This is a genomic window from Sphingopyxis sp. H115 (genome assembly GCF_001468465.1).
Taxonomy (GTDB): Bacteria; Pseudomonadota; Alphaproteobacteria; order Sphingomonadales; family Sphingomonadaceae; genus Sphingopyxis.
Map to the genome: position 1 here is coordinate 114,366 of NZ_LNSA01000007.1, position 46,009 is coordinate 160,374.

44 protein-coding genes and 2 pseudogenes (1 of these 46 running past the window's edge) are annotated in these 46,009 nt (G+C 63.7%); 21 read left to right on the plus strand and 25 right to left on the minus strand.

Annotated features, from left to right (window positions below; all coding sequences use genetic code 11):
* From ATE71_RS07350 to ATE71_RS07375, 6 genes are all read right to left on the minus strand, one after another.
* A protein-coding gene (locus tag ATE71_RS07350; RefSeq protein ID WP_058802789.1) for a CaiB/BaiF CoA transferase family protein crosses the window boundary here: on the minus strand, nt 1-301 show its 5' end (the start). Its footprint begins 830 nt before the window's first position; only the first 301 of its 1,131 coding nucleotides appear in the window; it begins with the start codon at nt 299-301; its stop codon lies off the left edge, out of view.
* A 16-nt stretch (nt 302-317) separates the two neighbouring features.
* Nucleotides 318-1,568, minus strand: coding sequence for an acetyl-CoA C-acetyltransferase (locus tag ATE71_RS07355; protein WP_058802790.1), 1,251 nt, complete (start codon nt 1,566-1,568; stop codon nt 318-320).
* A gap of 66 nt (nt 1,569-1,634) precedes the next feature.
* Entirely contained in the window at nt 1,635-2,417 is a 783-nt protein-coding gene (locus tag ATE71_RS07360; protein WP_058802791.1) for an SDR family NAD(P)-dependent oxidoreductase, read from the minus strand.
* 11 nt (nt 2,418-2,428) lie between these two features.
* Entirely contained in the window at nt 2,429-3,634 is a 1,206-nt protein-coding gene (locus ATE71_RS07365) for an acyl-CoA dehydrogenase family protein (protein ID WP_058802792.1), read from the minus strand.
* Complete coding sequence (locus ATE71_RS07370; protein WP_058802793.1) at nt 3,631-4,725, minus strand: acyl-CoA dehydrogenase family protein; 1,095 nt, start codon at nt 4,723-4,725, stop codon at nt 3,631-3,633. The genes ATE71_RS07365 and ATE71_RS07370 overlap by 4 nt, the downstream gene beginning before the upstream one ends.
* Before the next feature lie 107 nt (nt 4,726-4,832).
* On the minus strand, nt 4,833-6,014 hold the full coding sequence (locus tag ATE71_RS07375; protein ID WP_058802794.1) for an acyl-CoA dehydrogenase family protein: 1,182 nt from the start codon (nt 6,012-6,014) through the stop codon (nt 4,833-4,835).
* A 121-nt stretch (nt 6,015-6,135) separates the two neighbouring features.
* On the opposite strand from ATE71_RS07375, the gene ATE71_RS07380 reads away from it, so the two are divergent.
* The 6 genes and pseudogenes from ATE71_RS07380 (at nt 6,136) to ATE71_RS07405 (ending at nt 11,806) form a co-directional block, all read left to right on the plus strand.
* Complete coding sequence (locus ATE71_RS07380) at nt 6,136-7,116, plus strand: NAD(P)H-dependent flavin oxidoreductase (protein WP_058802795.1); 981 nt, start codon at nt 6,136-6,138, stop codon at nt 7,114-7,116.
* A 112-nt stretch (nt 7,117-7,228) separates the two neighbouring features.
* Entirely contained in the window at nt 7,229-8,311 is a 1,083-nt protein-coding gene (locus ATE71_RS07385; protein WP_058802796.1) for a flavin reductase, read from the plus strand.
* Nucleotides 8,312-8,730: 419 nt separating this feature from the next.
* A pseudogene (locus tag ATE71_RS21640) lies at nt 8,731-9,087 on the plus strand (DUF3363 domain-containing protein); the annotation flags it as partial.
* 151 nt (nt 9,088-9,238) lie between these two features.
* Nucleotides 9,239-9,511, plus strand: coding sequence for a DUF6961 family protein (locus ATE71_RS23155; RefSeq protein WP_414892623.1), 273 nt, complete (start codon nt 9,239-9,241; stop codon nt 9,509-9,511).
* Between the two features lie 52 nt (nt 9,512-9,563).
* Nucleotides 9,564-10,967, plus strand: coding sequence for a CHASE2 domain-containing protein (locus ATE71_RS07400; RefSeq protein ID WP_152998672.1), 1,404 nt, complete (start codon nt 9,564-9,566; stop codon nt 10,965-10,967).
* The gene (locus ATE71_RS07405) at nt 10,916-11,806 is read left to right on the plus strand and encodes a hypothetical protein (protein ID WP_058802799.1); all 891 of its coding nucleotides are present in this window, start codon (nt 10,916-10,918) and stop codon (nt 11,804-11,806) included. The genes ATE71_RS07400 and ATE71_RS07405 overlap by 52 nt, the downstream gene beginning before the upstream one ends.
* 16 nt (nt 11,807-11,822) lie before the next feature.
* Here the strand turns inward: ATE71_RS07405 and ATE71_RS07410 are convergent, their stop codons facing one another.
* From ATE71_RS07410 to ATE71_RS07445, 8 genes are all read right to left on the minus strand, one after another.
* Complete coding sequence (locus ATE71_RS07410) at nt 11,823-14,549, minus strand: CHAT domain-containing protein (RefSeq protein WP_152998673.1); 2,727 nt, start codon at nt 14,547-14,549, stop codon at nt 11,823-11,825.
* 565 nt (nt 14,550-15,114) lie between these two features.
* Nucleotides 15,115-15,333 (minus strand): hypothetical protein, encoded by a 219-nt coding sequence (locus tag ATE71_RS07415; protein WP_058802801.1) that lies wholly within the window; start codon nt 15,331-15,333, stop codon nt 15,115-15,117.
* Between the two features lie 171 nt (nt 15,334-15,504).
* The gene (locus ATE71_RS07420; protein WP_058802802.1) at nt 15,505-16,890 is read right to left on the minus strand and encodes a tetratricopeptide repeat protein; all 1,386 of its coding nucleotides are present in this window, start codon (nt 16,888-16,890) and stop codon (nt 15,505-15,507) included.
* A complete protein-coding gene (locus ATE71_RS07425) occupies nt 16,887-17,822 on the minus strand; it encodes a tetratricopeptide repeat protein (protein ID WP_235587945.1) in 936 nt (311 codons plus the stop codon). Before ATE71_RS07425 ends, ATE71_RS07420 begins: the two co-directional genes overlap by 4 nt.
* The gene (locus ATE71_RS07430) at nt 17,819-19,024 is read right to left on the minus strand and encodes a hypothetical protein (protein WP_058802804.1); all 1,206 of its coding nucleotides are present in this window, start codon (nt 19,022-19,024) and stop codon (nt 17,819-17,821) included. Before ATE71_RS07430 ends, ATE71_RS07425 begins: the two co-directional genes overlap by 4 nt.
* Nucleotides 19,025-19,044: 20 nt before the next feature.
* A complete protein-coding gene (locus ATE71_RS07435; RefSeq protein WP_058802805.1) occupies nt 19,045-20,172 on the minus strand; it encodes a tetratricopeptide repeat protein in 1,128 nt (375 codons plus the stop codon).
* 286 nt (nt 20,173-20,458) lie between these two features.
* Nucleotides 20,459-21,541, minus strand: a complete 1,083-nt coding sequence (locus ATE71_RS07440) for a helix-turn-helix transcriptional regulator (RefSeq protein WP_152998675.1) — start codon at nt 21,539-21,541, stop codon at nt 20,459-20,461.
* Nucleotides 21,542-21,892: 351 nt separating this feature from the next.
* Nucleotides 21,893-22,543, minus strand: coding sequence for a tetratricopeptide repeat protein (locus ATE71_RS07445; RefSeq protein WP_160328022.1), 651 nt, complete (start codon nt 22,541-22,543; stop codon nt 21,893-21,895).
* A gap of 73 nt (nt 22,544-22,616) precedes the next feature.
* Here ATE71_RS07445 and ATE71_RS07450 point away from each other — a divergent pair, with 73 nt between their 5' ends.
* The 3 genes from ATE71_RS07450 (at nt 22,617) to ATE71_RS07460 (ending at nt 24,763) form a co-directional block, all read left to right on the plus strand.
* Entirely contained in the window at nt 22,617-22,940 is a 324-nt protein-coding gene (locus ATE71_RS07450; RefSeq protein WP_058802808.1) for a DUF736 domain-containing protein, read from the plus strand.
* Nucleotides 22,941-23,018: 78 nt separating this feature from the next.
* A complete protein-coding gene (locus ATE71_RS07455; protein ID WP_058802810.1) occupies nt 23,019-23,948 on the plus strand; it encodes a nucleotidyltransferase and HEPN domain-containing protein in 930 nt (309 codons plus the stop codon).
* Nucleotides 23,945-24,763: an NYN domain-containing protein gene (locus ATE71_RS07460; protein WP_063132293.1), complete on the plus strand. Its 819-nt coding sequence runs from the start codon at nt 23,945-23,947 to the stop codon at nt 24,761-24,763. Before ATE71_RS07455 ends, ATE71_RS07460 begins: the two co-directional genes overlap by 4 nt.
* A 24-nt stretch (nt 24,764-24,787) precedes the next feature.
* On the opposite strand, the gene ATE71_RS07465 is transcribed toward ATE71_RS07460, so the two are convergent.
* On the minus strand, nt 24,788-26,521 hold the full coding sequence (locus tag ATE71_RS07465; protein ID WP_152998677.1) for a nuclease-related domain-containing protein: 1,734 nt from the start codon (nt 26,519-26,521) through the stop codon (nt 24,788-24,790).
* A 159-nt stretch (nt 26,522-26,680) separates the two neighbouring features.
* On the opposite strand from ATE71_RS07465, the gene ATE71_RS22835 reads away from it, so the two are divergent.
* Together ATE71_RS22835 and ATE71_RS22060 are read left to right on the plus strand one after the other, a co-directional pair.
* On the plus strand, nt 26,681-26,806 hold the full coding sequence (locus ATE71_RS22835) for a cytochrome c oxidase subunit 7 (protein WP_235587946.1): 126 nt from the start codon (nt 26,681-26,683) through the stop codon (nt 26,804-26,806).
* A 121-nt stretch (nt 26,807-26,927) separates the two neighbouring features.
* Nucleotides 26,928-27,128 (plus strand): hypothetical protein, encoded by a 201-nt coding sequence (locus ATE71_RS22060; protein WP_152998678.1) that lies wholly within the window; start codon nt 26,928-26,930, stop codon nt 27,126-27,128.
* Here the strand turns inward: ATE71_RS22060 and ATE71_RS07470 are convergent.
* Nucleotides 27,125-27,718, minus strand: coding sequence for a winged helix DNA-binding protein (locus tag ATE71_RS07470; protein WP_152998679.1), 594 nt, complete (start codon nt 27,716-27,718; stop codon nt 27,125-27,127). The two genes, ATE71_RS22060 and ATE71_RS07470, sit on opposite strands and share 4 nt — an antisense overlap.
* 289 nt (nt 27,719-28,007) lie before the next feature.
* Here ATE71_RS07470 and ATE71_RS07475 point away from each other — a divergent pair, with 289 nt between their 5' ends.
* The 7 genes from ATE71_RS07475 to ATE71_RS07505 all read left to right on the plus strand — a co-directional run bounded on the left by ATE71_RS07475 (nt 28,008) and on the right by ATE71_RS07505 (nt 34,292).
* Nucleotides 28,008-28,535, plus strand: coding sequence for a helix-turn-helix domain-containing protein (locus ATE71_RS07475; RefSeq protein ID WP_058802815.1), 528 nt, complete (start codon nt 28,008-28,010; stop codon nt 28,533-28,535).
* A gap of 65 nt (nt 28,536-28,600) precedes the next feature.
* The gene (locus ATE71_RS07480; protein ID WP_058802817.1) at nt 28,601-28,921 is read left to right on the plus strand and encodes a hypothetical protein; all 321 of its coding nucleotides are present in this window, start codon (nt 28,601-28,603) and stop codon (nt 28,919-28,921) included.
* A gap of 38 nt (nt 28,922-28,959) precedes the next feature.
* On the plus strand, nt 28,960-29,436 hold the full coding sequence (locus ATE71_RS22065; protein ID WP_058802820.1) for a hypothetical protein: 477 nt from the start codon (nt 28,960-28,962) through the stop codon (nt 29,434-29,436).
* Between the two features lie 134 nt (nt 29,437-29,570).
* A complete protein-coding gene (locus ATE71_RS22070; protein WP_235587947.1) occupies nt 29,571-30,377 on the plus strand; it encodes a JAB domain-containing protein in 807 nt (268 codons plus the stop codon).
* Between the two features lie 85 nt (nt 30,378-30,462).
* Nucleotides 30,463-31,485: a hypothetical protein gene (locus tag ATE71_RS22465; RefSeq protein ID WP_058802821.1), complete on the plus strand. Its 1,023-nt coding sequence runs from the start codon at nt 30,463-30,465 to the stop codon at nt 31,483-31,485.
* A 27-nt stretch (nt 31,486-31,512) separates the two neighbouring features.
* The gene (locus ATE71_RS07500; RefSeq protein WP_058802822.1) at nt 31,513-33,384 is read left to right on the plus strand and encodes a caspase family protein; all 1,872 of its coding nucleotides are present in this window, start codon (nt 31,513-31,515) and stop codon (nt 33,382-33,384) included.
* An 11-nt stretch (nt 33,385-33,395) separates the two neighbouring features.
* On the plus strand, nt 33,396-34,292 hold the full coding sequence (locus ATE71_RS07505; RefSeq protein ID WP_058802824.1) for a hypothetical protein: 897 nt from the start codon (nt 33,396-33,398) through the stop codon (nt 34,290-34,292).
* Between the two features lie 248 nt (nt 34,293-34,540).
* Here ATE71_RS07505 and ATE71_RS07510 read toward each other — a convergent pair whose 3' ends face one another.
* The 5 genes from ATE71_RS07510 to ATE71_RS23025 form a co-directional block, all read right to left on the minus strand.
* Nucleotides 34,541-35,023: a DUF1810 domain-containing protein gene (locus tag ATE71_RS07510; protein ID WP_058802825.1), complete on the minus strand. Its 483-nt coding sequence runs from the start codon at nt 35,021-35,023 to the stop codon at nt 34,541-34,543.
* On the minus strand, nt 35,020-35,199 hold the full coding sequence (locus tag ATE71_RS07515; RefSeq protein WP_058802827.1) for a DUF6961 family protein: 180 nt from the start codon (nt 35,197-35,199) through the stop codon (nt 35,020-35,022). Before ATE71_RS07515 ends, ATE71_RS07510 begins: the two co-directional genes overlap by 4 nt.
* Nucleotides 35,199-35,870: an SOS response-associated peptidase gene (locus tag ATE71_RS07520; RefSeq protein WP_058802828.1), complete on the minus strand. Its 672-nt coding sequence runs from the start codon at nt 35,868-35,870 to the stop codon at nt 35,199-35,201. Before ATE71_RS07520 ends, ATE71_RS07515 begins: the two co-directional genes overlap by 1 nt.
* Nucleotides 35,871-35,921: 51 nt before the next feature.
* Complete coding sequence (locus ATE71_RS07525) at nt 35,922-36,581, minus strand: SOS response-associated peptidase family protein (RefSeq protein WP_058802830.1); 660 nt, start codon at nt 36,579-36,581, stop codon at nt 35,922-35,924.
* A 704-nt stretch (nt 36,582-37,285) separates the two neighbouring features.
* The gene (locus ATE71_RS23025; RefSeq protein ID WP_268801414.1) at nt 37,286-37,420 is read right to left on the minus strand and encodes a hypothetical protein; all 135 of its coding nucleotides are present in this window, start codon (nt 37,418-37,420) and stop codon (nt 37,286-37,288) included.
* Between the two features lie 123 nt (nt 37,421-37,543).
* On the opposite strand from ATE71_RS23025, the gene ATE71_RS07535 reads away from it, so the two are divergent.
* Genes ATE71_RS07535 through ATE71_RS07545 form a run of 3 tightly spaced genes read left to right on the plus strand, consistent with a single transcriptional unit; the run spans nt 37,544 to nt 42,648 of the window.
* Nucleotides 37,544-39,256, plus strand: a complete 1,713-nt coding sequence (locus tag ATE71_RS07535; protein ID WP_160328023.1) for a prolyl oligopeptidase family serine peptidase — start codon at nt 37,544-37,546, stop codon at nt 39,254-39,256.
* Nucleotides 39,253-40,518 carry an HlyD family secretion protein gene (locus ATE71_RS07540; RefSeq protein ID WP_235587948.1) on the plus strand — a complete coding sequence of 422 codons (1,266 nt, stop codon included), beginning with the start codon at nt 39,253-39,255 and terminating at the stop codon, nt 40,516-40,518. Before ATE71_RS07535 ends, ATE71_RS07540 begins: the two co-directional genes overlap by 4 nt.
* A gap of 9 nt (nt 40,519-40,527) precedes the next feature.
* A complete protein-coding gene (locus ATE71_RS07545; protein ID WP_058802836.1) occupies nt 40,528-42,648 on the plus strand; it encodes a peptidase domain-containing ABC transporter in 2,121 nt (706 codons plus the stop codon).
* A 179-nt stretch (nt 42,649-42,827) separates the two neighbouring features.
* Here ATE71_RS07545 and ATE71_RS07550 read toward each other — a convergent pair whose 3' ends face one another.
* The 4 genes and pseudogenes from ATE71_RS07550 to ATE71_RS07565 all read right to left on the minus strand — a co-directional run.
* On the minus strand, nt 42,828-43,850 hold the full coding sequence (locus ATE71_RS07550; protein WP_152998681.1) for an alpha/beta fold hydrolase: 1,023 nt from the start codon (nt 43,848-43,850) through the stop codon (nt 42,828-42,830).
* 16 nt (nt 43,851-43,866) lie between these two features.
* Complete coding sequence (locus tag ATE71_RS07555; protein WP_058802838.1) at nt 43,867-44,829, minus strand: quinone oxidoreductase family protein; 963 nt, start codon at nt 44,827-44,829, stop codon at nt 43,867-43,869.
* A 49-nt stretch (nt 44,830-44,878) separates the two neighbouring features.
* The gene (locus ATE71_RS07560; RefSeq protein WP_058802840.1) at nt 44,879-45,445 is read right to left on the minus strand and encodes a TetR/AcrR family transcriptional regulator; all 567 of its coding nucleotides are present in this window, start codon (nt 45,443-45,445) and stop codon (nt 44,879-44,881) included.
* Between the two features lie 71 nt (nt 45,446-45,516).
* A pseudogene (locus tag ATE71_RS07565) lies at nt 45,517-46,009 on the minus strand (hypothetical protein); the annotation flags it as partial.

The following is a 46,009-nucleotide window of genomic DNA, read 5'->3' on the forward strand; positions in this document are numbered from 1 at the left end:
CGGCGAGCAGCACGTCGGGGCCGAGCCCCAGCCGCTCCATCACCCCGGGGCGATAGCCTTCGATAATCCCGTCGGCGCTCTTGCACAGTTCGCGGGCGATACGGACCGCGTCGGGATTCTTCATATCGAGAGCGATCGAGGTGCGGCTGCGGCTCAGCGGATCGCGCGGATCCATGACGCCGCCGGGGCGATCGATGCGGATCACCTCGGCGCCGTGGTCGGCGAGCATCATGCCGCAGAAGGGGCCGGGACCGATGCCGGCAAATTCGATGATCCTGATGCCCTTCAGCGGCCCGGCCATGATGCTCTCCTGTTATTCAGATACGTTCGATGATGATCGCGGGCGCCATGCCGCCGGCGGCGCACATGGTGACGAGGCCATAGCGACCGCCCGAGCGTTCGAGCTCGTCGAGCGCAGTGCCAATCAGGATCGAGCCCGTTGCGCCGATCGGATGGCCGAGCGCCATCGCGCCGCCGTTGATGTTCACCTTATCGCGGGGCAAGTCGAGGTCACGGATGAACTTTTCGGCGACGACCGCGAAAGCCTCGTTGATTTCCCAGACGTCGATGTCTTCCTTCTTGAGCCCCGCCTTTTCGAGCACCTTCTTCGCCGCCGGAACCGGCGCGTTCAGCATCAGCGTCGGATCGTCGCCGATGTTCGCGTATGCGACCACGCGCGCGCGGGGCTTGAGGCCATGCTTGTCGGCATAGTCCTTCGATGTCAGCAGCAGCGCCGCGGCGCCGTCGACGACGCCCGACGAATTGCCGGCATGGTGGAAATGCTTGATTTCGAGATCGGGGTAGCGACGGTTGATCTGCTTGCGGAAGGTGAAGCCGCCGCCCATGTCGAAATCGGCGAGGCCCGCGAAGCTCGGCTTCAGCGCCGCGAGCCCTTCGGCGGTGGTTTCGGGGCGCGGAAATTCCTCACGGTCGAGCGCGACGCTGCCGTCGGGGTTGTGCACGGGCACGACCGACTTGTCGAAGCGGCCTTCCTTGATCGCGCGGTCTGCGCGCTGCTGGCTAACGAGCGCGAGCCCGTCGAGATCTTCGCGGCTGATCCCCTCGATCGTCGCGATCGCGTCGCCGCAAATGCCCTGATGCGATTGCGGGTGGAGTTCGTCGAGCGCGTCGTGACCCGAGCCCATCAGGCGCGGCGGCAGGCCGGCATTCGCCTGTTCCGCGGCATGCGCGCTGGTGTAGCTCATCATTTCGGTGCCGCCCGCGATGACGCAATCTTCCATGCCGCTCATCACGCTGGCCGCGGCGAAGTTTACCGAGCTGATGCCGCCGCCGCAGAAGCGGTCGAGCGTCGTGCCGCTGGCCTTGATGTCATAACCTGCCGACAGCGCTGCCATGCGGCCGAGGTCGCCGCCCTGCTTGCCGTTCTGGCTCGACGTCGACCAGACAATGTCGTCGACGGTCGCGGTGTCGAGATTGTTGCGGTCGCGGATCGCGGCGAGCACCGTCGCGGCGAGATGCTGCGGATGGAGGTGCGACAACGCGCCCTTGCCGGGCTTGCCGATCCCGCGGGGGGTACGAACAGCGTCGATGATATAGGCCTCGGCCATGATGATATCCTTTCGTGGAGAGCTTCTAAGATAGCGGATCGATTGAAAAGCGGATTGGCGGGGAGGTTAGCGGGGGGCCATGCGAATGGCGCCGTCGAGGCGCACGGCTTGACCGTTGAAATAGGTGTTGCGGAGCATTTCCATCGCAAGGCTAGCGTATTCTTCGGCCTTGCCGAGCCGCTTGGGGAAGGGCACCGATGCCTCGAGGCTCTCCTTCACCTTTGGGTTCATATTGTTGAGGAGCGGCGTGCCGAATACGCCGGGCATGATCGAATTGACGCGGATGCCAAGGTCCATCAGGTCGCGTGCCATCGGCAGGACAAGGCCGTTCACCCCAGCCTTGGCCGAACCATAAATGACTTGCCCAATCTGCCCGTCCTGCGCCGCGACCGACGCGGTCAGCACGATTGCGCCGCGCTCGCCGTCTTCCATCTCGGGAAGGGTCGCAATGCCTTCGGCGGCGATCGACGCGACGCGGTAGCTCGCGGTCAAAATGCCTTCGACGCCGAAGGCATAGTCGGCGGTGGGGGTACGGCGATAACTTCCGTTTTCCTTGTCATAGGCGAGCGTCTTGCCGCGGCGCGAGGTCATCGCGCAATGGACGCACACGCGTTCCTGCCCATGCATGGCGCGCGCTTTCGCGTAGCCGTCGAGGACCGATTGTTCGTCGGTAATGTCGACATGCACGAACAGCCCGCCGATCGACGCCGCGACATCTTCGCCAAGCGCGTCGTTGATATCGAAAATTGCGACCTTCACGCCCGATGCCGCGAGGGCCTCCGCTGTCGCGCGACCCAGGCCCGAGGCGCCTCCCGTGACAACGGCGGCGATGGTGGAATCGATCTTCATGGGGAGGCTCCTCAGGCGGGAATCTGGTTGAAGGGGACGCCCTTGTCAGGGCGGTGGTCCTGCGGCAGGCCGAGGATGCGTTCGGCGATCGTGTTGAGCAACGTCTCGTCCGACCCGCCCGCGATGCGGCCCGTCGGCGCGTTGATCCAGCTCGATGCCCAATCGTCCTTGGGCGAGGCATGTTCGTCGAACAGGAAAGCGTCGGTGCCTTGCAGGTCGAGCGCGAGTTCGGACAGCTTCTGACGTGAGCGCACCGCGACGAGCTTGTTGAGCGAGCCTTCGGGCCCCGGAGTCATGCCTGCCTGCATCATCAGCCGCGCACGGCGATTGATCGAATCGAGCCCGGCGCGCATCGCATGGTTGCGCGCGATCTGCTGACGGATACGGCCATCCTCGATCGCGGGGCGACCGTTCAGCCGCACCTCTTTGGCGAGATCGACGAAGAGGTCGAGGTGCGGCCCGAAACCCGCGCTGTCGGTCGCGACATAGCGTTCGATCATCAGCGTCGCGAGCGCGACCGCGAAGCCGCCGCCAACTGGCGACATGCGATGATCGTCGCTTACCTTCACATCGTCGAAGAAGACTTCGTTGACGTGGCTGTCGCCGCCCGCGAGCTTGATCGGACGCACGGTGACCCCCGGCGCCTTCATGTCGACCCAGAAGTAAGTGAGACCCTTATGCTTCGCGACGGTCGGGTCGGTTCGCACGACGATGACGCCATAATCGCTATACTGCGCCCAGCTCGTCCAGACCTTTTGCCCGTTGATTTTCCACCCGTTGCCGTCGGTCTCGGCGCGCGTACGCAGCCCCGCAAGGTCGGTGCCGCCCGACGGTTCGGAGAAGAGTTGGCACCAGATTTCCTCGCCTTTCAGCGCCTTGACCACGCGTTCTTTCACGAACTCGCGATCGGACCCGAATTGCATCAGCACGGGCACCGGCATACCGAGTGAAATGCCGAAATAGACGTTGGGGAAGCCGTGCTTCATTTCCTCGGCTTCGAAGGTGATCTTCTCGATATGGCCGAGGCCTTGGCCGCCATATTCGACCGGCCAGTTGATGCCGGCAAAGCCCGCGTCGAACTTCGCCTTCTGATAGCGGCGGCCGAGCGCGAGATCCTTCTCGACGCTGAGCCCCTTGCGCGCCGCCTTCCCGAATGTGGGAACCATGGATTCGCACCATGCCGCGGCCTTGGCGCGATAGCTTTCGAGGTCGGTCATGCGGCATCTCCTGCGAGGCGGTCGACGAGGATATCTTCCCAGAAGAAGCTGCTCCCCTGTTCGAGCGCGAGCGTTCGCGCGCGGCGCATGTGGAGGTGCAGGCCGATTTCCCACGTCACGCCGATCCCGCCATGGATTTGTATGCAATCGCGCGCTGCGGTGTCGTACGCTTCGGTCGCCGACAGGCGCGCGGCGGCGGCGGCCGTGACGAAATCATCCTGTCCTTCGCACGCGGCTGCGTGGATCGCATTGGCGCGCGCGAGTTCGACGAGGCCGTACAGTTCGGCGATGCGATGCTTGATCGACTGGAAGGCGCCGATCGGCTGGCCGAACGCCTTGCGCGTCAGCGCATAATCGCGCGCGATCTCCATCAGGGCCTCGGCGCCGCCGGTCTGTTCGTGCGCGGTAACGACTGCTTGCAGCGAAAGGACATGGAGCGCGGCCGCGCGCGCGGCGTCGCCGGTGACGAGCGCTTCTGCCGGAGTCCCCGCGAACAGCAGGTCGGCAATGCAGCGGCTGTTGTCGAAGCTGTCGACGGCCCTGCGCTCAATACCGGCGAGATCGACGATCAGCAGCGTGCGGGTTCCACTGTCCTGCGCGAAAAGGATGGCGACATCGGCGAACAGTCCGCCCGATACGCCCGGAGCGGTCCCTTCGACCCGATCGGCCTTCCATGTCACCGACGGTGTCGCGGGCAGGGCATCCGGTCCCGACGCAAATGCGATAGCGCCGATCGTTTCACCGCTCGCGAGGCCCGGAAGCCAGCGCGCCTTTTGCGCGTCGCTGCCGTAAATCTCGATCGCCTTGGCCGCGCCGAAACTCGAGGTGAGAAAGGGCGCGCCGCTGAGCGTCCGCCCGGCCTGATGCGCGATCAGCCCCAGCTCGACGAGGCCGAGGTCGAGGCCACCATAGGCCTCGGGAAGCGCGAGCGCAGTCCAGCCTTGCTCCTTCGCAGTGGTCCAGAATCCGTCATGATATTGGCCGCTGGTTTGGAGCAGCGGCAGCAGGTCTTCCTTGCTCACCCGCGCTTCGAGCGCACGGCGCGATTCGGTCGCGATCGCCTGCTGCCCTTCGTCGTACAAGATCGACATCGGCTCGGTTCCTCTTCCCTCGTATATTTCCGGCCATCATCCCGACGTTAACGTAAACGTCAAGCGTTTTGACGCTACGGTTCGATGACCGTCAACTGTCGTCCCCGTCAGGCGCGCCCGGCTTTCCAGTCGCGCTTGATCTTCTTCGCGAGGCTCCATTTGTGAACCTCGGTCGGGCCGTCGTAGATGCGGAAGGCGCGCACCTCGCGGAACACCTGCTCGACGATCGTCCGGTCGGTGACCCCGGTACCGCCCATCACCTGGACGCAGCGATCGGCGATGCGCATCAGCGCCTCGGACACCGCGACCTTCGCCATTGAGCTCTCGACCGTGCCGAGCGATCCGGTGTCGAGCACGCCCGCGCACCAATCGATCATCAGTTCGGCCTGTTTCAGGTCGATCATATTCTCGGCGAGCATGAAGCCGACGCCCTCATGCTCGATCAGCGGCTTGCCGAACGCCTCGCGGCGGTTGGCATAGTCGGTCGCGATCTCGTGCGCGCGAATGCAGCAGCCGAGCCAGCGCATGCAGTGTGACAGGCGGGCAGGGGAGAGGCGCACCTGCGCGTAGCGGAAGCCTTCGCCGGCCTGCCCAAGCATCTGGTCGGCGGGAACGCGCAGATTGTCGATCGTCAGCGTCGCATGACCGCCGGGCATCGAGCTGTCGATCGTGTTCGGCACCTCGTCGATACGGATCGCTGGATCGGGCAGGTCGATAAGGAACATGCACGCGCCTTCGTCCGCCTTTGCCATCACGATGCCGACGCGCGCGCCCTGGGCGCCGGTGATGAAGGTCTTGCGGCCGTTTACCACCCAATGATTGCCGTCGAGATGGCAGGTCGTCTTCATCATCGACGGGTCGGATCCCGCGCCGCCCTCATCGGCGGGCTCGGTCATGAAGAAGGCCGAACGGACGCTGCCCTCGACCATCGGCTTCAGAAACCGTTCCTTGAGTTCGGGGCTCCCCTCCTTGCCGAGCAGGTACATATTGCCCTCGTCGGGCGCCATCGTGTTGCACGCGAGGGGGCCAAGCGGGGAGAGGCCGCTCTTGATCAGCACGACGGCGGTCCCGCGCTGGTTGAGGTGGCTGCCGTCGGACAGGATATGCGGGGTGAGCACACCCGCGGCGCGTGCATGGTCGCGCATCTCCATCACCAACTCGTCGGTCGGCGCGCCGTGATGGTCGCGGCGCGAATCGGCTTCATAGGGAATGATCTTTTCGCGAACGAAGGTTTCGACCTTTTCCGCAATGGCGCGCGCCCGATCCGATATGCCTTCGTGCGCTGCCATCCCGATTCCCTTCGCTATCTAACTATTTTCCTAGTCAACCCGACGTTGACGTAAGCGTCAAGTTATTTCATGGACCGGAACGAAGATGCCGTAAGGGCATGAACACGCAGGAGGGATCGAGATGGCTTTCAAGACACGCATTACCGAAATGCTGGGTATCGAACATCCGATCGTTCAGGGCGGAATGCAGAGCGTCGGCTATGCCGAGCTTGCGAGCGCGGTGTCGAACGCCGGCGGCCTTGGTATATTGACGGCGCTTACCCAGCCGACGCCCGAAGCCCTCCGTGCCGAAATCGAGCGGTGCCGCGCGATGACCGACAAGCCGTTCGGTGTGAACATGACCGTTTTCCCGACGATCAACGCACCCGACTACAAGGCCTATGCGCAGGCGATCATCGACGGCGGGGTCAAGATCGTCGAAACTGCGGGAACGCAGGCGGTGCGCGAGATTTGGGAGATGCTGAAGCCCCACGGCGTCACCATCCTCCACAAATGCACTGCGGTGCGCCATGCGCTGTCGGCCGAGCGCGCGGGCTGCGACATCATCTCGATCGACGGTTTCGAATGCGCGGGCCATCCGGGCGAAGACGATATTCCCGGGCTGATCTTGATCCCCGCCGCCGCCGACAAAGTGCAGATTCCGATGCTGGCGAGCGGCGGCTTCGGCGACGGGCGCGGCCTCGTCGCGGCGCTGTCGCTCGGCGCTGAGGGGATCAACATGGGCACGCGCTTTTGCGCCACGAAGGAAGCGCCGATCCACGACAATGTGAAGCAGGCCTATATCGACAATGACGAGCGCGGCAGTTTCCTGATCTTCCGCAGCCTCAAGAATACCGCGCGCGTCGGCAAGAGCGCGGTGAGCGAAGAAGTGGTGCGCCGTCTGGCACAGCCCGACGCCACCTTCGCCGACGTCGCCGAACTGGTGAACGGCAAGGCGGGGCGCGAACTGCTCGAGACCGGTGACCTTAGCAAGGGTGTGTTCTGGGCGGGCATGGTGCAGGGGCTGATCCACGATATTCCGACCTGCAAGGAACTGATCGACCGGATCATCGCCGACGCCGATGCGATCGTCGACAAACGGCTGGCGTCGATGCGCGGCTGATGCCCTGGGCGCTGGCGCGCCGCAGCGGCTTTCGATATGATCCGATTCTTCGCAATTTGATCGCATCGAAGCCCGCCGGCGTCCGCGCCCGCCGGCGCGGCAAGGGGGATGTTTGAGCCACATCGAATATAAGGGTTTCGGCGGCGTCGTGCTGGCGGCCGACATGCTCGGTGACGAAAATGACCCCGCGGTGCTGCTGGTGCCCGAGATCGGGCAGGGCCGCGCGGCATGGCGCGAGGTGGCCGAAGCCCTGGTCTTATCGGGCCGCCGCGTGGTGAATCTCGACCTTCGGGACGACGATGAACTCGCGTCGCATATCGAGGATCTGCGCGCGGTGCTCGCCCAGATGGGATCGCGCCCGGTCGTCGTTGCGGCAGGACGGGGCAGCTGGATCGCTACGCGCGCGCTGGGGCTCGACGGCGCGCATCTCGCCGCAGGCCTTGTGGTAGTCGACATGCCGGTCGATCAGGATGCAATCGAAAGCGGCGTCGCGGCGCGACTGGCGCTACCAACCCTCGTCGTGCGTGGCGGCTTCGCGCCTGCCCAGGGCAGCGCGGTGAGCGACGCGTTCAACGCCGCGCTGCCGTTCGGCGAGAGCGCCGACATCAACGAATGTGACCTCGAACTCGCCTCCGACCGCAAGGAAGCACTGCTCGGGCAACTGCTCGAATTCCTCGAACGCCGTCAGCCGCGCGAGGCGATGGAGTTCAAGGCAGGGTCCGATCCGCGCACGCTGCGCGACGCGATGGGCTGTTTCGCGACAGGCATCACGATCGTGACGGCTCTAGATGCCAACGGCGCGCCCGTTGGTCTGACCGCCAACAGCTTTACCTCGGTATCGCTTGACCCGCCGTTGCTTCTCGTGTGCATTGCCAACACGGCGGGCACCGCGCCCGCGCTTCGCGAAGCCGGGCATTTCGGCGTCAACGTCCTTCAGATCGGCCAGCAACCGGCATCTAACCGGTTCGCGGCGAAGGGCGAGGACCGCTTCGCGGGCCAGCCATGGGCGCCGGGACAAACCGGTGTGCCGCTGCTCGGCAGCTCGCTCGTTTCATTCGAATGCCAGCATGAATCGCTGCACGAAGCCGGCGATCATTTCATCCTCGTCGGACGCGTCGTGCGCGCGCAGTTCGAACCGCACCGCGATCCTCTGCTCTATTTTCGCGGGAAGTACCGGCGTTTGCACTTCGCCTGACTTCGCCGGAGGCGCGGGCCTAAGGAAATGGCGGAGCGGGAGGTTTTACGATCCTAACCGCATGTATTTGATATGTTTTTTTTCAAATACTTGCTGCGGAATTCGGGTCCCACACGAGGCTCCCCGTGCGCCTGAATCCATGATTCAGTCCGTAGAAACTTTATGCCATTTTATCCGATTCTTGTCGATCCTTTTCGATGCAACGCCATAGCCAGATCGAGATTGCAAAGAGGGTCGGTGGCCGACAAACGATAAAGCAGTGAAATAGTCGGGTCGGGATTGCGCCTGATGTCGATCGTAAGCGAGCACAAAGCATCTGGCTGAAACCTGCCGTTCGCGACACCCGCTTGGACAGTGCGCTTCGCTTGTGGCCCGACTTTTCCGGGATTTCGGACACAGCGCAAACTTCGTGCTGCGCCATGGCCCTCGATTTAACCAGCGGGCGATACGCCCTGATCGAACGGGCCCATGATTCTACTCTTGTGCCCTGGCAGCCACTGCTTCAACGCCGAATTGGGCAGCCCGTTGCAGGCATCATGGGCAAAAGCGAGATCAACTGGAGTTTGGGGCGCACACCGCCACCGCATTTCGCGACCCAGTCCAATCGAATGAGCCCCACCGGCATCCCGATGTTCTATGGCGCCTTCGATGCTGACACAGCGTGGGCCGAAAACTTCGACCCCGCCTTGCACGCAGGCCAGGTCGCGTCCGTCGGCACCTTCCGTCCGACCCGCGACCTCAAGGTGCTTGACCTCGCCCAGCTACCCCCGGTTCCAAGTATATTCGATAGCGAGCGGCGCAATCTGCTCAACACGCTGCGCTTCCTTCACCGGTTCGCCGATGATGTTTCGAAACCGATCGCGCGCGATGGGCGCGAACATATGCGCCGCGGCTCGATCGCGATGGCGACGGCATCGGTTGCGAGTGATGTCGCCCGAGTATGAACTGTGGGCCTGCGCGCTCCACGTCGAGAAGAAGCACGGGGAGCGCGCGCCAGAGTTCATCGCCGAGCGGGTGCATACCTTGGCCATGACGGGCGACATCTTGGGCGTCGGGCGTTGGCGGGCCATCGCCGATAGATTCGATCAACTACAAGGGGCCATACGTTACCGCCTCAGTAGTCGGACAACTCGCATGCCGCCGAGGCAAAAAGCCCAAGACTCATGCGCGCAGATAAGCGTCGAGCCCTCCTCCGAGTAAAGCCCTCCGCCCTAGACAGGCACGGTGTAAACAAAGCGGCCGTTGCCGGAGAATGGCACCGAACGACACAGCAGCAAAGTGGAGACTTTGTTGCGGCAGCGTCCAACAAGGCTTAACAATTCCTGCAATGGAGGGAAATCGAGCAAAATTCGGGAGGCGCGCGCGCGCGCGACTGTACAGGCGCAAATTGCGGCGGTTCGGATCAGCTCTGGCGACATGGGCTCGCCGATTGCCGAACAGTCGTGCGATCAGGGCCTGCCTCGGCCTTCCGCGCCATATCAAGGTCTCGCTGGCCTGCATCCTCTTGTGGAGCTTGGGGTTTGCCCCCAGCCTCGGCGCGCTGAAAAATGTCGATGACATCCTCTTCAAGTTCATCACCCCGCCGCTCGGCGAGGCCCATATGCGGCCCGTGCTGTTCATCGACATGGCACAAGGCACGGGCAGGTGCGCGGTCGATCCAGTCGCGCGGCGATCTTCCGCTGCCTGCATGGCAAGGCTCATTGCCGCGGCCGGCCGATACCGGGCCAGCGCGATCGTCATTGATATCGCGCTCTCGCCGCCTCATGCCTACCCATCCGCTGGCGATGCCGCCCTCAGAACCGCGATTTCGGAACAGCAAATCCCGGTCGTCGCGGTGCGTGACCCCGCCCGTCCGCCCGATGGCGAGCGTCGACCCCTGCTTGTGCCCACCTATCTGGACGATCTGGAACCTGACCATATCCAGTTTGCCAGCTTCGTGCTGACGGGCGATGCGGGCATGGTTGGCCGCTATTGGGGCGCGGTCCGCGGCAGCGATGGCACACTGTTGCCTTCGGTCCCGACCCTACTCACCGGTCGCCATCATGTCTTTTCCGGCGAGCCGGATCAACCGTTGCGCGCCGCGGGTGTACCGTTCGTCGCCGATGCGCGCTTTACGGGGCTAAAAAGCTTGGGCCAGAACCTGTTCGTAGCCGCTACACCCGAAGAGATACTGGAAGGGCAGCCAGTGGCCAATGCATCTCGCCGTGTCTGGATCATCGGAAATTCACGCAGCGAAAGCGATAAGCATCCGACCGAAGGCAGTGGCGAAGAGCGCCCCGGTTCGGAACTGCTGGCCTATGCGGTCGCACAGCGCAGCCTGATCTATTCGATGGCGCAATTTCCGACATGGCTATGGACCGCGATGGTGGCGCTAATCGCGCTGGGTTGCGCTTCGCTACTTCACGCGATCAAGGGCCGGATCGGCAACGAATTGTTGGCCGTGGCGGCAACCATCACGCTCAGCGCGCTGCTCATGCGCCCCTTGCCCTGGCTGTTTTCGACCTATACGCCAATGGCGGCTTGGCAGGCATCAGGGATAGCGCAGGAAGCAGGCCTCGTGACGCTGCTTTGCATATTGGCCTATTATCTCGTGGAGGGGGTGGAATGGCTCTATCATTCGATCCGCGACGCAAGTGCGTCCGGCTTATCGCGCTGACCTGCGGGCTGTGCGCTGCGCCCTTGCCAGCGGCGGCGGCGCCCTATCGGGTCGAAGCGATCTCGCCGGTCACGGCCATCGTTTACGAGGTCGATGATCGAGCGAAATACCGGGTCATCATCGGCTCGACAGTCGAACAGCTGAGTGCGCTCCAGATTGCTGGCGATACCGATACTGTCACCGTCCGCGATGTCCGGTCCGGCAAGGTCCAAAAGATCACGCGCGCGACCGTGCCTGCTGACAGTCGCTCACGCTGGCAGCGCGCATGGGCCCAGTTGGTCGACGTCTTCGCAATACAGCAGCGCAGTGGGAGCAGCCAAGGCCCGGCAACGGGCGCGGGAAAGGCCTGCCGCCCCGCCGATGTCTCGCACGAAGGAGCGGTCCCGGCACTGGCCGGTTCGTATCCGCAAAGTCTGCTGCTTGACGGTCTGCCTCTCCGCCTGCCCGTGGATACCCGCGAAACTCCTCTCACCGTCGAACTCGCGTCGGCGGGAGGCCGTGTTCTCCGGACCGATGCCCTCGCGAATGGCTTCTGGGCGCCCGACCTATCGAATCTTGCGGCCGGAGACTATTTCGTCACGGTCCGCAGCCCGCACGGTGCCGCACTGACCACTTATCCGCTTAGCCTGACGAACGAGGCCCCGCCAAGGACGGGCACACCCTCAACCTTGATCGAGGCCCTGCTGCTGGCTGGCGACGATAAAGGCAAATGGCGAGTCCAGGCGATAAAGGAACTGATCGGCCTACCACCCTCGGAGGACCGCAAGGCATTGCTCAACTACCTCGCCAGCGGCGGCACCATCGAAACTCTCGAAAGCTTTCGCCGCTGCGACGGCTGAACCTTCTCGCCCATCCTCATTCAAGTGAAACCTTGCCATCGCCGATCACGACATAGGGTGCCCAATAGGCGGGGTGCCGCACCGCAGGATCGCTCGATCGTATCGATCTTACTTGCTGCTCGCGCAGCGCTTCCGCCAGCCCGGTTCCCGCTTCCGCCTTGCGCAGGGCCGGTGCAAGCAGGTCGGTGGTCGTCGTTTCCAGTACCTTCCAGTGCGATGCGACGACATTGTCGACGCCTGCGGAATTGAAAGCAGTCACCAGCCCCGAAAAGGCGTCCGCGCCGATTGCGCCGCTGGCTCCTGCCGTGTCGCAGGCAGCCAGCACGACCGTGCGGGTGGCGCCGAGATCGAGTTGCCGCACGATGCTGGCGGAAAGCTGTCCATTATTGGCGCCATCGGGCGCAAGCACCAGATAGGGATCGATCTCAACTCCGTCCTCGCTGGTGACGCCATGCGTGCCGAAAACCAGCAGCCGCCGGTTTGCAGTCTTGGCCAGAAAGGCCTTTGTCGTCGCCTGTTCGCGCCCCAGCAGCAGGTCGCTGTGCGCCGGGAAACCCTCTGCGACCGACCGCAGGAACTGCGGCATGCCATAGAGCTTCGCGGTCGGCGCGCTCTGAAAGCTAGCCAGATTGGGCCGGCCGCGGTCGAGTTCGTCATTTTCGAGCAGCGCCCCGCCTATGCCCAGCATGGCGCCGCCCGGCTGCCGCGTGCGCGCTGCGCGCAAATGCTCGAGCTGCTCCATTGAGATGGCCACCGAAAGCGCCCGACTCTCCGCGAGAAAGCCATTGCCATCATGCAATAGCGCCGGCGGCAGCCGCGATGCATTGCCGAACGCGGCATAGATCAGGTTCCGCTTTCCCGCCGTACAGGCGCTGACTTGGCCGAAGCTGGCGTGATAAAGCAGCTGCGCATCGGACAACGGAAATGCCGCACTGACATTCTCACGATAGCTATCCATCGACGCGCGAATCCTGGCAACCGCCGCATCGACCTGATCCTCAGAGATGTCGTTGAATTCGAAACAGGTCCGGTCTCGCGCATATGAGATTGCGTAGCTGTGTTTGCCCGATGGATAAAAAACGACGACCGCCTCGTCGTCACGCAATTGCTGGCGCATCCGTTCGAGCGACACCGGCGGCACGGCGAGAAAAGCCTTGAGGCCGGGCGCCTGCCTTTCGATCCGGTCGTAAGTAACCTCGCGAGCCGGGCCGAACAACTGGGTGGTGGCGATAATGGCCGCGGAGAGCTTCTCCGCATCGGGCCTGCTCGTCGTTCGTGTCGGCATCGCCAGCGCAAACTGACGAAGCGCTGTGGCATATTGCAGCATCTGGTTGATGGGACCGCGATATAGTTTCGCGTTCGCCGCCGGTATCGCTCCGCTATCGAGCTGCGCCTTCGCGTCGATATATGGGGTGATGCTCGGTGTGCCGAACTGCAGTAATGGCACGACGGCACCGGCAAGACGTGCCCGGTCGGTTGGCCGGACGCGTTCTACCGCGGCGACCCGGTCTAGTATTCCGCCGACGGCCTGACGCTTTTCGGCATTCCATCGCCAGTCGTGCGGCGTAGGGCGATTGCCTTCGAGGGCATTTGGGAAATCGAAAAGCGCCTTATGCGTGATTACGTCGCGAATCCCTTGACCAACGCGCGCCGGATCGAAATTCTTGAAGCTCGCGACAGCGATGACAAAGTGCGTATTCAGCGCATTGATTCTGCGGTCGCTACGCAGAAACCACAGCATCCGGCTATGCGTGGCGAGGTCGGGCGTCAGCACTGTGCGTGATGGCTGTGGTCCCATCTGCGCCACGTCGCGCTCGAATAGCTTATAGCTGTCGGGCGTACCGGGCTTGTTGGCCAGGGTAAGTAGCCATTCGTTCTGAGCGACGCCCAGCAATGCTCGTAACAGACTGGCGATGGCCGGATCCTTCGAATCGACCGCGCCCTGTTCACGCATTTCCAGCCATAGCACGCCCATCCGCTTGGCCCATGGGCCGGGGTCAGCGGTTTCCGGATCAGGCAGGCTGGCAAGCGCCGAGTGCATGAAGATCCGCGCGTTGAGTTCGGCTAATGCCTGCGGGACTGTCGTGCGGAACCGCTCGCGGATGGGCAGCAGTTCGTTGGCAGGCTGCAATGGATCAGCGCGCCAGGCCGGATCGCGATGGATGCGGTAAGCGATCACCGCATAAAGGAGGTCGAGTTGGTCGTCGATCCAGCCGAGGTTGCGGTCGACGCGCTCACCGGCCAGCGCGACAAAAGCCTCCTGTCCGGTGCGCTGCGAGACGGCGGCGTCCTGCACGACCAGCGCCAGCGCGCGGTTAGTGATCGGGCTTTTCTTCAAGAACGCCAGCAATTCGTCGCGCTCGCCCGGCTGCGCGAACTTGCTCGCCAGATAGCGGCGCGCCATCATGCAGGCCTTGGCATAGGTTTGAAACTCGCCGCCCGGAAAATCATCGGCCAGTTCGATTGCTCGCGTCCATGCCGCTCGCTCCACAGCCTCGCTGCCGCCAAATTCGGCAAGTGCGGTCAGGGCGATGGCACCATCAATCCGCTTCTGTTCGAGCGCCCCAGGCGCGGGATGCGGCGCAATCCGGGCTGGCTCAGAGAGATATGGCTTAGCCGATGACAGGCAGAGTGCCGGGCCAAATCGCTCGAGGTATAGCGAGGTCTCGACAGCTTCGGCGCTGCTTTTTGCTCCCAATAACGCACAACACGTCAAAGCACAAAAGGCAATGAATTTGTTCACTTTCTCGTCTCCAGAATATTCTTTGCCTGAATTTCTTATAGGCAAGAAAATCGTCTACCGAGGGGTCGTCTAGCTAGGGGAAGCTCCGCTCGTTTCAGCGTCAGGATGAACCGATCATGCGCCGGGCACAGCCGACAGGATTACGATAGAAATGTTGCTGAAGCGGGCTGCTGATGCAAGCGTCATGCAGCGCGCGCCGGACGGCCCATCCGTGATCATGCACGCACGCTCCTTGAAGGGACGCTTTCGGACCAACTGCCTTTTCTCGCGGCAGACTACACCGCCGATTGCCTGACGATAGGCGACAATTTTGCCTTTGCCGATGAGGCTGTCGCCGAAGCGAGAGCGATTGTTGCAGACGACAGCAGGCCGCCAACGCACTGCGAAACAGAAACCGCGATTGCAGCGCTCAGCTAGGCTGGAATTTGTCGAAGCCGCCTAGGCACCAAATTCAGAGCCTCAGAAACGAAAATATGCCGGTCATTCGCATTGCGCCACCGAACTTCATATGGCGCCATCGGCGGCCCCGGGCTCCCGGAGTGGGGCCGGATCAATCGAACTTATCCTAATGCCCGCGGCGGACGAGCTCGGCCACCGCGGGGGTCAGCTTTCGCATCGCTTCGGCTTTCTGCTCATAGGCATAGGCGTTCGGAACTTCGGCCCCGCCGCTCGTCGTCCCGCGGCCAGCGCGATACATTGCGGCCGCCTGCACCGCCCCTTCGATCTCGCCGTGGTCGGCGGCGCGCTTGAACATCTCTAGCGCTTGCGCGTCATTCTTGGTCACGCCGCGCCCGTCGCGCAGTGCATAGCCGACGGATAGCGACAGTTTCGCGCCTGATTTCGGTCGTTCAGCGTCCCGTTGACGGCAACCCGAAAGCGGTCGTGGCACCGACCGGCTGGCCTCGTTCCACACTCCCCACGTTCGGCGGACCCTGTACTCGCGGACTTGATCGGATCAGTCGAACTTGTCCTGATGACCGCGACGAACCACGTCCGCCATCGCGGGGGTCAGCTTTCGCATCGCCTCGGCTTTCTTTTCATAGGCATAAGCGTTCGGGACTTCAGCCCGGCCGCTTGTCGTTCCGCGCCCAGCACGATACATCGCGGCCGCTTGCACCGCCCCGTCTAGCTCGCCGTGGTCGGCGGCGCGCTTGAACATCTCGAGCGCTTGCGCGTCATTCTTGGTCACGCCGCGCCCGTCGCGCAGTGCATAGCCGGCCGATAGTTCGGCGGGACCATATCCCTTGAGCGCGGCCTTCGCGATATATTCGAAACCGCGCGCGTGATCCGCCGGGAGCTTGCGGCCCGATAGCAGCTCAAATCCGAGGTCGTTCGCTGCGAGCACGCTGCCGTTGGTCACCGCCCGGTCCATATAGAAGATATATTTGTCATAATCGCGCAGCACCGCGCCGCCGCCGTCATTCCGGCCCGTAAAGTAAAGCGACGCCAGCTTGCGGCTGGCAAGATTGTCGCCGCGCCCGGATAATTCGGTCAGTATCTCGATCGCCTTCGCGGTGTTTCGAGGCAGCAGATGGTCGCCCTCCAGCAGCTGCCAGCGGGGTTTTTGCGACTCGGTAATGCCGATCCCCGACCTCCAGTGATATTGGACGCCGGTCAGATATTGCGCGGCGAGCAGGTGCGCCGCCGCGTCGCCCGCACGCAGCCGGACGGGGGTGGCATAGCGGATGGCCTTTGCCAGGGCCTCTGTCTTTTCCGTGCGATAGGCGATGGAGAGTTCGCCCGACTCTTTGTCAAGAAGACCGGCAGCCTCGCGTTTCGTCCGATCAAATTTCAGCTCGCCCTGATCTTCGCAAAAACTGCAATAGTTGGGATCGAGGGCAATTCTGAGGAAGCCTGCCGCCGCCTCGCGATTGCCGAGCGCGGCGCCCTTTTCATAATAGGATATTGCTTCGCCGCGATCGCGCGAGCGCCGTTTCATTTTCCAGCTGTAGTCGGGCGATTCCGCAATTTCGCCGACCCGCGCGAACGCCAGCCCATTGTTCTGCGCCATCGCGAGTGCATAATATTTCAGCATTTGTTGCTGGGTTTTTTCGCGTGCCCAGGGCTCGCCGAGCAAATCGTCGCGAATCCTGTCGGCGAAGGCGACCTGCGCGGACGCATTGCCCGCATCGGCGCGCGCCTTGAGCGCCTGAATATCGGCATCGGCGAACCATTTTTTCACACGCGCCTCGGATGCTTCCAGCGCTTCCTTGGATTCGGCAGCTAGGCCATCCACCAGATCGTCGAGACCGCCGCTTTGGGCAAGGGCTGGCGCGGAGAGCGCCGCCACTGCGAGGATCAGGGTCAGGGACCGTGCGGGTGAAAGGCAAAACATCATCATGCTCCCGGTTGCAAAGGGGTGGTTGTTAGGGTGCAGGCTTGCTTGTGCCCAAGCCGGCAAGCTTCCTGATGCGCGGCTTCGGCCGCTCCGGCATCGCGGATTGGTTCCGGTCCCTTCGTCAGCATCTGGCCGAGGTTGAAACAGCCGCTTTGACTACCCAGCGCGCAGGCCTTGCGCAGCAGCGTCCCCGCCTTGCCGAAGTCGGCCGGGCCGTTCATGCTGTTCATCAGCATGACCCCCATATTGTCGCAGGCATTTGCAGCGTTGGCGGTGCAGGCCGCGTCGAGCAAGGTCGCTGCGCGCGCAATGTCCCGCGGTCCCGCTTCGCCCATCATCAGCATATAGCCATGGTTCGTGCAGCCATCGATGCTGCCCGCCGCGCAGGCCGCATCGAAAAGAGCGCGGGCGGCGGGCAGGTCGCGTGGTCCGCCTTCGCCGAACTTCAGCATCACGGCGTGATTGTTGCAGGAATCGACGATCTTCGCGTCACACGATTTGGCGAAAAGCGCGCGCGCCTCGACGACTTCTTCGTCGTTCGACGCCTCATTGTAGAATAGCTGGCCGAGGTTGTAACAGGCGTTCGCATAGCCCGCGCTGCACGCCCGGCGATAGTTGCGCTCCGCCGCCGGGCGATCGGCCGGCCCCCCGATCCCTTTTTCGAGCATCGCGGCGAGAAAGTTGCAGCCCTCGGCCGCCCCCTCCGCGCACGCCTTCGCTGCGAAGCGGCGCGCGGTGAGGTCGTCCTTGGGAAGTTTCTTGCCTTCGTAAAGGCGGATTGCCTGTTTGAGGCACGATTGCGCGTCGCGGTCGACGTTGCACGCGCGGGGCAGATCGGCCAGGCCGCTGCTCGGCGACTGGGCAGCCGACGGGACCAGCGTGAATAGGCCCGTTAGCGCTAGGGCGAGGGAAAGGCGGAGCAAGGTGGTCATCATTCGGGGCGCGGGACGGTCGCCCATGCTATGGCTTCGCGAAGCTCGCCGAGCGTGAACTTCTGGGGATCGGGATTCCGGCCCAGACCGAAGAACGGCGTCCATTTGCCGTCGCCGTCCTGCCACTTGATATGGACGGCGGTCGCATCGGTCTTGCCCGCGAGCACGGCGATCGACGCCTTTGGCAGTTCGAAGCGCGCGGAGCCCAGACCCTCCGTCCCGCTTCCCGACAATTTGGTAAGGGGAATGGTCGTGCCGTCGCTGAGGCTCAACGCGACGGCGGGAGCATTGCCGCCGAGCCGGGCCGTCCAGCCACCGTTGGGGGGGAATAACAGTTCGCCGCGGGGGCCGCCAAACGCGCCAATGCTTGCCAGGTAGAGGAAAGCGGTGGCGGTGGCGGTGGCGGTGTCGCCGCGCCCGACGAGGCGAAAGGCGTTGATTCCGTCGCGCGGAAACGACCCGTTAAAACCGCCGCGCCGCAGCCGCCACGGCCCCATTGCCTTTGCCACGACGACGGACTGATATTTGCCCGCCAGCGACGAGCCCGGGCCTTTTTCGGCGCCGCTGGCTCGGGCATTGTCCTCGGCCAGCCACAGGGCATCGAACCCCGCCTGCAACAATGACGAACTCTGCGCGCGCGCGCAGTCCGCGTCGAGCAGCCCGGCGAACATCTTTTTCAGTCCGTCGAACGTGGCGCGTTCGCCATTCGCGTGGTGCCGGGCGGCCATCGCCGCGACAATCGTCCAATCGGATCGCGGAAGTTTCTCGCCCATATTACCCGTCGAGCATTTGCCGGGATCGCTGGTCATCACTGTGGGCGCTGCCTGCAGCGCGTGCGCGATCAGCCGCGCGTTATCGATGCGGCGCCATTCGGTGTCGTGCGCGCGGTGCGCGAGGCATCCCTTTGCCCAGTCCTTCTTACCGGTCGGTGCGTGGTTCAACGACGCAAACACGTCGCTAGTCGTGGCACGCGAGAGGTCGGGCGTGAGCGCGTCGCGCAGCACGACCAGCCCCCTATATTCGCCCTGATCGAGCAGGTCGCACTGCTCATTGGCGCCCAGGGCATAGGTCGCGACGCCATAGAATTGCGCCATCGACCGCAGCTTTTCGTCATTGGATTGCGCCTGCGCGGCGGTGGCCGCTGCGAGGATAGCGGTCACGGATGGCGTGATAGACATGCGCCACAGGATTTTGCGAATTGCCATGGAACGAGCTGACCCGCCTTTCAAACCGGTGAAGTCGAGGTTGCCGTGCCCGCGCTGCAGGCGTTTCCGCTGCCAAGTCGGCAGGCTCTTTGGCGCAGCGCGTGGGCGTCTTGGTCCGGCTGCGCCGACGCGTCGCCGTCTCCGACGATCGTCGCCAGCGTTTCGCACGCTTCTGCCGAGCCAAGGTCACAGGCGTGGGCGACCAGTTCCACCGATCGGTTCCGATCGACGGGGCCGCCGATTCCCTTTTTGTGCATCACGGCGAAGGCGAAACAGGCCTGCGCAACCGCACCATCGCAGCCTGCGCGCATGAAACGGCGCGCGGCGCTATCGTCACGCGCGGCAATCGGACCCTTCGAGTAAAATAGCCCCAAGTTGGCGCAGGCGATGCCGATTTGCGCAGCACATGCTTGCTGGAGGATTGTCAGCGCGTTGGGCGACTTCAGGCGCTCTTCGTCCTTCAGAAGAAGCGCCAGCAAGGTCATGCAGCCGTCCGCGCGAGCGGCAATGCAATGCGCCGACGCGCGTTCGAGGGCGTCGCCTTCGTCCGCGCGTAAAGCAGCCACGGGCAGGCAACCTGGATAAGCTTTGCGGTTACAGGCTGTGGCAGCATAGCGCTGAATCGCGCCCATATCCGCGCCGCCCCGCTCCTCGGCGTGCAACAGGGCGGCCGCGTCGTAGCAGGCGGTGTCGTTCGGGGTGACGCGGCAATCTTCGCCCATCTGCATCAGTGCGATCGCGGCAATACCCTCTGCGCTCCCCACGCCGGGGAAGGCTTGTCCAAGCGCCACCCCCATTTTTGCGCACGCGAAATCGCTCCCCGCCAGGCACCCGGCTGCAAGATCGCGTGCGGCGGCCATCAGGGCTTCGCTGCCTTTCGCGTCGTCCAGCTTGGCAAGCCCTGCCATCGTGCAGGAGGGTGCCAGTTTCATGGCGCAGGCGCGGTCGAAACTCCCGATAGCCAGCGTCATCTCGCCCTGCCGTTCCGCGGTAAGGGCGGCCTGGTGCAGCGCGAACGCGTCGGCGGGCTCGTTCGCTGCCGCGGACGCCACCACGGTTGCCGGCGTGAACAGCGCCGCCGTCGCGACCAGCGCGGCTGCGAATGTTCTGGCCAAACGATGGCGCGCCGCGCTCGCTGTGGCTGTCATTTGCCGATCGCAAGAAATTGAACCTGCCCCTCGAATTCGCTCATCGTTTCGATGCGACCGACGGTCCTCCTCGCCCCCTCCGAGTCTTGGCCAAACCGGCTGACCGCTGAGCGGCGACGCTGCTTGGTGATCGGGTCGGATCTGGCGGCGGTGCGCCTAGCCCGATGGGTCAGGCGCACCGCCCGCTAACGACTGTGGGTCGCAGATCGCCGTCAGCGATTGCGAATAGAGCCCAAGCCTGCGCGTGGTTCATCCTTCATATGAAGGATGGAACGAAGTTTTTCGATTAATTCGGGGCAGTTGCACCGATCCGGGCCAGCAACCCGGCAAGGTCGGACTGTCGTGACGTACCCGTTTTCTCAAGCACACTGCGAATTTGGCTACGCACCGTGCTGATGGCGACACAGCCTGACGCCGCGATTGTTTCGGGCGTTTCGCCGCGGGCGATACCACTGGCGACGCGCGCTTCCGACGGCGTCAGGTCAAAAAGCGACTTCATCAGCGTTGCCGAAGGCACGCGATCCGAAGCGACCGGCACCATCATCAGCAAGGCATAGGAATCCCCGAAAACATCGTGGGCGCCGCGCTGAACCGGGATCAGATGCGCAACCTGCCGGGGCGTTCCCGCCGCGTCGCGTACCGGAAACGATCGCGCGCTGATGGCGGGTGCCGAGGTCAGCGATGCCAAGGCGTCGTCAAGGAGCGCATCTGCCTGCCTGTCTGCCAGTCGCAGGCGGCCGTGGGCACCCAATATCACAAGCGATGACACATCGGTGCCAAGCGGGCTCATCTCGACAACTTCCCCGCCGACGCGAAGGAGAAAGGCAGGCAGGTGCATCGCGGTCAACGCCTCGGCGGCGCCCTGCGCGCGCTTGTGCTGCATGCGCGCGCTCACCAGCGCGCTGCGCGCCAGATGCGGGCGGAGCAGGTTGAGCCGTGCCACGCTTTCGGCAGCCACGGGGCCTTCAGAAAAGGCGCGCTCGACGCTGAACACGATATTGTCGCCGGTCGGCACCTGGACCCCGGTTCCCGCCGACCATCCCAGCCCGCGCGGACGAAAGAAATCGCGATACACCGGATCGGCATCGATTTCCGCGTCGCTCCAGAAATCATGCTCGACGAAAAAGGAGGGTTCCTCGCGGCCCATCAGGCAAACGCGCCGGCTGCATTTGCCGAACCAACCTTCCTCGACATAGGCCGCAAAGACGTCGGCTACGCGCTCGGACGCGGTCCAGTTCAGCGCCTTCCGCGCCGAGAAGAGAAGCCCACCTGCCGATCCCGCGAGGACTGCCACCTCGTCGAGAACCGCCGGCCATGCCTCCGGCACCACCGAGCACTCGTAAATCCGATCGACTAGTCCGTCTTGCATTTTTGATCCCCGCGAGCAGATCGGGCATTCTCATCACCTTGGTCCAAATGGCAAGAGCAAGGAGCGGAGCCTGCAAGGCGCTTCTGTCCGACCTCGGTTGAGGATTCATCGTCCGGCCCCCCGTGTAGCGTTCGGCGGATATGCGCCTGATATTGGCCGCTCCGACCTCGATGGCCCGACTCCCGAAAGCGGCCATTCATTCAATTACACGTAGGTGCCAGGGGTTTTCGTGGCCCGAACAGGTCGCATCGCGTCCGAGCAAGTTCTTCAAAGCCGCCCTCTCGCTCAGACCGAGACCCTTCTGCAGAGAGCCGGCACACGCGGTGCGCTCTGCATGGAAAGCCTCGACAACTATCGACCCGGTTGGATATCGACCGCAGTCGGTCGGCTCCTGTTGAACCGCAGACGGAATGTGACCTCTTCGCCGATGCTGAGATCGTCAAAACTATCCACATCGGACATCGACCGATGCCCGAAAATATCGCTGATGTAGGCGGCGCTGCGAATGAAAGCGTAGCTTGGTTTCAGCGACGTAATGGTGCCCCGATAGCTTGGGAGCAAAGCAGTGAAAACATTGTCCGAGCGTGGTGTCATTTTCCGGAATTCGTCGGGCGCCCTCTCATCGATATCGGCGAATAGGTTCCGGCAGTCTTCGATGGCGCCTCGCAGGAACAGTAGCTGTGCAAGATCGAACCTCTGTTCAAACGCGCGGTCCCCCATTGTGAAGCTTCGACGCAAATGATCGGCCACCGTGTCAAAGTCGGGTTGTTCGAGCTTCATCAAATGATGCGCCATTGCCGAATGTAGCGGCTTATCGTCCGGGCTGCGCGCCAATGCTTCCCGAAGGATCTTGCTTGCGTCATCCCGCCGGCCGCGAGCCTCGTGCATCCGTGCAATGCGAATGGGCGTGCCCGATCCGCGAGCGCCCGACGAATGCGCCTGCTCGAGCGCTCTCAGCGCCTTGTCTTCCTGATCAATCTCGCTTCTGAACCGCGCTTCCACTTGGTCTATATCGGGATCGTCGGGGGCTCGCCGACCCGCTGGGATTGGCCCGCGGCAGTTTCGGAGACACATCATGGCAGCAATCGGCATCGTTAGCGGAACGATCGACAAGGGCTTCGTCGGCCAGATCCGCACCCTATCCATTCGCGCGGCGATCGAAATTCGCGCCAATCGGAGCAAGTCGGCCGACGTCCAGCCCGACTATCGCATCTGGTCCGACGACGTCGAAATCGGCGCCGGTTGGATCCGCTTCAGCGAAACTTCGGGCAAGCGCTACGTGTCGCTGAACTTCGCGGCTCCCGAATTCGGACCGCGCCGCATCTACGCGAACCTCGGCCGCGCAGCGGGACAGGACCGTGACGACGTCTTCGCGATCCTCTGGAACCCGGTCGACTGACCGGGCTCCAGCCCAATTACATCCATATCGCGACTATCGGGGTGCAACCCCGTCGCCACCTTGTTAGGGTGCGCTCCAATGCGTAGCGATCTCGATCATCTCCCTCCCCAGAAGCAGCGCGAACTCGAACGCGTCGTCCGGATCATCTTCGAGGAATTCGACGATGCGCTGGCGCTCGCGACGCAGGGCTGGAAGCGGAAGGGCCGTATTGCGAAGATCATCCTCTACGGCAGCTATGCGCGCGGCGGCTGGGTCGACGAGCCGCATACCGCGAAGGGCTATCAGTCGGACTATGACCTGCTGGTCATCGTCAACGACCAGCGCCTTACCGACCGCGTCGAATATTGGTCGAAGCTCGATGACCGGCTGATCCGTGAATATGGCGTGGCCAAGTCACTGCGTACGCCGGTGAACTTCATCGTTCACAGCCTCGACGAGGTGAACCGCGGACTCGCCGAAGGGCGCTATTTCTTCATCGATGTCGCGGGCGACGGGATCGCCCTCTACCAAGCCGACGACAGCGAGCTGGCCGAGCCGCAGCCGCGAACGCCGCATGCGGCGCTTGAGATGGCGCAGGAATATTTTGACGAGTGGTTTCCCAGTGCCGCCGAATTTTTCGAGACTGCGCAATTCGCATTGCAGCGTGGCTGGTCGAAGAAGGCGGCGTTCCTTTTTCACCAAGCGACCGAGAGCTACTACCACTGCGCGTTGCTGGTCTGCTCCTTCTACACTCCACACGTACACAACCTTGCCTTCCTGCGCACACAGGCCGAGCGGCTCGATGCGCGGCTCGTCGAGGCGTGGCCGCGCGAGGATCGCGGCGACCGGGCGATGTTCGAGAAGCTGAAGGAGGCCTATGTGAAGGCGCGCTATTCGAAACATTATCGTATCACCGCGGAAGAGCTTGGCTGGCTCGGCTCGCGCGTCGAGCTGCTCGCCTCGATCGTCGAGACCGTCTGCCGCGAACGGCTGGCGGCGCTTGCCGACACCGCGCGGAGCGCGGGGTGAGCGAGGCGGGCGAGGGCCGCGCTGGCGGGGGCGATCGCCGTATCGCGCTTCTGATCGATGCCGACAATGTCTCGCATGCCAAGATCGGCGCGATCGTCGCCGAGCTTTCCAAATATGGCACCGCCAATATCCGCCGCGCCTATGGCGACTGGACCGCGCCGGAATTGAAGGCCTGGAAGGATCGTCTCCACGAACATGCGGTGCGGCCGATCCAGCAGTTCACCTATTCGCCGCGCAAGAATGCGACCGATATTGCGCTCGTGATCGATGCGATGGAGCTCCTCTACACGCAGGACCTCGATGCCTTCGCACTCGTGTCGAGCGACGCCGACTTCACGCCTCTCGTCATGCAGCTGAAGGCGAACGGCCACGATGTCTTCGGCTTCGGCGAGCGCAAGACGCCGATGCCCTTCGTCTCGGCTTGCACGACCTTCCTCTATCTCGACAGCCTCGAGGACCTCGGGACCGCGCCGAAGCGGTCCGCAACGGCAAGGGCATCGGCGGATGCGGCCGGGAAGGGGAAGGTGCTGGCGCAGGATACGGCGCTGGTGAACCTCCTGCGCGGCGCGGTGGCCGCGGCGGCGCGTGAGGATGGGTGGGCGCTGATGGCGGCGGCCGGGTCCGCCGCCAAGCGGCAGGGGCCGGTCGAACCGCGCAACTATGGCGTCCGGAATTTCGCGGCGCTGTTCGAGGAGATCGGGCTCTTCGATATTCGCAAGCTGGCGAATGGCCAAAGCTTCGTGGCCGACAAGCGGAACAAAGAGCGGGCGGCCGAGCCTTCGACCGCTAGGCCGGAAGGTCCGGCGACGGCCTAACGAGCCGCTGCGTCTTGCCGTCCTTTATTCCGGTTCGTCTTCGCGTTCGGGTCGAAACGTCGATTCCCACCATTCGCGTCGAAGCGCGTCGAGGCTGCCGGGTGTCCATTTGAGCAGCGGCAGCTTGATATTCGCGCCGGCCAAGCTGATTTCGCCCTCTTCCCAATGATAGCCGGACTGATCGTAGATGCGCTGCTCGGTCGCGGCGATCGCTTGCGCGAGCGCCGCGATCGTGGTCGGCAGACCGGCGTTCCGGTGATGCTCGAGCGCGAGCGCAAGAAGCGGTATCGTCAACCGGATATAGGGAAAGTCCGGCGCGAAGACCTCGACGGCCCCGAAACAGGATCGCACCAGGACCGCATGGTGAGCTTCGAGTTTGCCGATCTTGCGGCCGATCGCCTTCTCGATCACCGCTCGCTGGACATCGTCCGCCAGGGCCTCAAACTTTTTGATCTGCCCGACACCCTCGCGAACCCGGTCCGCGAGGCGATCGGTGAGGCGTGCACCCTGCGGCGCCAGATTGCCCTTCGCCTGGAGGAGCAACACGCCGTCGTCGTTCGGGGAGGCGACGACCAGGTCGATCTGCCCGCCGGGGAATTTGACGTCCTCCACCACGATCCAGTCGCCGCCGCGGCGAAGCAGTTCGCCCGCGTGATGGAGAAGAACCGGCTCGAGCTCGTCCGAAACATCATTGTCGAAGGTCTTCTTGTCCTTCTTGGCAAAGGCATAGACCGCATTTCGTACCTGCAGGAACCCCATGACCATCAGCGGCGAGAAGAGGAGGCTGTCCTTGAAGCGGGCGAAGGGCGGGAAGAAGCCGTCGCCGCCCCAGTCGGTCGCGGGCACCTGCCGGAAATCGATCGAATAATATTCGAGGAAGCGTTCGACCTCGTCGGGCTGCACCATCGCCCCTGCGGCAAACAGGCCGATGAGGAAATCCTCTTTCATGTTGACCGACGCCCATTCAAGCGCCTCGGGCATAGCATCTTCGGGGAGCTCGCCCTTGATTACGAGCATATGCATCGCGGTCGCGACCTTCTCGCAGAATTCGGCGTAGGCGAGCACCGCCGAACGGATGAACAGGAAGCGCTGGCGGTCGAAGCCGAAGATATGGCCGATACTGGTGTCGGTAACGAGATCGGACTCGGCAAGGCCATGGCGATATTTATAGGCGTTCACCGCGACATATTGGGCGATGATCTGGAAATCGATCTCGGGAAGCTTGAAAATGAAGCGGGCGATCTCGGGTCCGATTACCCCGTCCCGTTCGGTGGGGAACGGAACCGCAAGCTCGCTGAGCGTGATATCCTTCGCCTGACCATCGCCGAACGCTGCGTCGCGGTGCGACAGCCGGAAGACATCCGCGGCTGGCATCTCGACCGTGTAATAGCCGCGGTGGACCTCGGGCATGATCTCCGAAAAATGCATATAGGCCAGCAGTTCGGTCAGGTCTGAGCCGTCGTGGAACCGCTCCGTGAAGGCGCCGATCGCGTCGTCTGCGCTGGCGCCATAGGGTTCGGGGACGAGATTGCGGATCAGTGGCAGGACATGCCCGAGACGCTGCATGATCACCTCGCCGATTTCGGGATTGCCGTCCCGGCCGAGCTGACGCGCGTGGAAACTTGTGAATATGAGATAATGCAGGCCCGCGAGGACTGCCCGCGCGGGCAACTGGAGGAGCGGCAGCGCCGTGATCGCCGCATCGGCCTCTTCCTCGAACGCCTTCAGCCTGTCGATCGGGCTTCGGTCCTTGGTCATGATCGTCCCTTCCTTGCGGGCATGGCCCGGCAGGGCGGCGTGCTTCGCGTCTCGCCGCGTCGGGGTCAATGCCGATCTGTCTCCGTCCCGGTGCGATCATGGCGGCAGGCGGGCCCGATTGGGCTTTCGCGCGCGGGGACCGGCTGACAAGATGTCGCCATGGACGACCCCGACCCCCGCTGGAAGCGCTTGGCGCGTTCCGCCGAATTCTGGATCCTGCTCGTGCTGATCGCGGGCTCGACCCTCTATGGCACCGGCCGCATGATCCTCTCGCTCATCCGCTAGCGAGCGCGCTGCTCAGCCGCTTCGCACCGTCTTGGAGTCAGTTCGCGCTGCACGCATGGCCGACTCCTGCTAAGCGCGCCGCCGTCCGCGGGACCTGCCGCGGCCCGGAGACGCGATACCGATGACGATAGCTTGCGAGGACAGGGCGGCGGTGCGTGCGTCGCGCGACCGGCTGCTACGCGAGCTCGAGGAGCTCGACCGGCTCGGCGAGTGGAACGCCGCCATCTCGCTCGACACCACGATCGAGAATCTGAGCGCGCGTCTCGGCGAGCCGACCGATCACCGCTTTGCCGCGCTCCTCCAGCGCTGGTGCACCAACTAGATCGGCAGCCGGCCGCCGCTCTCTTCCTGTGCTTCGAGAAACTCGTCCATCGTCGCGACGAAGGCGGCGTTGAGATGGACATGGATGCGCCGGCCATCATGCTCGTCGGCCGCGCGGATCAATATGCCCTTGTCGGTCATCGTCTTGATCCACCGTAGCGCCGTCGTCGCCGGCACCGCGGCGGCGATGCAGAGGCTCGAGATCGAGACCTGCCGGCCTTCCTGGTGCGCCGCATAGAGATCGAGCAGCACGTCCCACGCCGGGTCGGCGAAGAGCTCATGGCCGAAGGTGCGCTCGCGCCCGCGCCGCGCCGCGATGATCCGCCGCGCTATCTTCGCCTTGGCGAGACGGTCCTGACGATCCGCATGCGCCGTGTTGCCGACGATCTGCGGGCCGACGCCAATGCGCGCCGACGACCTCGGCCTTGCCGGCAGCGATGCCGCGATCGGCGCCGCCTCGCCGTTCGCTGCCGCGCCGCCGGTGACCAGCCGCAGCGAGCCCGCGATGATGTCGATCTCGCGCTCGAGCCGGTCGAGCCGGTCCTGCAATCCGCCCCCGGGACCATGTCCCGTCCCCTGTATCTGCTCCATCGCTGCCTCCCTTTGCCGCAGTGGAGCCAGTTTGACCCGCTTTGCTTCGGAAACGAGCCCGAGTTCTCGCCGCTTCGAACAAAACTCCACTTGCGCGATGAATCGCTTTCGCTTGAGCGACTCGAATCCCGCAGAATTGAGTCGCTTTGCTATTCTAGTCCTGTTCCGAAATGGTGCAGAAATGGAACCGATTTTACGGGCGCGCTATACCGCTGATTTGCCTTGGTTCTTGCTCTGTCCGTTGAGGTCATGCTTGCCGAGCCGTGAAAATGCCGCGAAAACTTGCTCCATGGACAGTCAAAATAGCTCCCCTGACGACGCGGCGGTGTGGGCGCGGCTCACCGACAAGCAGCGCGACTGTCTCGACCTCATCCTCGCGCGCAAGACCTCGAAGCAGATCGCGCGGATCCTCGGGATCGCGAAGCCGACGGTCGACCAGCGGATCGCCGCGGCGAAGACCATCCTCGGCGTCGCCGACCGCGACGAGGCCGCGATCGCCTACGGCCGGCTGAAGGCGATATATGATCGGATCACATATGATCCGGCACAGCTTCCGCCCTGGCCCGCGCTGGTGCCATCCGACTTCCAGGACGGAGACCCCGACGCGGTCCTCTCGCTCCACGACACGGTGTCGCGGAGCCTGGGCACCGGGAAGGGGTCCATGGGGGGCTTCCTTCCGTCCGGGGACATCTGGAGGCACGACCACGAGATACGGCAGAGGATCACGATCATGGTGGCGGGCCTTGTCGCGCTGATGATCGTCCTGCTCGCCGGCCTCGCGATCGCGCAGTCGCTCTCGCAGCTCTACTCCGGCTGACCCCTCACCCTTGTTGAAGCCTTGAGAACCGGCGGCGCCATGCGCTTTCCGGAGGGAGGAAGACCATGTCCATTCACCAAGCCGCCGAACAGATCCGTCGCGACGTTCCCGCCGCCGAGACCAGCATCGACGATGCGATCATCGCCATGTCGGCGCTCATGGCGAGCGTCGTCGCCGCGCGCCGCCACGCCGACGTGACGGCCAGCAAGGGGCATGCGACGATCAAGCGCATCGCCACCGCACAGCTCTCGCTCGTCGCCGTCAGCGGCGAAGTGCTGCGCGTTCACGGCGAGCTCGCCGACATGGGGCGCGAGCAGGCGGGGCTCGATGTCCACGAATGCCCGAAGACCGCGCAGGCGCGCCCGCACCTCGCCGCCGTCGCCTGAGCATTGACCGGGGCCGCGCGTCATGTTGGATAGCAAGCATGCGGATTGCCATCTTCCTCATCCTCCTGGCGGCGGCCCTCGGCTATGCGGCGTGGAAAGGCGGGGGGCCGGAGCGGAGCATGGCCGCGATCCTCGCGGCGATGCTGCTGGCCGACCAGGCGCTCCACCTCTTCATACCCGCGAGATTTGCGATGGTGGACACGGGCCATCTCGTGATCGACACAGCCGCAGCCATCGCGACGATCGCGCTGGCGCTGACTGCGCACCGCTTCTGGCCGATGGCCGCGGCGGTCCTCCAGACCTTGCCGCTCGTCGCGCATTTCAGCAGGGCGATCGACCTGGCGATGCACCCGGCGGCCTATCTGACGATGCAGGTCGCAGCCTCCTGGCTGCTGCCGCCACTCCTGGTCGCCGCAACCTGGCGCCACCAGCGACGCCTCTCGCGCTGCGGCAGCGATCGCTCCTGGCAGATCTCCTGGCGGCGATCGAACCCGAGCGCGCCGAAGACATCGTAGACACGCTGTTTCGCGAGTTCCGCACGCTCGGACGCATCTGGTCGCAGTCGCCCGAGGCGCTGGCGCGCGTCCTCGGCTCCGGCAGCCAGGCCGCGCAGCTGCTCCTTGCCGCCCGCGGCGCCATGCTCGGAGCGATGCAGTGCGAGCTCGATAGCGGGCCGATCGACGTCACCGACCCCTCGCTCGGACAATATCTCGTCGCCTCGATGGGGAGCCTCGGCGAGGAAGTGCTGCGGGTGCTGTTCCTCGACGCCGCCGGCCGTCTCGTGGCCGACGAGCAGATGCAGTGGGGCGGGCTCGCACAGGTTGCCCTCCATCCCCGCACGATCTTCCGCCGCGCGATGGAGATCGGCGCCGCCGGCGTGATCCTCGTCCACAATCATCCGAGCGGCGATGCAACGCCGAGCGCCGGCGATGTCGAGGTGACCGATCTGCTGCGCCGCATCGGTCAATCGCTCGAGGTCGCGATCATCGGCCATATCGTCGTGAGCGCGAGCGGCTGGCAGCATGTGCCGGCACCTGCCGACACCGCGCCCGCGGCCGCGGGCATGCGGCTGCGCGACGGGTCGGGATTTGCCGGCGACGCGGCGGCTATCGAGGCAGCCGCGCTCGCCAATGCGCAGCGCACGCTGCGCCGGCGCACGCTTCGCCGCACGCTGATCGGCCATGACGAATATTTCGGCGAACCGGCATGGGAGATGCTGATCGACCTCTTCATCCACGACTGCGAGGGCAAGGCGGTCTCGACGAGTTCGCTCTGTATCGCATCGGGCGCGCCGCCGACGACGGCGCTGCGGCTGCTGCACCGCCTCTGCGAGGCGGGCATAGTGGTGCGCCGCCGCGACATGCACGACGGGCGGCTGCAGCTCACCGAGCTTGCCCCCGAACTGCGCCACAAGCTTGTCGCCTATTTTGCGGCAGCCGCGTTCGACGAGAAATAGGCAGGGCCCAGGCATCGCGCCGGATCGGCGACATTCGCTGTGCAAGAGTGCCGCGCAGTTGATAGGAAGGGAGGGGGAGAGGCCCATGTTGAACTATCTGGTCCAGGTCGAGGCGGAGACCGAAAAGCGTGCCGCACAGAAGGCGCTGCAGGCCTCGGTCGAGGCGGCGCTGCGGCCGCAGGGCGTGCGCAAGATCGGCTTTCGCAGCGGCCACCGCGAGGAGCGGATTTTCTCGGACGGCGACGGCGGCCTCTTCTGCGCCTTCAGCGAGGATGAGGAGGCGAAGATCCCGCGGCGCTGGAACGCCTTCGGCATCTTCCAGGCCGACTGGCCGATGCAGTTCATCACCGTCGAGATCAATATTCCGCTGAAGTCGAACGGCGCGAGCGTCGCAGGCTTCTTCGCGCGCGACCCGCGCACCGGGGCCGTCTATCTGATGCACGATGGCGGGGTCGGCGGCGGCAAGAAGGGCGTGGGGCAGGGCGCTTTCCTCGCCTGGTCGGGACTCGAACTGGTCGAGGTCGACCGAAGCGAGGGCGGTCCGCGCGATGCGATCCTCGTCGGGCGGGTCGACGCGTCCGACCTCCCCTACCGGATCGAGCAGTTCGTCCGCACCGTGCGGGCGTTCAAGGATGCGGTCGACGATGGCTCGATCGACACGCCGGCGATGCAGAAGCGCATCGAGGAGTGGAACGACTATCGCCGCGAGAACTCGGGGCGGCGGCGCGGACGGCGGCGCTCCGAGATCGACTATATCTCCTATCATGGCGACATCGTCGACGCGCTGCGCGCCGAGCGCGAGGCTGCGAGAGCGAAGGGCGAGAAGATCCTGAACAGTCCGCTGGTCGATCTCTACGTGCGCGCGGGTTCGGCGCTTACCGAGGTCTACGAGGTGAAGACGAGCCTCGCGCGTCAGGCGATCTACACGGCGATCGGCCAGTTGGTCACGCATTCCGCGGGCGCGGGCGACGGCGTGCGCCGGGTGCTCGTCGTCCCCGAGGGCGAGCTTGCCGAAGACCTTGCGCGCTGCGTCCGCGCGCAGGGCTTCGAGCTTCGCCGCTTCCGGCTGACGGGGCACAAGCGCAAGCGGCGGGTGGAATTGATCTGAAGAGCCGAAGACGGGAAGGAGAGCGGGATGCCAGCGACGGGCAGCAAGCAGCACAGGGACCGCATATTGGTCTCGATCGGCGTGGCGCAGCCGGAAGAGCTGGACGAGCTGCCGGGGGTCCTTCTGGCGGCGGAGCGCATGGCCGCCTGGGGGGAGCAAAACGGATACAGGTCCGTCCATATCCATGACGGGCCGATCGGGAAGAAGGACAATCCGGTCACGCTCGAGCGGATCCGCGGCGAGGTCACGGCCGCGATCAAGGCGGTCCATGAGCACAGCGAATTGTCGCGGCTGATCATCTTCTTCGCAGGCCATGGCTCGGCGATCGACCGGCGCGACCAATATTGGCTCCTCTCGAACTGGTGGACCGACAGTAACGAGGCGATCAAGGTCAGCGGCCTCCAGCGCATCCTCGAATTCTACGGGCCCAGACAGGTGTCGATCATCGCCGACGCCTGCCAGGAGCTCGATGCCAAATTCATGGACGTGATCGGAAGCGCCGTCCTGCTGCGGCCGAAACCCGAGGAGGATCCCGAGCAATATGAGCTCGATCGCTTCCTCGCGGCCGATGCCGGCCTCAAGTCCTTCATGGTCAAGGCGACCGACGATACGGAGGCCTATTGCCTTTTCACCGAGGTTCTCCTCGACGCACTCGAGGGCGACGCGAAGAGCGCCTTCGTCAACACCGACAAGGGAAGCTGCGTCACCAGCGAGAGCCTCTATACCTATCTCAAGACCGAAGTGCCGCTTGCTGCCGGACGGCTCAACCTGGCCATGATCCCCCGGCCCTATCCGGGGTTCTTGACCGACAAGGTCTACCTAGAACGCAGCAGCCTGACCGCGCTCGGCGGCGGGGGTAACAAGGGCTTCGCGGGTGAGCTGCGCCGGTCGCGCGCCGCGCCCGCCGTCGAGCTCGAGCGCGCCGGCGGACCGCGCGATACCGACCGCATCGAGGCCGAGAAGGACGAACGCGACGAAAGGCGGCGGGGGATGCTGGAGGAAGCTGGCGACGCGCCACTGCCCGACAGCTTCGAAAGCGGCTGCGGCATAGCGCTCTGGGGCATTCCGGCGGTCAATGTGTCGGCTTCGGGGGCGCGCGTGGAGCCCAACCCGCACGAGCCCGAGCATTGGCATCGGCTCTGGCTCGATACGTTTGTGGACGGAGAGACCTGGGCCGACGTCGTCGTGGACCTGATCGACGGGCGATCGGCCTATGTGTGCGGCGTCGCCGGCTTCATATCGGCGCTCCATGTCTACTCGGAGGTGGAGGCGGGACTGCTGCACTATCGGGTCGGTCGCGGGCCGCCGGGGCCCGAGGCGCTCGACCTGCTTGCCAAGGCGAACGCCGGTCTCCTCGACGAGGCCTCGCTGATCAGCGCCGCCGCGAGGATTCGACTCATGAAGCACGAAATATTGACGATCGGCTGCATCTCGGCGCAATTCTATGACGCGGTGCGCGACGTCGAGAGCATCCGCCGCGTCGCATCCTATTATTGCGTTCATCGCCAGATCGTGCCGATCGATGTTGCCCTGCTCAGCGGCGGGCGTATCCATGCGGAGGGAGGCAAACTCTTTGTCGACATCGCGCCGACCAAGCGGCGCGAGCCGCGGACCGCCGACGAGCGCGGGCTCCCCTTCACCTATAGCGAAACCAAAGGCTGGCAGCGCGCGCCCGTTGGCGGCCGCGCGCCATGGATGCGCGCAGGCTGGGGTGCGGTCGAAACCGCCAATTACGATGCGAGTGCGCACCAGTGGCGTGATGCTGCGCTCGCAGTGCTGCCGCACCTTGCGCCCGGTCCCTTCTCGATGGTCAAGCCCGATGGGCGCGACGCTCTGGCGGCGTTGGTCGGGATCACAGATCGGTCGACCGAGACGCAATACGCCACCGCCGGCATGTAAGGAGCATCCTGATGCGCATGATCTTGGTCCACGGCATCAACCAGGAAGGCAAGAGCAGCGAGGTCATCCTCGACGAGTGGCTGCCCGTCCTCCGCGAGCATTTCGCGAAGCAGGATGTGAATCCGCTTGCGCAGCTCTCGCGGATCGATGCGGCCTTCTACGGGGACCGCCTCTCGGAGCTTGCGGAGGCCCCGGCGCGGGCCGTCGCCGTGGCGCAGGGTGTCGACGGCGGGTCGGACGATTTCGACCTGTTCGCGAAGGATGCGCTCGCAGAAATGGGCATCAAGATGGGAGCCACTTTCGAAGACTATGCGCGCGAGTCGGGCGATATCGCGGACCCGCTTGGCGCGGGAGTGCACAAGAAGTGGCTGAAAGCGGTGGCCCGCGTGATCGAAAGGGTCTCTCCGCTCAAGGGCAAGGTGGCGCTGCGTATCCTTGCGCAGGCGCATGCCTATATTCGCAATGATTATATCGCCGCGGAAATCGACAAGCTCGTCCGGCCGCTGTTCGAAGACGACGAACCCGCCATCGTCGTATCGCATTCGCTGGGTACGATCGTTTCCTACAAGATGCTGCGCACTTTCGCGAAGGAGACGAGACCGAGGGCATGTCCACTTTTCCTGACGCTCGGATCGCCGCTCGGGATCGACGTGGTCCGAAAGGGGTTCAAGCTGCCGCGGAACCGGCCAGCGCATGTCGAGCGCTGGGTCAATGGCGCCGATCCGGAGGATTTCGTATCGCTGCGAGTAGCGCTTACGTCCGATAGCGACGACGGCGTCAGTCGCAATATCGCGGACATCGAAAATGGGTACGACGATCCGCACTGCATCGCCGGCTATCTCGCCGACGAGCGTGTCGCCGAGGAAATTCGCTGTGCGATTCTCGGCCTGCCGGTGCCGGCAGGCTGAAGGAGCGCGGCGGCTGACGAGCGCACTCCGGCGGCGGCAGGCGCCGCCGGGGGGCGCACTGATGTCTGGCCGCGCGGGCGCACTTGGCTCCGCTTCCTTGCCGGGCGGCGGCTAGGCACAGGCCCGCACGCACGCCGCCCGGCTGCGGCTTCGCCAAGAGCGCGCTTGTCCTGCCGGCCCTTGCGAGCCGGCGCGCGTCGACCGGTTCGGCGAGGCTGCGGGGTCGGGCAATGCCATTGGACGCAGCTTCAATCTTCGTCCGGTTGGACCGGTCCCGCGAGGCGTTTCAGCGTCTCTTGGTCACGGGTGCCGCCGAACCAGCGGTCGAGGGCCGCGGCGATGATCGGCTTCGGCACCGCCGCTTCGAAAAGGGTGAGCGACGAGCGCAGCTTCGCAGCGTCGGTCTCGCCGAATATCCGGACCGGATCGCTGCCGGTTAGATCCTGGAGAGCGGTAACGCATTCGAGATAGCGCGCACCGAGGATGGGGTGAGCGAGATAGGCCTGCGCCTCTCCCAGGTCAGCGATCGCGTAGCGCCGTGCCATCGCGCTGCGGCCGAGGCCCGCTATTTGCGGGAAGATGAACCACATCCAATGGCTGCGCTTGGCGCCGCGCCGGATTTCCTCAAGCGCCCGGGAATAGAGCGGTGCCTGGGCCGCAACGAAGCGCTCGAGGCCGGCGCCGGCGCTCCATTCTGCTGCTGCAGTGCGATCGGGCGCGCCGCCGCTCATTGCGGCGTCAGCTGCGCGAGGCACGCGGCGATAGCCTGCCAGCGTTCGACGCCTTCGCGGTCGCCCGCGAGCGCGAGGGCGCCGATCCTCTCCGCGACGAAGCGAGGGGCGCCTGCCCCATGCTGCTTCTCGACGGCGAGCGCGCAGGCCCAGAGATGACGTTCCTCGGTGAGCATCAGAGCAGGCTCGGCATCTCGGGCGCGGGCGGCGGGGCGGAGGGTTTGCCGCGATTGCTCCACGGATCGTTTGTATGGTCGGCGACGAGCCGGTCGCCGGGATATTTGCGGACGAGCTTGATCGCCTCCTCGGCCGGCGCGCGCAGCCATATCTCATGCTCTTCAGGATGCAGGATGACCGGCATCCGGTCGTGGATGTCGAGCAGCTCGTCGGTCGCATCGACCATCACGCCGGTATAGGCATCGCCCCATTCGACCGTGGGACGCCAGAGTCCTGCCCAGGCGGCCAGCGGCTGGTCGGCGACGCTGATCCAGGTCTTGGTCATCGAGCCTTTCTCGCCGACGGCTTCGGCGAAGGCGGTGAAGGGGATGAGGCAGCGCTGGGCGGGATCGGTGTACCACTGCTTCCAGATGATCCAAAGCATGTCGTCGCGAGCGTTGTTGGTGTAGCCCGGCTTGTTGGGCAGCCCGGTCTTCTTGTTCTTCGAATGACGCGGGAAGCCCCAGGTCATCGACTGGAGGATCCGTCGTCCCTCGGCTTCGCGGACGACCATTCCCGAATAGCCGGGATAGACGTCCTCGGCGGTGTTGAACGCCTGCATCGGCGGGTCGACCCCGAAGTGTGCGGCGACCTCGGCCGCGCTCTTGCGCTCGGTGTAGAGATTGCACATCGGCGTCTTTCTAACAGCATCGGGCCGGGAGGGAAGGGCGCGGGCGGCTGGTCAGAGCAGGGCGCCCTGCGGGCGCGCGCTTGGCGGCAGCTTGCCGCTGCGCCACAGATCGTCGGTGTGCTCGACGATGAAACCCTCGCTCGGCGGGGGCGGACGGAACTGGAAACCGATGACGTCCTTGATCGAACCGTGGAGCCAGCGCTCATATTCATGGGGCAAGAGCAGCACGGGCATGCGGTCGTTGTAAGGATGAACGAGGCTGTTCGCGTCCATCGTCATGCCGGCATAGACCGGACCCATCTCGGGGCTGTTCCTGGCAAAGCCCGCCCAGGCCATGATCGGCTGGCCTTCCGCCGAGAACCAGCTGCGCCTCTTCTCGCCGGGCGCTCCATTGGGATTGGCGAAATGCGTGAGCGGGATGAGGCAGCGATATCTGGGCTCCACCACGAGCCCCTCCCACATCGGGTTGGTGAGGTCGGCGACGAGGCCGATGCGACCCGGCGGATCGCCGCGCCGCCGCATCTCGCGAGTGTGGCGCGGGAAGCCCCAGAGCATCTGGCGGAGATACCGGCGCCCGTTGGCCTCATGAACGACGAGGCCCGGGCACGCCTCGATCGTTTCCGATGGCACCGCGATGTCGGTGAAGCCGCCCGTGCCGAAATGATCGGCGACGTCGGCTGCGGTGGCGGCGAGGGTGTAGAGGCGGCTCATCGATAAGGCGTCACGCGAAGATTTTGGTCCATTGATCGACTTCTACCGCGAAACGCGCCGGATCGAAGCCGATTCTGTCACCGGTCGCGACGAGCGCGGCGCTGGCGCCCGCGGCGTCGCGCGAACGAAGATTTCAAGTCGCCCAACTATCAATTGTGAACGCTGGCTTATTGTCAATTTTAATAGTTATGTCCAGAAACGGATATATCTCGCGTTGACAACATAACGCACTAATTTTCAAATGTTTCGAGGGTCGCTTTGGAATCGACTCCACTATCGTAAAGAAGGGTCGCCGAATTATCTCATCGAGAACGACTCAAATACTGCGATTGCGGAGCCATCATCGAGATACCTGAAATAGCAGGGGCTCGATTTCAATTGAATGAAGGATATGCGATATGCAGAACGCTCTGATGGAATTGACGTTGCAAGAATTGGATTGCGTTTATGGCGGGGACGGCGAGCAAGGCCCACCCAATATTCCGCCGACGCCTCCGGGTGGCAATCCAGGTGGCCCGGTCGGGCCTTTTCCGCCTCAGCCTCCGCGGCCGACACCGATTATCATAATCAAGTTCTGATCCGATAGTATCGTGGGAGTTTCACGCGACATGATAAGGGGGACTCCCACGGTGCGCCTTTCGCCTTCGACCAGGAAAGTTCTGAACGGCTGCGGTCTATTCTTGGCTTTTGTGAGTTCTCTCGCGTCAGCTCAGCAAGACAGCGGCACGCAATGGAAATCCGAGGTTGCTCGACTGGTCTCGGGGCTCGATCAGCGCGCCGTGCTTTTCGATGGAGAAGGGCGCGGATTCCAATTTTCCGTCGTTGGCGATGAAATCCACCTATTCGCGGCAGGGACTAGAGGCGATCCAGTTGGAACCACTGTCTTTGACCGCCCGATAACGCGGTTGAACAGCGCAGCGTCGAGTCCCGGGCTTCGCTACTTGCCATCGGCTGGCAATACCATGCTGGCTTGGTTTTATGAGGATGGGAAGACGATCCTCCTTTCCTTCGAGCTGCGGGCGGGACGGCACCTATCCAAGACGGTTGCCATTGAAGGTTATATTTATCCGACGGCCTACTCGGACGGTTCAATAGGAGGCTTCTCGGGTGGGCCTTGGAAAATGCAATTCGACGTCGCGAAGGTAACTGACGCGGGGCTTGTCCCCGCCAGCGGCAACATCATGACGCCCCCCGGCGCGCCAGTTTACGTCATCGGCAATGCGGAGGCATCGCATGGCGACTCGATTATAAGGACGACGGCTTTCGCCAATTGGAGCGACGGCGACACAAAATATATTACCCAGCTCTCATCCGATGGCCTCAGTCGGGTATTCCGGCACTCTGATGCTTATGCGCCATTAGAATTGCTACCGAATAACGAGCTGATGATGCTCGACGCTTCAGAATGCCTGCTCAAATCACCCGCGGAAACCACCGATGCAGAATCGCGGAGCGAGCAAATCTGTTCCTCCAATATCGTAGCCGTGGCCCTGCCTGGCAATGGCGGCGCAATCGATACGGCGGCGAAGCGCACGATACGCCGATTTGCTGCTCCCGACCTCTTGCTGGCGACAACAAATCCAGCCAGCCTAAGCGATAAGTCTTCGATCAGCTTAATTGGCGATCTGGTGTTCACCGTATCGCGAAATGCCAAGGGGCCTCATTTAGACTGGGTCTCAATCACCGATCCGGCGCGCGGAGGACGGCTTGATCTTGAGGCGTCGGCAGGTGACAATATCTCCATTCTGCATCGCGATGACTTTTCGGGCCATCTGCAACTCGCTGTCGACGGTTTTCTTTCGCCGTTGAAATTTGTCAGCATCGCAATCGGAAAAGGTGGCAATTCAGACCCGTATGTCGGCGATATCGTCAAAGTTCGTCCGCCGACGTTTGCAGCGGAAAAGTTCAGCGTCTCGCCCATCGGAAGCGAAGCTGGCGGAGTTTCGGCGCTTCTCGTCTCCCAGGCGCCATCGCCCCACGGCAGGACATGCCGCGGTCGCGCGCTGATAGAGGTTTACGGCGGCTATGGCGTTACGACCCATTTGGACTATCTGACCAGCTATGGTCCCTACTGGCTGGAGCGAGGCAACAGCTACATTGCAGCTTTCGTGCGCGGTGGTGGCGACATGGGAGAGCAAGGCTATCGCCAAGGTATAAATGGGCATTTTACGGCATCCGTCGATGATCTCATTGCTATTGCAAAGGAAGCTCGGAAACGCGGTTGCTCGGATGTCACGGTCAAAGGAGCGAGCCACGGCGGCAATCTTGCCGCGCTTGCCGCGCTAAAGGCACCGGACAGCATCGACCGCGCCATCATCGACGAGTCGCCTCTCGACCTTGCGCGTGGACTAACTGCCGGTAGTTTCGATGCGAGCATCTATCCGACATTTCAGGATGAGGCCGCCAAGACTGCCTTCATGCGGCAGGCGTCGCCGCTTTCAGTCGTCGAACAATTTAAGTCGAAACGCCAGCCGTCGTTTCTTCTGCTCTATGGCGGTCGCGATGAAATCGCTCCTTCCTATCACGGAGAAGCGTTTGCGAAAGCCGCGAGGCAAAAGGGGATCGAGGTCGAATTGATAATTGACCCCAACCTTGCTCATGGCCCTCCGACGTCAGTCGACGGATATGCGGAACAAATGAGCCATATATTGTCATTCGCCAACCGTGGTCGATGAAACCGACCATCGCCGCTGTCCCCAAGGCATTTCCCTTCTTGTTTCGTCACCAAGCCCTTTCCCGGCGCATTGATCGCCTTTCGGGCGATGTCGCAATTGCAGTGCCGATATCATGGCAGAGCATCGGCTATCTGCTCTTCGTCGGCGTGGCGGTTGCGGTCGCGTTCTTGTCGCTTGCGAGCTATTCGCGGGTCGAAACCGTTGCCGGCACGATCACGCCCGACAAGGGCGTTGCCACAATCCTGCCAACACGCGGCGGCGTCATTGCCTCCTTGTCGGTTCGCGACGGTCAAACGGTCGAGGCGGGCACCGAGCTTGCGTCGATCCGCGCCGAGGAAGATAGCGCAAGCGGTGTTTCGACGGCGGCGCAGATTGCGGCAGCCGTCGACAATCAGGACACCAGCCTCGCCGCACAAATGACCGCCGCTTATGCCGCGTCGGACGCCCAACTGCGCCAACTGGCCGCGCAGCGCTCCGGCCTCACCGCCGAGATCAGCCAACTCCAATCGCAGATCGGCTTGCAGCGCGACCTCATCGAATCGGCACAGAAGGATTATGACCGCGCGAGCACCATCGCTGCGCGCGGTTTCATCAGCCAACGCGACTTGCAGGTGCGCGAAGAGACGCTGCTTGCTCGGCGACAAGGCCTGTCGCAATTGACGCAATCGCTCGCGGCGAAACATTCCGCCGTTGCGGAAGCCGAGCGGAGCGCGGCGCAGGTGAGCGCCCAGGCACGGGCGCAACATGCCAGCCTCGCAGCGAGCCGTGCCGAAGTTGCGCAGCAGGCAGCCAGCACGGCGGGATCACGCGCTTACGTCTTGCGTGCCCCTGTCGCGGGCAAGGTCACGGCGCTAACCGCGCGCATTGGACAGCCCGTCAGCACCCAGACGCCGCTGATGACCATCGTGCCGGCGGGATCGGTGCTGCGCGCCGAGCTGGCGGTGCCGAGCGCCGCAATCGGCTTTGTGAAGCCTGGGCAGACGGTGCGCCTGTCGGTCGATGCTTTTCCCTATCAGCGTTTCGGGACGGTGACGGGGAAGATTCTGACCGTCGCGACGAGTTCGATTGGAACCGCCGGTCCCAATGGAACGACCATTCCCGTTTATCCGGTCATGGTGGCGCTCGACGAGGCGGCGGTGTCGGCGTTCGGCCGAGACCAACCGCTGGTACCGGGGATGACGCTGACCGGGCGCATCGTGACCGAAAAGCAAAGCGTGCTGACATGGCTGTTCGAGCCCTTGTTCGCCGTGCAACGGCGGTAGAGGCGCTTCATGCTCGATCTTGGTTTTTTCACGCGCGCGCGGGTGCGCCTCGTTCGCCAGACCGAGATAGCCGAATGCGGCCTTGCATCGCTGACGATGGTAGCTGGCTATCACGGCCTCGACATCGACCTCGGCACGATGCGCCGCCGCTTCGCGCCCTCGCTACGCGGCGCAGCGCTGCGTTCGCTGATCGGGCTCGCCGACAGGATCGGGTTGACCCCGCGCGCGGTCAAGCTGCCGCTCGAACAGCTCGGCAATCTGCACGTTCCCTGCATCCTGCACTGGGACATGAACCATTATGTCGTGCTCGAGCGAGTGAAAGGCGACCGCGCGCTGGTCCACAACCCCGATGGACGTTCGACGTGGATGCCGATGGCAGAGGTCTCGAACCACTTCACCGGCGTCGCGCTCGAACTTCGGCCGAGCGACAATTTTGAGACCGGAAAGCAGCGCGAGCGGCTGAAATTGTCGCAGCTCTGGCGGCGCATGACAGGCATGAAGCGCGCCCTCGCGCAGGTGCTCGTGCTCAGTCTCGTGCTGCAGGCCTTCGTGCTTGCCTCGCCCTATTATATGCAGATTGCGATCGACAATGCGCTGCCCGCACTCGACAAGGATCTGCTCACCGTCCTCGCGCTCGGCTTCGGGCTATTCACGCTGATCAACGCGGCGGCGACGCTGCTGCGCTCGTTCGTGCTGCTCGTCGCGGGCACGACACTCGGGTTCGGGCTCGCGTCGAACATTGCGCGACGCCTGTTCCGCTTGCCGATCGACTGGTTCGAGAAGCGGCATGCAGGCGATATACTCTCGCGCTTCCAGTCGATCCTGCCGATCCAGAATATGCTGACACAAGGCGCGGTTGCCGCGCTCGTCGATGGCGCAATGGCGATCCTGACCTTGGCGCTGATGGTCTGGTACAGTCCGCTGCTCACCTTCGTCGCGCTAGTCGCCTTCGCCCTCTACGGTATTGTGCGCTTCGTCTCCTTCTCCTTCGAGCGCGAAGCCCAGGAGGCGGCGATCATCGCCGGCGGCAAGGAGCAGACGATGCTCATCGAAACGCTGCGCGGCATGACGACGCTGCGCCTGTTCGGCCGCGAGACGTTGCGCCACGCCCTCTGGCAGACGCGGCTCACCGACGCCGTCAACGCCGACGTACGCGTCGCGCGCATCGCCATCTGGCAGCAGACCGCGAACGTCCTGATCTTCGGGATCGAGAATATCGTCACCATCTGGCTCGCGATCGGCTTCGCGATCGACGGCGCCGGGTTCAGCGTCGGCATGGTCTTTGCGTACTTGGCCTACAAGACCCAGTTCATTCAGAAGGCGGCAGCACTGATCGACCAGGGCATCGCGTTCAAGATGCTCGGGCTGCACCTTGAGCGCCTGTCGGACATTGCGCTCTCCGAGGAGGACAAGAGCTTCGGGGCCAGCGCCGGCATCGAGACGGGCCTCAAGGGCCGGATCGAACTGCATGAAGTTTTCTATCGTTACGCTCCGAGCGATCCGCTCGTCCTTGAAGGCGTCAATCTTACCGTAGAGCCCGGCGAGCATGTCGCGATTACCGGCCCGTCGGGCGGCGGCAAATCGACGCTGGTCAAGCTGCTGCTCGGGCTCGTTGAGCCTGATAGCGGCGAGGTGCTGGTCGATGGCCTGCCGCTCGCGCGTTTCGGCTACAAGAGCTTTCACGAGCAGGTTGCGGCGGTGTTGCAGGAGGACAGTCTGTTCGCCGGCACGCTCGCCGACAATATCGCGCTGTTCGACGAATCGGTCGATAGGGAGCGCGTCGTCGCTTCAGCCGTGGCGGCGTCGATCCACGACGACATAGCCCACATGCCGATGCAATATGAAACGCTGGTCGGCGAGATGGGATCAACGCTATCGGGTGGTCAAAAGCAGCGCATCTTGCTCGCGCGCGCGCTTTACCGGCAACCCAAAATCCTTATCATGGACGAGGGCACCGCCCATCTAGACGCGGCGCACGAACAAGCGGTCAACGCCGCCATCGGCGCGATGGGCATCACCCGCATCATCATCGCGCACCGCAGGGAAACGATCGAGATTGCCGAACGCATTCTCGTGATGATCGCGGGGAAGCTTCACGAAATTTCGCGAGATGAACTTCCGCCCCGGTAGACCTTCGTGAAATACGGTGAAGCCAGCGAAGGGGCAACTGAGCGAAATGCCTAATGGCGCGCGTTCATATCGCGATCTCAAGGGAGCAGACGCCGCCGCAGAGGCAGAAGGCGCGGCAGACGACATCGAGACCGCAGCTTGGACGGCCGAAATGCCGAACAGCGCAGGACCGTGGCGGCTCACCGTCCCGCCATCCGGTCGGCATCGACGACGGCGCGCGCGAAATCCTGCGGTGCTTCCTGCGGCAGATTATGCCCGATGCCGCCCTCGCTCGTCCGGTGCTCATAAGCGCCGGTAAATTTGGCGCGATAATCCTGCGGCTGGGGATGCGGCGCGCCATTGTCGTCGCCTTCGAGCGTGATCGTCGGCACCGCGATCGTCGGAAAGGTCGCGAGCTTCGCTTCGATCGCATCATAACGTGCTTCGCCTTTGGCAAGACCCAGCCGCCAGCGATAATTGTGGATGCTGATCGCGACATGATCGGGGTTGTCGAGCGCCGCTGCCGATCGCGCGAACACCGCCTCGTCGAACGCCCAGTGCGGTGACGCCGTTTTCCAGATCAGCCTCGCGAATTCACGCGTGTTGGCGGCATAGCCCTGCCGCCCCCGTTCGGTCGCGAAATAATATTGATACCACCAGCGCCGCTCGGCCTCGGGCGACAGTGGCTTGGCACCCGCTGCCTGGCTGCCGATCAGATAGCCGCTGACCGACACAAGCGCGCGGACGCGTTCGGGATGCAGGGCCGCGAGGATGCACGCAGTCCGCGCGCCCCAGTCGCACCCGCCGACAATCGCCTGGCTGATCCCGAGCGCATCGAGAAAGTCGATAGCGTCCATAGCGAGAGCCGCCTGCTGCCCGTTGCGCAGGGTGACATCTGACAGAAAGCGTGTCGCGCCATAGCCGCGCAGATAGGGCACAAGAACGCGGTAGCCCTGCGCCCCCAATATCTGCGCGGCATCGGCATAGGTATGGATGTCATATGGCCAGCCGTGGATGAGCAGCACCGGCGCACCGCTCGCGGGGCCGACTTCCGCATAGGCGATATCGAGCAAGCTCGTGCGGATATGCTTGAGCGGCCCGAAGTCGGCAGGCGCGGCCGCAATCGTGGGCTCGGGAACCGCAAGAACCATGATCGCAGCGGATCCGGCCAGCGCCTGCGCCAGGAAGCCGCGTCGATCGGTGTTCTGAAACCGGGGCATCATCGTCTCCTTTGTTTCATCAGGGAATGAGCAGCAGCTTGCCGGTGCTCCGGCGGCTTTCGATGTCGGCATGCGCGCGCGCCGCATCGGCAAGCGGATAGACACCGCCTATTTCGGCGCGCAGCTTTCCGTCCATAATCCATTGGAATAATTGCGCTGTGCGTTCGCGTAGCAATGCGGGCGTCGGTATGTGGTCGGAAAAGACCGCATAACCGAGCTTGATACTCCTCGGCAGGCTCATGATGTCGATGGGCCCCGGTCCGCCGAGCACCGGCCCAAACCAGCAGAAGGTGCCCGAGCGCCGGAGCGAAGCGAGCGAGTCCGCGAATGTCGCGGGACCGGAGCCGTCGAAAACGACGTTCACGCCCCCGTTGCCAGTCAGCGCAAGGACGCGGTCCGCGAAATTCCCCTCGGCATCGACGATGACATGGTCGGCGCCAGCGCTGCGCGCTGCTTCGACTTTCGCCGCGCTCGACACGCGCCCGATTACCGTGCCGCCGCGCAGCTTGACGATCTGCGTGAGCAGCATGCCGAGACCGCCCGCCGCGGCATGGACGAGCGCGATGTCACCGGGCTGCACCGGATAGAAGTCGGTTGCAAAGTGGCTGGCGGTCAGGCCCTGCATCATGATTGCCGCCGCCGTGCGGTCGTCGATCGCGTCGGGAATCCGAACGAGGGCGTCCTCCGGCACCTCGAGCTGCTCGGCATAGCTTCCGGGCGCATACACCCACGCGACGCGATCACCGATCGCAAGGCCGGTAACGCCCTCGCCGAGCGCCACTACGCGTCCGGCGCCTTCGACGCCGATCACTTTGGGGTCGGGGACATCGGTCCAGGCCATCCCGCGGCGCACCCCGATGTCCATGAAATTGACGCCCGCGGCGGCGATCTCGACGACTACATTCCCCGGACCAGGCGCTGGCCTGGGGACGTCGACCAGGTCGAGGCCGCCATTAGGCGATGTCATTGCAATGGCTTTCATTTCATCTTCCTTATTGAATGATCGTTCCAAAAGTGATCAAAAAAGGGGATCAGCGGAGCGCGCGAAGCGTCAACTCTCCCAGGCTTTTCAGATGCTCGGCACTCGCCCCGCCGCGCGCGGCGATCCTGATGCCCGAGAAGCTCGCCACGAACCATGTAGCAACGGTATCGGGGTCCAGATCGACGGCGATATCGCCATCGGCCTGCGCCGCCTCGACCTGAGCGACGATTGCTGTGCGAAGCGAATGATCGGCTGCCGCGCGGATTTCATTGAGCGCGGGCCAGGATGTCCCGAGTTCGGCGACTGAGTTTACTCCCAAACAAGGCAGGCCGGCTTCGCGGACGACGCGGTCGACCATTGCGCGAATGCCGTCGATCGCGCGGTCGCCGGTCCGAAGCGCTGCCCGGTGAGCCTGGGTCTCGTTGCGCGAATACCGGCGCACGGCGGCGTTGTAGAGTGCAGCCTTGTCACCAAAGCTGTTATAGAGGCTTTGCCGCCCGATCCCCATCGCATCGACCAGCATCTGCGCCGACGTGCCTTCATAGCCATGCTCACGAAACACGCCGATTGCTGCGTCAAGCGCCATATCATCGTCAAAGGTCTTCGGTCTCGCCATGAGTCGAACATAGAGGTTATGGAACGTTTGTTCAATAAAGATTTTGATGTGCGCGATCGTCCATTCTTAAGTCACCACTGGCCGATTTCGGACTGGCAGGTTGCGGCGAGGTACCCGGCTATGGCTGTCGTTCCCTCTCCATTTTGACATGTCAGCCAGCGCCAACAAAGCGGAGTTTCTACGTTCGGATCTCTCCGGCAGAAGTCGCCTTTCATTCTTGCCCGACGAATACGCCGCCCCTTACGCGTGACGACCTGATCGAGCACGACCGGTGCTTCGTCCTCACGCCACAGATCGGCATTGCTCGCGAGCGTCTCGTAGACCAGGCCGACAATCTCGGCCTGACTCGGAAAGCGCAGGTCGCTTCGATAGAAATCCTCATAAATCTTCACGGGCACTGCCTCATAGAGGTGCCGGTTCGAGCCCGAGAAGAGCGTGAATATATCGGCGTTGAGCTGATCAAACGTTAGCGATGCGAGCACCCCACCTCGACGCTGTCGATCTGATCGCCAAGATGGCGGCTGGTGATTTGGCTTGGGGATTGATGTGGCTTTGGACGAAGAG

What these genes read in the sequence shown, in the direction of transcription:
- ATE71_RS07515 (WP_058802827.1), bottom strand. Translation starts at nt 35,199, where the DNA reads ATGCTCACCGAGGAACGTCATCTCTGGGCCTGCGCGCTCGCCGTCGAG.
- ATE71_RS07365 (WP_058802792.1), bottom strand. Translation starts at nt 3,634, where the DNA reads ATGACCGACCTCGAAAGCTATCGCGCCAAGGCCGCGGCATGGTGCGAA.
- ATE71_RS07475 (WP_058802815.1), top strand. Translation starts at nt 28,008, where the DNA reads ATGGACAGTCAAAATAGCTCCCCTGACGACGCGGCGGTGTGGGCGCGG.
- ATE71_RS07435 (WP_058802805.1), bottom strand. Translation starts at nt 20,172, where the DNA reads ATGACAGCCACAGCGAGCGCGGCGCGCCATCGTTTGGCCAGAACATTC.
- ATE71_RS07375 (WP_058802794.1), bottom strand. Translation starts at nt 6,014, where the DNA reads ATGGCAGCGCACGAAGGCATATCGGATCGGGCGCGCGCCATTGCGGAA.
- ATE71_RS07550 (WP_152998681.1), bottom strand. Translation starts at nt 43,850, where the DNA reads ATGATGCCCCGGTTTCAGAACACCGATCGACGCGGCTTCCTGGCGCAG.
- ATE71_RS07400 (WP_152998672.1), top strand. Translation starts at nt 9,564, where the DNA reads ATGGCACCGAACGACACAGCAGCAAAGTGGAGACTTTGTTGCGGCAGC.
- ATE71_RS22065 (WP_058802820.1), top strand. Translation starts at nt 28,960, where the DNA reads ATGCGGATTGCCATCTTCCTCATCCTCCTGGCGGCGGCCCTCGGCTAT.
- ATE71_RS07480 (WP_058802817.1), top strand. Translation starts at nt 28,601, where the DNA reads ATGTCCATTCACCAAGCCGCCGAACAGATCCGTCGCGACGTTCCCGCC.
- ATE71_RS07430 (WP_058802804.1), bottom strand. Translation starts at nt 19,024, where the DNA reads ATGGCAATTCGCAAAATCCTGTGGCGCATGTCTATCACGCCATCCGTG.
- ATE71_RS07500 (WP_058802822.1), top strand. Translation starts at nt 31,513, where the DNA reads ATGCCAGCGACGGGCAGCAAGCAGCACAGGGACCGCATATTGGTCTCG.
- ATE71_RS07540 (WP_235587948.1), top strand. Translation starts at nt 39,253, where the DNA reads ATGAAACCGACCATCGCCGCTGTCCCCAAGGCATTTCCCTTCTTGTTT.
- ATE71_RS22465 (WP_058802821.1), top strand. Translation starts at nt 30,463, where the DNA reads ATGTTGAACTATCTGGTCCAGGTCGAGGCGGAGACCGAAAAGCGTGCC.
- ATE71_RS07370 (WP_058802793.1), bottom strand. Translation starts at nt 4,725, where the DNA reads ATGTCGATCTTGTACGACGAAGGGCAGCAGGCGATCGCGACCGAATCG.
- ATE71_RS07450 (WP_058802808.1), top strand. Translation starts at nt 22,617, where the DNA reads ATGGCAGCAATCGGCATCGTTAGCGGAACGATCGACAAGGGCTTCGTC.
- ATE71_RS07420 (WP_058802802.1), bottom strand. Translation starts at nt 16,890, where the DNA reads ATGATGATGTTTTGCCTTTCACCCGCACGGTCCCTGACCCTGATCCTC.
- ATE71_RS07425 (WP_235587945.1), bottom strand. Translation starts at nt 17,822, where the DNA reads ATGATGACCACCTTGCTCCGCCTTTCCCTCGCCCTAGCGCTAACGGGC.
- ATE71_RS07440 (WP_152998675.1), bottom strand. Translation starts at nt 21,541, where the DNA reads ATGCAAGACGGACTAGTCGATCGGATTTACGAGTGCTCGGTGGTGCCG.
- ATE71_RS07405 (WP_058802799.1), top strand. Translation starts at nt 10,916, where the DNA reads ATGGCTCTATCATTCGATCCGCGACGCAAGTGCGTCCGGCTTATCGCG.
- ATE71_RS07510 (WP_058802825.1), bottom strand. Translation starts at nt 35,023, where the DNA reads ATGAGCGGCGGCGCGCCCGATCGCACTGCAGCAGCAGAATGGAGCGCC.
- ATE71_RS07455 (WP_058802810.1), top strand. Translation starts at nt 23,019, where the DNA reads ATGCGTAGCGATCTCGATCATCTCCCTCCCCAGAAGCAGCGCGAACTC.
- ATE71_RS07555 (WP_058802838.1), bottom strand. Translation starts at nt 44,829, where the DNA reads ATGAAAGCCATTGCAATGACATCGCCTAATGGCGGCCTCGACCTGGTC.
- ATE71_RS07380 (WP_058802795.1), top strand. Translation starts at nt 6,136, where the DNA reads ATGGCTTTCAAGACACGCATTACCGAAATGCTGGGTATCGAACATCCG.
- ATE71_RS07470 (WP_152998679.1), bottom strand. Translation starts at nt 27,718, where the DNA reads ATGGAGCAGATACAGGGGACGGGACATGGTCCCGGGGGCGGATTGCAG.
- ATE71_RS07545 (WP_058802836.1), top strand. Translation starts at nt 40,528, where the DNA reads ATGCTCGATCTTGGTTTTTTCACGCGCGCGCGGGTGCGCCTCGTTCGC.
- ATE71_RS07505 (WP_058802824.1), top strand. Translation starts at nt 33,396, where the DNA reads ATGCGCATGATCTTGGTCCACGGCATCAACCAGGAAGGCAAGAGCAGC.
- ATE71_RS07560 (WP_058802840.1), bottom strand. Translation starts at nt 45,445, where the DNA reads ATGGCGAGACCGAAGACCTTTGACGATGATATGGCGCTTGACGCAGCA.
- ATE71_RS07535 (WP_160328023.1), top strand. Translation starts at nt 37,544, where the DNA reads ATGCTGGCTTGGTTTTATGAGGATGGGAAGACGATCCTCCTTTCCTTC.
- ATE71_RS07520 (WP_058802828.1), bottom strand. Translation starts at nt 35,870, where the DNA reads ATGTGCAATCTCTACACCGAGCGCAAGAGCGCGGCCGAGGTCGCCGCA.
- ATE71_RS23155 (WP_414892623.1), top strand. Translation starts at nt 9,239, where the DNA reads ATGTCGCCCGAGTATGAACTGTGGGCCTGCGCGCTCCACGTCGAGAAG.
- ATE71_RS22060 (WP_152998678.1), top strand. Translation starts at nt 26,928, where the DNA reads ATGACGATAGCTTGCGAGGACAGGGCGGCGGTGCGTGCGTCGCGCGAC.
- ATE71_RS22070 (WP_235587947.1), top strand. Translation starts at nt 29,571, where the DNA reads ATGCAGTGCGAGCTCGATAGCGGGCCGATCGACGTCACCGACCCCTCG.
- ATE71_RS07355 (WP_058802790.1), bottom strand. Translation starts at nt 1,568, where the DNA reads ATGGCCGAGGCCTATATCATCGACGCTGTTCGTACCCCCCGCGGGATC.
- ATE71_RS07525 (WP_058802830.1), bottom strand. Translation starts at nt 36,581, where the DNA reads ATGAGCCGCCTCTACACCCTCGCCGCCACCGCAGCCGACGTCGCCGAT.
- ATE71_RS07360 (WP_058802791.1), bottom strand. Translation starts at nt 2,417, where the DNA reads ATGAAGATCGATTCCACCATCGCCGCCGTTGTCACGGGAGGCGCCTCG.
- ATE71_RS07465 (WP_152998677.1), bottom strand. Translation starts at nt 26,521, where the DNA reads ATGACCAAGGACCGAAGCCCGATCGACAGGCTGAAGGCGTTCGAGGAA.
- ATE71_RS22835 (WP_235587946.1), top strand. Translation starts at nt 26,681, where the DNA reads ATGGACGACCCCGACCCCCGCTGGAAGCGCTTGGCGCGTTCCGCCGAA.